The organism is Pantoea sp. SIMBA_079, assembly GCF_046940275.1.
GTDB lineage: Bacteria > Pseudomonadota > Gammaproteobacteria > Enterobacterales > Enterobacteriaceae > Pantoea > Pantoea borealis.
Genome location: NZ_JAWRYR010000016.1, coordinates 1 through 56366 on the forward strand (window position 1 = coordinate 1; position 56366 = coordinate 56366).

54 protein-coding genes, 3 tRNA genes and 1 pseudogene (1 of these 58 running past the window's edge) are annotated in these 56366 nt (G+C 56.7%); 39 read left to right on the forward strand and 19 right to left on the reverse strand.

Translation table 11 applies throughout. The annotated features are described in order from the left end of the window. Positions 1-180 precede the first annotated feature (180 nt). Both SB719_RS16775 and SB719_RS16780 read left to right on the forward strand, forming a co-directional pair. Positions 181-257: transfer RNA gene (locus tag SB719_RS16775), tRNA-Asp, on the forward strand. Positions 258-439: 182 nt separating this feature from the next. Continuing rightward, a complete protein-coding gene (locus SB719_RS16780) occupies positions 440-1240 on the forward strand; it encodes an endonuclease/exonuclease/phosphatase family protein (RefSeq protein WP_065650065.1) in 801 nt (266 codons plus the stop codon). Between the two features lie 107 nt (positions 1241-1347). Here SB719_RS16780 and mltD read toward each other — a convergent pair whose 3' ends face one another. Together mltD and gloB are read right to left on the reverse strand one after the other, a co-directional pair. Further along, positions 1348-2727, reverse strand: a complete 1380-nt coding sequence (mltD, locus tag SB719_RS16785) for a murein transglycosylase D (protein ID WP_065650064.1) — start codon at positions 2725-2727, stop codon at positions 1348-1350. 71 nt (positions 2728-2798) lie between these two features. Further along, on the reverse strand, positions 2799-3554 hold the full coding sequence (gloB, locus tag SB719_RS16790) for a hydroxyacylglutathione hydrolase (protein ID WP_065650063.1): 756 nt from the start codon (positions 3552-3554) through the stop codon (positions 2799-2801). A gap of 39 nt (positions 3555-3593) precedes the next feature. On the opposite strand from gloB, the gene SB719_RS16795 reads away from it, so the two are divergent. Beyond that, positions 3594-4328, forward strand: a complete 735-nt coding sequence (locus SB719_RS16795; protein WP_304235466.1) for a class I SAM-dependent methyltransferase — start codon at positions 3594-3596, stop codon at positions 4326-4328. Here the strand turns inward: SB719_RS16795 and rnhA are convergent. Beyond that, on the reverse strand, positions 4313-4780 hold the full coding sequence (rnhA, locus tag SB719_RS16800) for a ribonuclease HI (protein WP_065650061.1): 468 nt from the start codon (positions 4778-4780) through the stop codon (positions 4313-4315). The genes SB719_RS16795 and rnhA overlap by 16 nt on opposite strands. 57 nt (positions 4781-4837) lie before the next feature. Then, positions 4838-4891, reverse strand: a pseudogene (locus SB719_RS16805) (hypothetical protein); the annotation flags it as partial. On the opposite strand from SB719_RS16805, the gene dnaQ reads away from it, so the two are divergent. Together dnaQ and SB719_RS16815 are read left to right on the forward strand one after the other, a co-directional pair. After that, on the forward strand, positions 4885-5565 hold the full coding sequence (gene dnaQ / locus SB719_RS16810) for a DNA polymerase III subunit epsilon (RefSeq protein ID WP_349919431.1): 681 nt from the start codon (positions 4885-4887) through the stop codon (positions 5563-5565). The pseudogene SB719_RS16805 and the gene dnaQ overlap by 7 nt on opposite strands. A 133-nt stretch (positions 5566-5698) precedes the next feature. Then, positions 5699-5775, forward strand: a tRNA-Asp gene (locus SB719_RS16815). A gap of 63 nt (positions 5776-5838) precedes the next feature. Here the strand turns inward: SB719_RS16815 and SB719_RS16820 are convergent. Further along, on the reverse strand, positions 5839-7332 hold the full coding sequence (locus SB719_RS16820) for an NCS1 family nucleobase:cation symporter-1 (RefSeq protein ID WP_293005029.1): 1494 nt from the start codon (positions 7330-7332) through the stop codon (positions 5839-5841). 146 nt (positions 7333-7478) lie between these two features. Here SB719_RS16820 and SB719_RS16825 point away from each other — a divergent pair, with 146 nt between their 5' ends. The 3 genes from SB719_RS16825 to puuE are packed head-to-tail and all read left to right on the forward strand — an operon-like array spanning position 7479 to position 9918. Continuing rightward, entirely contained in the window at positions 7479-8201 is a 723-nt protein-coding gene (locus tag SB719_RS16825; RefSeq protein WP_292972645.1) for a GntR family transcriptional regulator, read from the forward strand. Then, positions 8198-8929 (forward strand): allantoin racemase, encoded by a 732-nt coding sequence (gene hpxA, locus SB719_RS16830; protein ID WP_065650057.1) that lies wholly within the window; start codon positions 8198-8200, stop codon positions 8927-8929. Before SB719_RS16825 ends, hpxA begins: the two co-directional genes overlap by 4 nt. A gap of 35 nt (positions 8930-8964) precedes the next feature. After that, positions 8965-9918, forward strand: a complete 954-nt coding sequence (gene puuE, locus SB719_RS16835; protein ID WP_065650056.1) for an allantoinase PuuE — start codon at positions 8965-8967, stop codon at positions 9916-9918. Between the two features lie 36 nt (positions 9919-9954). On the opposite strand, the gene hpxZ is transcribed toward puuE, so the two are convergent. From hpxZ to SB719_RS16855, 4 genes are read right to left on the reverse strand one after another with little or no spacing between them, the layout of a single operon-like run. Further along, positions 9955-10341, reverse strand: a complete 387-nt coding sequence (hpxZ, locus tag SB719_RS16840) for an oxalurate catabolism protein HpxZ (RefSeq protein WP_292972641.1) — start codon at positions 10339-10341, stop codon at positions 9955-9957. A gap of 2 nt (positions 10342-10343) precedes the next feature. Next, the gene (locus SB719_RS16845; protein ID WP_412159498.1) at positions 10344-11741 is read right to left on the reverse strand and encodes an AtzE family amidohydrolase; all 1398 of its coding nucleotides are present in this window, start codon (positions 11739-11741) and stop codon (positions 10344-10346) included. Continuing rightward, positions 11732-11923 (reverse strand): oxalurate catabolism protein HpxX, encoded by a 192-nt coding sequence (hpxX, locus tag SB719_RS16850; RefSeq protein ID WP_065650053.1) that lies wholly within the window; start codon positions 11921-11923, stop codon positions 11732-11734. The genes SB719_RS16845 and hpxX overlap by 10 nt, the downstream gene beginning before the upstream one ends. 12 nt (positions 11924-11935) lie before the next feature. Further along, a complete protein-coding gene (locus SB719_RS16855; protein WP_412159499.1) occupies positions 11936-13522 on the reverse strand; it encodes a gamma-glutamyltransferase family protein in 1587 nt (528 codons plus the stop codon). A gap of 171 nt (positions 13523-13693) precedes the next feature. Between SB719_RS16855 and hpxU the strand changes: the two genes are divergently transcribed. From hpxU to katG, 10 genes are all read left to right on the forward strand, one after another. Continuing rightward, a complete protein-coding gene (gene hpxU, locus SB719_RS16860) occupies positions 13694-14533 on the forward strand; it encodes a MurR/RpiR family transcriptional regulator HpxU (protein ID WP_065650051.1) in 840 nt (279 codons plus the stop codon). A gap of 192 nt (positions 14534-14725) precedes the next feature. Next, positions 14726-15511 (forward strand): transporter substrate-binding domain-containing protein, encoded by a 786-nt coding sequence (locus SB719_RS16865; RefSeq protein WP_065650050.1) that lies wholly within the window; start codon positions 14726-14728, stop codon positions 15509-15511. Continuing rightward, the gene (locus tag SB719_RS16870; RefSeq protein ID WP_065650049.1) at positions 15512-16180 is read left to right on the forward strand and encodes an amino acid ABC transporter permease; all 669 of its coding nucleotides are present in this window, start codon (positions 15512-15514) and stop codon (positions 16178-16180) included. After that, positions 16177-16833 carry an amino acid ABC transporter permease gene (locus SB719_RS16875; protein ID WP_065650048.1) on the forward strand — a complete coding sequence of 219 codons (657 nt, stop codon included), beginning with the start codon at positions 16177-16179 and terminating at the stop codon, positions 16831-16833. Before SB719_RS16870 ends, SB719_RS16875 begins: the two co-directional genes overlap by 4 nt. After that, positions 16814-17545 (forward strand): amino acid ABC transporter ATP-binding protein, encoded by a 732-nt coding sequence (locus SB719_RS16880; protein WP_065650047.1) that lies wholly within the window; start codon positions 16814-16816, stop codon positions 17543-17545. The genes SB719_RS16875 and SB719_RS16880 overlap by 20 nt, the downstream gene beginning before the upstream one ends. A 23-nt stretch (positions 17546-17568) precedes the next feature. Further along, a complete protein-coding gene (locus SB719_RS16885) occupies positions 17569-18804 on the forward strand; it encodes a pyridoxal-phosphate-dependent aminotransferase family protein (protein ID WP_412159500.1) in 1236 nt (411 codons plus the stop codon). Beyond that, complete coding sequence (gene hpxK, locus SB719_RS16890; protein ID WP_304235445.1) at positions 18801-20051, forward strand: allantoate amidohydrolase; 1251 nt, start codon at positions 18801-18803, stop codon at positions 20049-20051. Before SB719_RS16885 ends, hpxK begins: the two co-directional genes overlap by 4 nt. Positions 20052-20061: 10 nt before the next feature. After that, positions 20062-20556: a 2-oxo-4-hydroxy-4-carboxy-5-ureidoimidazoline decarboxylase gene (uraD, locus tag SB719_RS16895; RefSeq protein WP_304235443.1), complete on the forward strand. Its 495-nt coding sequence runs from the start codon at positions 20062-20064 to the stop codon at positions 20554-20556. Then, positions 20553-20888, forward strand: a complete 336-nt coding sequence (gene uraH, locus SB719_RS16900; protein ID WP_065650043.1) for a hydroxyisourate hydrolase — start codon at positions 20553-20555, stop codon at positions 20886-20888. Before uraD ends, uraH begins: the two co-directional genes overlap by 4 nt. Before the next feature lie 145 nt (positions 20889-21033). Then, positions 21034-23235, forward strand: coding sequence for a catalase/peroxidase HPI (gene katG / locus SB719_RS16905; protein ID WP_412159501.1), 2202 nt, complete (start codon positions 21034-21036; stop codon positions 23233-23235). A 78-nt stretch (positions 23236-23313) separates the two neighbouring features. On the opposite strand, the gene SB719_RS16910 is transcribed toward katG, so the two are convergent. Next, complete coding sequence (locus SB719_RS16910) at positions 23314-24426, reverse strand: ATP-binding protein (protein ID WP_065650041.1); 1113 nt, start codon at positions 24424-24426, stop codon at positions 23314-23316. Continuing rightward, complete coding sequence (locus SB719_RS16915; protein ID WP_065650040.1) at positions 24423-25127, reverse strand: response regulator; 705 nt, start codon at positions 25125-25127, stop codon at positions 24423-24425. The genes SB719_RS16910 and SB719_RS16915 overlap by 4 nt, the downstream gene beginning before the upstream one ends. 290 nt (positions 25128-25417) lie before the next feature. Here SB719_RS16915 and SB719_RS16920 point away from each other — a divergent pair, with 290 nt between their 5' ends. The 4 genes from SB719_RS16920 (at position 25418) to SB719_RS16935 (ending at position 31008) form a co-directional block, all read left to right on the forward strand. Continuing rightward, positions 25418-25846, forward strand: a complete 429-nt coding sequence (locus SB719_RS16920; protein ID WP_412159502.1) for a transporter — start codon at positions 25418-25420, stop codon at positions 25844-25846. A 163-nt stretch (positions 25847-26009) separates the two neighbouring features. Continuing rightward, a complete protein-coding gene (locus tag SB719_RS16925; RefSeq protein ID WP_412159503.1) occupies positions 26010-29102 on the forward strand; it encodes a multidrug efflux RND transporter permease subunit in 3093 nt (1030 codons plus the stop codon). A gap of 65 nt (positions 29103-29167) precedes the next feature. Next, entirely contained in the window at positions 29168-29737 is a 570-nt protein-coding gene (locus SB719_RS16930; RefSeq protein ID WP_412159504.1) for a GNAT family N-acetyltransferase, read from the forward strand. A gap of 161 nt (positions 29738-29898) precedes the next feature. Further along, positions 29899-31008, forward strand: coding sequence for an SDR family oxidoreductase (locus tag SB719_RS16935; protein WP_065650037.1), 1110 nt, complete (start codon positions 29899-29901; stop codon positions 31006-31008). A gap of 85 nt (positions 31009-31093) precedes the next feature. On the opposite strand, the gene SB719_RS16940 is transcribed toward SB719_RS16935, so the two are convergent. The 3 genes from SB719_RS16940 to SB719_RS16950 form a co-directional block, all read right to left on the reverse strand. Then, complete coding sequence (locus tag SB719_RS16940; protein ID WP_314686676.1) at positions 31094-32224, reverse strand: polysaccharide export protein; 1131 nt, start codon at positions 32222-32224, stop codon at positions 31094-31096. Positions 32225-32500: 276 nt separating this feature from the next. Then, positions 32501-33271, reverse strand: coding sequence for an amidohydrolase (locus tag SB719_RS16945; RefSeq protein WP_075050753.1), 771 nt, complete (start codon positions 33269-33271; stop codon positions 32501-32503). Further along, positions 33259-34419 carry a pyridoxal phosphate-dependent aminotransferase gene (locus SB719_RS16950; protein ID WP_304235420.1) on the reverse strand — a complete coding sequence of 387 codons (1161 nt, stop codon included), beginning with the start codon at positions 34417-34419 and terminating at the stop codon, positions 33259-33261. Before SB719_RS16950 ends, SB719_RS16945 begins: the two co-directional genes overlap by 13 nt. 127 nt (positions 34420-34546) lie before the next feature. Between SB719_RS16950 and SB719_RS16955 the strand changes: the two genes are divergently transcribed. Next, entirely contained in the window at positions 34547-35242 is a 696-nt protein-coding gene (locus SB719_RS16955) for a hypothetical protein (RefSeq protein ID WP_304235417.1), read from the forward strand. A gap of 63 nt (positions 35243-35305) precedes the next feature. Here SB719_RS16955 and fadE read toward each other — a convergent pair whose 3' ends face one another. After that, positions 35306-37750, reverse strand: coding sequence for an acyl-CoA dehydrogenase FadE (fadE, locus tag SB719_RS16960; protein ID WP_412159505.1), 2445 nt, complete (start codon positions 37748-37750; stop codon positions 35306-35308). A gap of 242 nt (positions 37751-37992) precedes the next feature. Between fadE and lpcA the strand changes: the two genes are divergently transcribed. Both lpcA and SB719_RS16970 read left to right on the forward strand, forming a co-directional pair. Further along, on the forward strand, positions 37993-38571 hold the full coding sequence (gene lpcA / locus SB719_RS16965; protein ID WP_065650032.1) for a D-sedoheptulose 7-phosphate isomerase: 579 nt from the start codon (positions 37993-37995) through the stop codon (positions 38569-38571). Between the two features lie 47 nt (positions 38572-38618). Further along, on the forward strand, positions 38619-39386 hold the full coding sequence (locus SB719_RS16970) for a class II glutamine amidotransferase (protein WP_150018573.1): 768 nt from the start codon (positions 38619-38621) through the stop codon (positions 39384-39386). Here SB719_RS16970 and dpaA read toward each other — a convergent pair. Then, entirely contained in the window at positions 39357-40100 is a 744-nt protein-coding gene (gene dpaA, locus SB719_RS16975; protein ID WP_065650030.1) for a peptidoglycan meso-diaminopimelic acid protein amidase, read from the reverse strand. The two genes, SB719_RS16970 and dpaA, sit on opposite strands and share 30 nt — an antisense overlap. A gap of 245 nt (positions 40101-40345) precedes the next feature. On the opposite strand from dpaA, the gene dinB reads away from it, so the two are divergent. Continuing rightward, positions 40346-41401 (forward strand): DNA polymerase IV, encoded by a 1056-nt coding sequence (gene dinB, locus SB719_RS16980; protein ID WP_065650029.1) that lies wholly within the window; start codon positions 40346-40348, stop codon positions 41399-41401. A 40-nt stretch (positions 41402-41441) separates the two neighbouring features. Here dinB and pepD read toward each other — a convergent pair whose 3' ends face one another. Beyond that, positions 41442-42902, reverse strand: a complete 1461-nt coding sequence (gene pepD, locus SB719_RS16985) for a beta-Ala-His dipeptidase (protein ID WP_304235410.1) — start codon at positions 42900-42902, stop codon at positions 41442-41444. A gap of 253 nt (positions 42903-43155) precedes the next feature. Between pepD and gpt the strand changes: the two genes are divergently transcribed. From gpt to crl, 3 genes are all read left to right on the forward strand, one after another. Further along, positions 43156-43614, forward strand: coding sequence for a xanthine phosphoribosyltransferase (gpt, locus tag SB719_RS16990; protein ID WP_007887137.1), 459 nt, complete (start codon positions 43156-43158; stop codon positions 43612-43614). Positions 43615-43735: 121 nt separating this feature from the next. Beyond that, entirely contained in the window at positions 43736-44983 is a 1248-nt protein-coding gene (gene frsA / locus SB719_RS16995; protein WP_065650027.1) for an esterase FrsA, read from the forward strand. Between the two features lie 110 nt (positions 44984-45093). Continuing rightward, positions 45094-45495, forward strand: a complete 402-nt coding sequence (gene crl / locus SB719_RS17000) for a sigma factor-binding protein Crl (protein ID WP_039382877.1) — start codon at positions 45094-45096, stop codon at positions 45493-45495. Between the two features lie 71 nt (positions 45496-45566). Here crl and ompC read toward each other — a convergent pair whose 3' ends face one another. Then, entirely contained in the window at positions 45567-46661 is a 1095-nt protein-coding gene (ompC, locus tag SB719_RS17005) for a porin OmpC (RefSeq protein WP_412159506.1), read from the reverse strand. 244 nt (positions 46662-46905) lie between these two features. Here ompC and proB point away from each other — a divergent pair, with 244 nt between their 5' ends. The 10 genes from proB (at position 46906) to SB719_RS17055 (ending at position 54850) form a co-directional block, all read left to right on the forward strand. Continuing rightward, positions 46906-48009, forward strand: coding sequence for a glutamate 5-kinase (gene proB, locus SB719_RS17010; protein WP_065650025.1), 1104 nt, complete (start codon positions 46906-46908; stop codon positions 48007-48009). A gap of 10 nt (positions 48010-48019) precedes the next feature. After that, positions 48020-49273 (forward strand): glutamate-5-semialdehyde dehydrogenase, encoded by a 1254-nt coding sequence (gene proA / locus SB719_RS17015; RefSeq protein WP_304235392.1) that lies wholly within the window; start codon positions 48020-48022, stop codon positions 49271-49273. A 353-nt stretch (positions 49274-49626) separates the two neighbouring features. Then, positions 49627-50358: a helix-turn-helix transcriptional regulator gene (locus SB719_RS17020; RefSeq protein ID WP_065650023.1), complete on the forward strand. Its 732-nt coding sequence runs from the start codon at positions 49627-49629 to the stop codon at positions 50356-50358. Between the two features lie 412 nt (positions 50359-50770). Next, a complete protein-coding gene (locus tag SB719_RS17025) occupies positions 50771-51049 on the forward strand; it encodes a hypothetical protein (protein WP_065650022.1) in 279 nt (92 codons plus the stop codon). Positions 51050-51225: 176 nt separating this feature from the next. Next, a complete protein-coding gene (locus SB719_RS17030; RefSeq protein WP_065650021.1) occupies positions 51226-51693 on the forward strand; it encodes a glycoside hydrolase family protein in 468 nt (155 codons plus the stop codon). 2 nt (positions 51694-51695) lie between these two features. Next, entirely contained in the window at positions 51696-52040 is a 345-nt protein-coding gene (locus tag SB719_RS17035; protein ID WP_304235471.1) for a hypothetical protein, read from the forward strand. After that, on the forward strand, positions 52037-52330 hold the full coding sequence (locus SB719_RS17040) for a hypothetical protein (RefSeq protein WP_039382893.1): 294 nt from the start codon (positions 52037-52039) through the stop codon (positions 52328-52330). The genes SB719_RS17035 and SB719_RS17040 overlap by 4 nt, the downstream gene beginning before the upstream one ends. A gap of 205 nt (positions 52331-52535) precedes the next feature. After that, positions 52536-54281 carry an amylovoran biosynthesis protein AmsF gene (locus SB719_RS17045; protein WP_314686643.1) on the forward strand — a complete coding sequence of 582 codons (1746 nt, stop codon included), beginning with the start codon at positions 52536-52538 and terminating at the stop codon, positions 54279-54281. A gap of 152 nt (positions 54282-54433) precedes the next feature. Beyond that, positions 54434-54509, forward strand: a tRNA-Thr gene (locus tag SB719_RS17050). Positions 54510-54640: 131 nt separating this feature from the next. Next, a complete protein-coding gene (locus SB719_RS17055; protein WP_039382899.1) occupies positions 54641-54850 on the forward strand; it encodes a hypothetical protein in 210 nt (69 codons plus the stop codon). Positions 54851-54867: 17 nt separating this feature from the next. Here SB719_RS17055 and SB719_RS17060 read toward each other — a convergent pair whose 3' ends face one another. After that, positions 54868-56366, reverse strand: the 3' portion of a protein-coding gene (locus SB719_RS17060; protein ID WP_412159507.1) for a flagellin. Its footprint extends 400 nt past the window's final position; the window shows 1499 of its 1899 coding nt (coding positions 401-1899); the start codon falls outside the window, past its right edge — the gene reads right to left on this strand; its stop codon occupies positions 54868-54870.

Sequence of the window (56366 nt, forward strand, 5' to 3'; positions counted from 1 at the left end):
TGCCGAACTCAGAAGTGAAACGCCGTAGCGCCGATGGTAGTGTGGGGTCTCCCCATGCGAGAGTAGGGAACTGCCAGACATCCAATTAAGACCAGACATTCTGGTCGTGACCTCCCGGTGACGCGGTGAGGGCGAAACACCTGGCTTCAGGCGCGTTCCTGAGGGCAGTAAAGAATCGGTGGAGCGGTAGTTCAGTTGGTTAGAATACCTGCCTGTCACGCAGGGGGTCGCGGGTTCGAGCCCCGTCCGTTCCGCCACTATATTGAGAAGCCCTGACTGTTAAAGTCAGGGCTTTTTCATTTTCCCTTTTTATCCTCCGGCATTCTGACGCATTGCTGTGAGGCGAATTCCGACATTCGATACCACGAATTGAAACCCCGCGCTAAAATCCCTATAACAGTCAGTGTGAACTCTTTGTTGTTATCAGCCAGGCGGTAAAGTGCGAAAGAAAACCTATGCAATGCGCTATATAGCAGGCCAGCCAGCGGAGAGAATTTTTCCGCCGGGCGCTATGCTGCATCTTGGTCAGGGCCTGCCGCCGGGGGAGCCGCTGCCGGCCGATCCCACCTTGCGGGTGCTGGTATGGAATATCTTCAAACAGCAGCGTGCTGACTGGATGTCGGTCTTGCAGGGTTTCGGTCGCGACGCCCATCTGGTCCTCCTGCAGGAAGCACAAACCACGCCTGAACTGATCCGGTTTGCCACCAGTAACTATCTGGCAGCCGATCAGGTACCCGCTTTTGTTCTGCCTCAGCACCCCTCAGGGGTGATGACGCTGGCCTCTGCGCATCCGGTCTATTGCTGCCCGCTGCGCGAGCGCGAGCCGCTGCTGCGGCTGGCAAAATCTGCGCTGGTTACCGCGTATCCTCTGCCAACCGGCGATATGCTGATGGTAGTGAACATCCATGCGGTCAATTTCAGTCTGGGTGTGGACGTCTACAGTAAGCAGCTGGGGCCCATAGGGGAGCAGATCCAGCATCACCGTGGCCCGGTGATAATGGCAGGAGACTTCAATGCATGGAGTCGTCAGCGCATGAACGCGCTTTATCGCTTTGCGCGCGCTATGTCTCTGCGTGAAGTGACGTTTACAGACGATCACCGGCGTAAAGCGTTTGGCCGGCCGCTCGACTTTGTCTTTTACCGGGATATGAAAGTTAGTGAAGCAGCGGTGCTGGTTACCCGGGCCTCCGATCACAACCCGTTACTGGTAGAATTCAGTCCCGTCACTGTTGCACGTTAAACGCACCTTTCTGTGATGATAAGACATACTGATCTGGCGGGCACTGCTATAAATAGTGCGGTGCTGATAAAGAAAAAAGGCTGACAAATGTCAGCCTTTTCAATGCATCAGGTATCTGGCGTTGCGCTATTCTTAACAAACAGAGTGAGCTTATCACCCGGCTGTATATCCTTCGCGTCGCTGTTCCAGCGCATTACGTCCTGCGTATTTACACCGTGACGTTTTGCAATACTGGCAAAAGAATCACCCTTACGAACGCGGTAGGTGATGCTGTTGCCGTTATCTGCCAGCTGCGAGGCCGCTGTCGTACCGCTAACCGTGAGGGTCTGACCGATACGGACTGCTGCACTGCGCAGATTGTTCTGCTGTTTCAGCGAGCTCATGCTGACGCCCAGCTTACTGGCGATACCGGATAGCGTGTCGCCTTTACGTACGGTATAGCTGTTACCGGCTGCACTGGCTTTAGCCAGTTCAACGGGCTGCACGGAGGCGATATCTCCGGAGGCCAGAGAGTTACGCAACTTTGCCACGTTGGACTTAGGCACCATAATGTAGTGCGGTCCATTTGGCGCAGTCGTGCCATTTTTGTACCCGGCGTTAAATGTCTTCAGTTTACTGAGTGACATGCCCGCCATCTCTGCAGCCTGGGTTAACTGCATCTGCTGTCCTACTTCCACACGCGCCAGCGCGCGGCTTTCGTTAGGAGTGGGCAGTTTAATACCGTAACGCTTGTTGTTCTTAAGCAGTTCGCTTAAGGCCAGCATTTTCGGGACATAAATGGTTGTTTCGCGCGGCAGTGATAAATGCCAGAAGTCAGTCGGCTTACCGCGTGCCTTATTCTGCTTCATCGCTTTCAACACGCGCCCTTCACCGCTGTTATAGGCTGCTACGGTCAGTAGCCAGTCGCCATCAAACATTTGGTTCAAACGCTGCATCATATCCAGTGCTACTTTGGTTGAGGCCACCACATCACGGCGTCCGTCATACCAGCGGTTCTGTTTCAGACCATAATTTTTGCCCGTTTGCGCAACAATCTGCCAGATGCCTGCGGCGTTGGCGGAGGAGGTTGCGTGAGGGTCAAAAGCGCTCTCCACTATGGGTAGCAGTACCAGTTCCATCGGCATTTTACGTTTCTGTATCTGCTCGACAATCCAGTACATGTACGGCTCTGCCCGTAATGTTACATCGTGGAGATAGCTCTTATTTTTTAAAAACTTTGTTTTCTGTTCGCGGATCCGGGCATTTTCCGGGATCCCCATCTTCAACTCGTCACTAATGAGATTCCAGAGATCGGTGTCTTCTGCGAGGCTGGTTCCATCATCTTGCCAGCGCGGCGACAACAAGCGATTTCCGTACTTTCCATTTTCACCTTGACCAGCTGAAGACAGGCTCTGTGCATGCTGAGCGGGGATATTGGCATCATTCCGTGAGGCCTGACATCCGACCAGCAAGACTGAGGCGAGTAATAATATCGCTTTAGCCTTCATGTGTGTGTCAGTAGTTCGCTTAAAAGACGAGCAACTATACGTGACGTACCGGCACAACACAACCCAAAAAATTAAAATTGGTCTTTCTTATTACGCAATTCAGCAAAAGTCTGCCATAACGGGGCAGATTCCACATTAATTGCTAAAGCTTTTTGTAAATCAGCATCTTGTGTACGTAAAAATAAATTTATCTCACGTTCCAGTGCCAGTTTTGTCGGTAAAGTAGTGCGATTTTCCGCCCGTAAATCCTTAATTTCCTGATATCTGGCCAGAATTTTCGGATCATGGGGTAAAATTGCAGCAGCAAACTTCATGTTAGATAAAGTATATTCATGTGCGCAGCAGATAAGCGTATCGGCAGGTAATTCATTAAGCTTTTGAAAAGAATCAAACATCTGTTCAGCTGTGCCTTCGAAAAGGCGTCCGCAGCCACCTGAAAACATTGTGTCGCCACAGAAAAGATAAGGTTCACTGTAATATGAGATATGTCCTAAAGTGTGACCTGGCGTGGCGATGACCTGAAAAGGCATGCCCAGAAGCGTCACTGACTCACCTTCCTGCACAATATGCTGTGCGCCTTTGGCTGCCGTTTCCTGTGGTCCGTAAACCTCAAGCTGCGGATAGCGTTGCAGCAGTTCAGCAACTCCGCCGGTGTGGTCCTGATGATGATGCGTCAGCAGAACAGCAACCGGCGTCCAGCGGTTGGCTTCGATTTTTTCAATCAGCGGCCGGGCTTCACCAGGGTCAACAATCAGGCAGTTGCCGGCGTCATCGGTCAGCGTCCAGATGTAGTTATCCGTTAATGCGGGAATACTGGTAAGATTCATAAACACCTCTCTGGTTGTCTTAAAGGAAGATGGTAGAGCATGAAGCCAGCGAAAACACGCCAGATCCTGACCGCGCCGCGCACCTGGAACGATATGCCCTGGGGAGAGTACTTTCGCGATGCGTTAACCCAGCAGCTGCAGCCCTGGCTGGCGAGGCTTTATGGCTTCCATATGCTAAAAATTGGCAGCCTGAGCGCAGAAATCAATACCAGTCAGTGTGCCATATCTCATCAGGTCAATGTTGGCAGTGAGGGCGACGCACTGCAGGTGATCGCCAGCGTCTCTCAGCTGCCGTTTGAGTCTAAATCAATTGATGCCTGCCTGCTGGCGCACACGCTGGCATGGGAACAGGATCCGCACCGCGTTTTACGCGAAGTAGACAGAGTGCTGATTGATGATGGCTGGCTGATTATCAGCGGCTTCAATCCATTCAGCCTGCTGGGGATCGGCAAAGCGGTTCCGGGTCTGAGCCGGCGAGCGCCCTGGAACAGCAGGATGTTCAGTCAGGTGCGTCTGCTGGACTGGCTGAGTCTGCTGAATTATGAAGTGGTGTACCGCACGCGTTTTCAGGTCGTGCCGTGGCACCGGCAGGGCGGCAGAATGATCAGTGCGCATCTCCCGGCTCTGGGGTGTCTGAACATTGTGGTTGCCCGCAAGCGCACGTTCCCGCTTACGCCTGCTAAAATGAAAACGGCGCGCAGCAGTGCGCAGCTGCGTCCGGTGGTGAATGCTACGCGCCAGTTTCGGGAAACACAGGATCAGGATGCAACCTGATAGCCAATGTCCTCCAGCGCCGGATGACCGGCAGCGCTGCGCGCCAGTTCGTCACAGCGTTCGTTCTCAGGATGGCCGGCATGTCCTTTCACCCACTCCCACTTAATGGTATGGGTGCTGAGTGCCGTATCCAGACGCTGCCACAGATCGACATTCTTAACCGGCTTTTTATCAGCGGTTTTCCAGCCGCGCTTTTTCCAGTTATGGATCCAGCTGGTAATGCCCTGGCGGACATACTGGCTGTCTGTGCTGATGACCACGTCGCACGGCTGCGTCAGCGCCTCTAATGCGACGATGGCCGCCATCAGCTCCATGCGATTATTGGTGGTGAGTCGGTAACCCGCGCTGAATAACTTTTCATGCTCGCGATAACGTACAATAGCCCCATAGCCGCCCGGTCCCGGATTGCCGAGGCAGGAACCGTCGGTGAAAATTTCTACCTGTTTGCGCATCTCTGGTAGACTTCCCTCTGAAAAAACGCCAAGTCTGACACAAAACGAGCCCTATGATCACTGCAAATAACCGCCAGATTGTCCTTGATACTGAAACCACCGGCATGAACATGATCGGGGTACATTATGAGGGGCATCGCATCATTGAAATCGGTGCGGTTGAAGTTATCAACCGTCGCCTGACCGGCAACAACTTCCATATGTATCTCAGGCCCGACCGGCTGGTGGACCCGGAAGCGTTTGGTGTTCACGGCATCGCCGATGAGTTTCTGGCCGACAAGCCCACCTTTGCGCAGATAGCCGATGAGTTTCTCGACTATATTCGCGGAGCGGAGCTGGTGATCCATAACGCCTCGTTTGATATCGGCTTTATGGATTATGAGTTTGGCATGCTGCAGCGTGATATCGGCAAAACTGAAAGCTTTTGCAAAATCACCGACAGCCTGGCGATGGCGCGTAAAATGTTTCCGGGCAAGCGTAATAGCCTGGATGCGTTGTGCAACCGTTATGAAATCGACAACAGCAAACGTACGCTACATGGCGCACTGCTGGATGCCGAAATTCTGGCGGAAGTCTTCCTGACTATGACCGGCGGCCAGACGTCGCTGGCATTTTCCATGGAGGGCGACCAGCGTAATCAGGCTGAAGGGGAGCATATTCAGCGTATCAGCCGTCCCGGTTCAGGCCTGCGCGTGATTAATGCCAGTGATGAAGAAGTCATGGCGCACGAAAGCCGCCTCGATCTGGTTACAAAAAAAGGTGGCAGCTGTCTGTGGCGCGTCTGATGCACTGATTTTGCTGCTAAAAACAGCGGCGAGCTGAAAAAAGCGGCAAACGTGTCATTTTGATATAAAAAGCGTTGACGGGGGAGGGGGCTGCCATTAATATGCGCCTCGTTCCCGACGGGGAACAAAGCGCGGAGCGGTAGTTCAGTTGGTTAGAATACCTGCCTGTCACGCAGGGGGTCGCGGGTTCGAGCCCCGTCCGTTCCGCCAATCTATTTAAAAAAGCCGATTCAGAAATGAATCGGCTTTTTGCTTTCTGCTATTCAGCCAGCACTATACACCCTCTTTTTGCAGCGTCGCTTCCGGACGATACGAGACCGGTACGACCCGTTCTGCCCGCGCCAGCCAGCGATAGCAGCCTGCCCCCAGCGCCACGCCAATAAACCAGCTGAAGTTAGCTACCGCATGCAGCGCCGGAATAAAACTTATCGTCAGGCAGATCCCGACCGCCGGCAGCAGCGCCGCGATCGCTTTGGGATTAAAGCCGTTGCGGTACCAGTAACGTCCCTGCGGCGTGGCGTTAAACAGGTCATCAACGCTCACGCTACCGCCTTTAATCAGATAAAAATCCGCAATCAGGATACCGAACAGCGGGCCCACAAACGAGCCCAGCACATCCAGCGTATAGTGGATAAGCTCAGGTGACTGAAACAGATTCCACGGCGTCAGCAGCACAGAGCCCACTGCGGCGATCATGCCGCCGGTGCGGAAACTGATCTTCTGTGGGGAGCAGTTAGAGAAATCAAAGGCGGGTGACACAAAATTCGCCACGATATTAATACCAATGGTGGCGGTGATCATCGTCAGCAGGCCGATAGCCACGGCCAGGTCATTGCCCACCATACTCACCGTCTCAATCGGGTCGGTGATCATTCTGCCAAACAGCGACTGGGTGCCGGAGACAATCACTACCGTAACCACGGAGAACAGCAGGAAATTAAACGGTAATCCCCAGCGGTTGCCGCGACGGACTTCGCCCATGTTTTTACCGTAACGGGAAAAGTCGCCAAAATTGAGCAGCGGCCCGGAAAAGTAGGAGACGACCAGAGCGGTGGCGGTGATCATCTGCCAGGTCTGTTCGCCGGCACTCAGTGATTTACTGGCCAGCGTAAACGAAATACCCGCCAGGCCGGTTTTGTATACAATCCAGCCCGCCAGCGCCACCATGACGACGTAAACAGCCGGACCCGCCACGTCGATAAAGCGCTTAATAGCATTCATACCGTGCCAGAACACCATCGCCTGCAGCAGCCACATGATGCCAAAGCAGCACCAGCCGAGCAGCGACAGCCCCAGCCAGCTGCTTTGCGTCATGCTATTGAGCGCCGGAAAAAACTTCAGCAGCACCAGCATCAGCGCATTCGCTGCCAGATAGGTCTGAATGCCATACCAGGCAAAGGCGATAAGCCCGCGGATCACGGCCGGGATATTGGCGCCGAATACGCCAAACGCCTGACGACAGATCACCGCATAGGGCACGCCCGCCATCTGGCTGGGTTTCGCCACCAGATTCGCACAGAGCTGCACGATACCGATCCCGGCCAGCAGGCACAGCAGCACCTGCCAGCTTGCCAGTCCCAGCGTAAAAAAGCTGGCGGCGACCACATAGCCGCCCATGCTGTGCACATCCGACATCCAGAAAGAAAAGATGTTGTACCACGTCCAGTTCTGCTGGCGCGTTGGTGCCAGATCTTCATTACACAGACGCGGGCTATAGGCCGCGCGGGCATCAGCCTGCGCCGGCGTCACTTCAGTATGAATTGGCATGAAACCTGCTCCTCTCACCATGATGGGGAAAATATTCACCGTTTAGAGAGGTACTGCAGGATCCAGGCCAGAAGTGATTTTTTGTATACAAAAAATGATAGCAATGTATACGATATCTGGCAGTCAGCTATTTTCCGGAGCAGGTAATGAAGCATGAATCCGGGGTGAAGCCCCGCGCTGTGCCCTTTGAAAAAGATGAAGCGATCTTCCAGGCATTACTGAATGCCATCGTTGAGCACCAGCTTCCGCCCGGCAGCAAGCTGCCTGAAGAGGCGCTGGCAGAGGTGTTTGGCGTCAGCCGTACCGGCATTCGCAAAGTGCTGCAGCGCCTCGCGGCGGTGCAGATGATCACGCTGTCGCCCGGACGTGGTGCACAGGTCAGTACGCCGGATGTGGCGGAGTCACGCGATATCTTTGCCACGCGCAGTATGCTGGAGTGTGCCAATCTGCCCGGAGTACTGGCGCATCTGCAATCGCCACACCTCGCGGCGCTGGAGGCAATTATTACGCAGGAGCAGCAGGCGCATGAGCAGAATGATGGCGCGGCCGCCATTCGCCTTTCCGCTGCATTTCACATCCAGCTGCAGGCGATATCCGGCAATCAGGTTCTGACCGATATCCTTACGCGCCTGACTCAGCGCTCATCGCTGGTCATCGCCGCCTGGGGGGCTCCGTGGCAGCACGGCTGTCGCTGCGATCATCACGACAGGCTGGTCAGTCTGCTGCGCCAGCGGGCGCTGCCGGCGCTGACTGAGGCGCTGTCACACCACTTCGACCATATTGTTTCCAGCCTGCACTTTGAGCGCAGCGGTGAAACGCTGCCCGATTTCAGCCGGTTATTTGCCGGTCATAAAGGAGCCGTATCATGAGCCTGATTCAGGTAATCAACCCCAATACCAGTCTGGCAATGACCGAAACCATGGGGGCCGCCGCCCGCGCTGTGGCGGCACCGGGCACGGACATTCTGGCGGTCTGTCCGCAGCAGGGCGTGCCCTCAATAGAGGGGCATTTTGATGAAGCGATAGCCGCGATCGGCGTGCTGGAGCAGATTAAGCGCGGCGAAGCGCAGGGGGCCAGCGGTCATGTCATTGCCTGCTTTGGCGATCCTGGCTTGCTGGCAGCGCGCGAGCTGGCCAGCGGTCCGGTGATCGGCATTGCCGAAGCCGCAATGCATACCGCCACGCTGGTGGCAACGCGCTTTACGATTGTCACCACGCTGCCGCGCACGCTGGTGATCGCCCGCCATTTACTGCAGCAGTATGGCTTTACGCACCACTGTGCGGCGCTGCACGCGATTGATCTGCCGGTGCTGGCGCTGGAGGATGGCAGCGGCGTGGCCCAGGAGAAAGTCCGGGCGCGCTGCATTCAGGCAAAACGTGAAGATAACAGCGGTGCGATTGTGCTCGGTTGCGGCGGTATGGCGTCGCTGGCGCAGGATCTGACCCGCGAGCTGGGTATGCCGGTGATCGATGGCGTCAGCGCGGCGGTGAAAATGATAGAGGCGCTGGTGGCGCTTGGCTTAGGCACCAGCAAGCATGGCGATCTCGCTTATCCGCTGCAAAAACCCCTCAGCGGTGCCTTTCAGCACCTAAACTAAGGTCTGGCTGAGGTGTGACAACAGGAACTGACTGAATGAATGACGCATCTGAAAAGAAAGAGTACAGCTTCAACAAAAATTATCCGCGCGATCTGATCGGCTATGGCGGCCAGCCGCCGCATGCGCAGTGGCCCGATAACGCCCGGGTCGCGGTACAGTTTGTACTCAATTATGAAGAGGGCGCAGAGAACAACGTGCTGCACGGCGATGCCGGTTCGGAGCAGTTCCTGTCCGATATCATTGGCGCAGCCAGCTACGCCGATCGCCACATGTCGATGGATTCTCTGTATGAGTATGGATCGCGTGCCGGTTTCTGGCGCATTCATCATGAGTTTCAGAAGCGCGGTCTGCCGCTGACGGTATTTGGCGTGGCGATGGCGCTGGCGCGGCATCCGGAAATAGTCGCCGCGATCAAAGCAGCAGATTATGACGTGGTCAGCCACGGCTGGCGCTGGATCCACTATCAGGGAATGGATGCAAAAACTGAACGTCAGCATATGCAGCAGGCGGTTGACGTGCTGACAGAGCTGTTTGGCAAAACGCCGACGGGCTGGTACACCGGGCGGGATAGTCCGAACACCCGCCGGCTGGTGGTGGAGCAGGGCAGCTTCAGCTATGACAGCGACTATTACGGCGACGATCTGCCGTTCTGGACCCAGGTCACACGGCAGGATGGCACGGTCAAACCGCATCTGATCATCCCCTACACGCTGGAGTGCAACGACATGCGTTTTGCCACGGCGCAGGGGTTCAACACCGCGGAACACTTCTTCAGCTACCTGCGTGATACCTTTGATGTGCTGTATGAAGAGGGAGAGAGCGCCCCGAAAATGATGTCGGTCGGCATGCACTGCCGTCTGCTGGGGCGTCCGGGAAAATTCCGCGCGCTGCAGCGTTTTCTTGACCACATTCAGCAGCATGAGAGGGTGTGGATCTGTACCCGCCAGCAGATTGCCGATCACTGGATGGCGGTACATCCCGCGCCGTGATGACGCCCTCACCGCAGGGGGTAAGGGCGGAGGTGCTTACTCACTCATCAGGCTGACCTGCGCGGCCACAATGCGCCACCCCTGCGGCAGTCGCACCCACGTCTGCTGCTGCCGCCCGATACGCGCTGTACCTTCGCGGGTAAATTCGGTGCTGCACACTGCGTAATCATCGCCAAAGGTGGTGATCACCGTATTGCGCAGCGTACGATCCAGTCCGGCCGCCGGACGGGCTGCGCGAAAAGCGCGTATGGCCTCAATACCATACAGATTCTCACCCGCACCCAGCCGGACGGTACGTGCGTCGTGCCAGAACAGCGCATCCAGCGTTGCGGTATCATTGCCCGTCAGCGCCAGCTCATAGCGATAAAACGCAGCGGTCACGGCGGCAACGGTATCCGGGTCATTAATCCTGTCCATTGTCATTATTAACTATCCATCAGAGTCGGTTGATCGTACGTCAGGCCCTGCTGCTGCAGCGCCCAGGCGGCGCGCAGCGCCAGGTGTTCATTGCCCGGCGCGGCAATCAGCTGCACGCCAATTGGCAGGCCCCCGGCCGTCTCCATCGGCACGCTGCAGACCGGCAGACCGGCAAACGAGAGGGGCTGGGTCAGCATACCCATAGTGGCGCGGGCAGAGAGCGACTCACCTTTGAGCGTGATGTTTTGCTGGCCAATCAGCGTGGCGCTGCAGGGCGTGGCGGGTGCCAGCAGCACATCATAATGCGTAAACAGCGACAGCACCTGCTGCTGAAAGCCGCGGCGAAAGCGCTGTGCCTGCGCGTACCAGGCAGCAGGCAGCATTGCGCCGGCCAGCAGGCGCTCACGCGAGTGAGGTTCAAACTGCTCCGGCTGGCTGCGCAGGGCGGGCAGATAATGACTGCCGCCTTCCACTGCCGTGATGATAAATGCGGCGGCGCGCGCCAGCTCAGACTGCGGCATGACAACCTCTTCTTCTGCCTGCAGCGCCCGCGCCACGCGTGCCACCGCGCTGCGCGCCTCATCGTTACACCAGGTGGTAAAAAAACCGCCCAGCGCAGCGCAGCGCAGCCCGTCGCTGCCGGCCTGCAGGCGATCGCTGACCGGCTCCGGCGGCCGCGTCAGCTGAAACGCATCCCCGGCGTCGCGGCCCTGCAGCGCATCATACACCAGGCTGAGATCCTCAACCGAGCGGGCAAACGGGCCGATATGATCGAGACTGGCGACAAACGGCTGCGTACCGCTGCGCGACAGGCGGCCAAAGGTGGGCTTGAGGCCGAAGATCCCGCACAGCGATGCCGGTACGCGGATAGAGCCGTTGGTATCGCTGCCGAGCGAAAAATGCACCAGTCCGGCGGCCACCGCAGCGGCGGATCCACCGGATGAACCACCGGCGATGCGCGTGACATCGCGCGGGTTGCAGGTGGCGCCGTAGTGGCTGTTTTCAGTGGTAAAGCCATAGGCGTAGGCATCCATATTCAGCATACCGGAGAGCAGCGCGCCCGATTCGCGCATCCGGTTGACCGCCCAGGCGTCTGTACGCGCCGCCGCACGCGTGCTGAACAGGCTGGCGCCGGCCAGCGTGGTATGGCCGGCTACATCAAATAGATTTTTTACGGCATAAGGAATACCCGCCAGCGGCGGCAGCGTTTCGCCGCGCAGGCGCTGGCGGTCAAGCTCTTCAGCTTCGCGCAGCATGCGCTGCCCGGTGATCGCCGTCCAGGCGTTAAGCGCCGGATTATGCTGCTCAATCGCCGCCAGCGTATGGCGGGCAATCTCAGCGGCGGCGATTTCACCCTGCTGCAGCGCACGCTGCAGCGCTGCAATCGATAAGGACGTCAGGCGCATGGCTGAAATACCCCGGCGACTTCCAGACGATCGTCCAGCGACAGCGCCATCAGCGGTGCGGCCATAGCAGCGATCCGGCTAAGCTGCAGCTGCAGCTCGCCACGACGTGCGTCATTCAGATCCAGTGCCAGGATCTGCTCCATCTGAGCAACATAATTCGCCCACTCTGCGGGTTCAGTCATCAGTATCTCCTGTTAAAAACCGGCTGCGCTGCCGTTGCTGCGCGGATCGAAAGCGCCTTCCAGCATGCCGCTGGTGTGGCGCACCACGGCGCCCGCATGGCCCACTACTTCACTGAAGTCAGAGAGCAGCTCCACCTGATGGCCCAGCAGACGCAGCCGGGCCACCGTTTCCGGCGCCACGCGCGCTTCCAGTTTGAGTGAATCAGAGGCTTCGCCCCAGGTGCGGCCCAGCAGCCAGCGCGGCGCGCTGACCGCCTGCTGCAGCGGCATTCCCTGAATGACGTGACGGGTAAAAATGGCCGCCTGCGTCTGCGGCTGACCATCTCCCCCCATTGATCCATACACCATGACCCGGCCATCCTTCAGGCGGGCGGCGGCAGGATTAAGCGTGTGAAACGGCTGCTTGCCCGGCAGCAGGGCCAGCAGGTGATCGGGCTGCAGGCTGAACGCCGCGCCGCGATTCTGCCAGGTGATCCCGCTGCCAGGCAGCACCACGCCGCTGCCAAATTCATGATAGATACTCTGAATAAACGAGACTGCCAGCCCGCTGCTGTCGATGGCGCCCATCCAGACGGTATCGCCCGGGCCACGGCCGGTGCCCCACGGCGCGGCGCGGTGGTCATCAATATTGGCGGCAAGGCTGGCAAGATGTCCGGTATCAAGCAGCGCCTGCACGTCGGTATCGCTGTGGCGCGGATCGGTGATGTGCTGGTCACGCAGGCTGAACGCCTGTTTGGTGGCCTCCACAATCCGGTGCAGCGTCTGGGCTTCATCAGCCTGCGCCATGTTCAGGCGATCGGTAATCCCGAGGATCGCCAGCGACACCAGCCCCTGCGTCGGCGGCGTCATATTCCAGATATCGCCTTCGCTGTGCGCCAGGTGAAGCGGAGTACAGCGCCGGGCACGATGCTGCTGCAGATCGGTAAGCGTGACCGGCATACCCAGCGTGTGCATATCATCAGCCAGCGTCTGCGCCAGCCGGCCGCGATAAAAGCTCTCCAGCCCCTCTTCGCTCAGCTGGCTGAGCGTGGCCGCCAGCGCGGGCTGGGTAAAGCGGCTGCCCGGCTGTGGCGGCCGGCCCTCCGGCATAAACGTGGCGGCAAAGCCGGGCTGATGTTGCAGTTCAGGCGCTTTTGCAGCGGTGGCAGCGGCCTGCGAGGCGGTAACCGGTATGCCGTCGGCGGCATACCGGATGGCATCGCGCAGCAGGCGGTGCAGCGGCAGCGGCGCATTGCCCAGCTCCTGTGACACCGTCAGCGCCTCCTGCCAGCCGCTGACGGTGCCGGCCACGGTCAGCGCTGCTTCCGGTCCGCGATGCGGGATCGTCTGCCGGCCCTGATAAAAACTCACTGACGCCAGCGAGCCAGCTGCGCCGCTGGCATCAATCGCTATGGGTTCTCCCTCCGGCGGCACCACCAGCCAGAAGCCGTCGCCGCCCAGCCCGTTCATATGCGGATAGACCACTGCAATGGTTGCGGCAGCGGCCACCATCGCTTCGAGTGCGCTTCCGCCGTCGCGCAGCATGGCGAGAGCGCTTTCACTCGCCAGATGATGAGGGGTGACGACCATGCCCTGCGGGGCCATGTTGCTCTGAATCATAAGTGCTCTCAGCTGATATTCTGCTCACCTGAATCCGTCGCAGCAGCAAAACCCGCTGCGCGACAACATTCCCTGCTGAAACATAAGCAAGAGCTGTTCCACTTTTTCTGTCGGCAGGCGCTGGATCGATTTATGCTAGAGCAGGGTGAAACGAAAGTTACAGGACAACGCATGAAACAACTCGATGAACGCTTGCGCAGCCAGTACGCTCAGCTGTCGCCTCAGGAGCAGCGCATTGCTGACTTTGTATTTGATCATTTTGATGATCTGATCAGCTACAACAGTGCCGAGCTGGCGCGGCTCAGCGGCGTCTCCAAGGCAACGGTAAGCCGGCTGTTCCGGCGTCTTGGCTATGAAAAATATAAAGATATGCGCGATGAGTTGCGTACCCTGCGGCAGAGCGGAATGCCACTCACCGATAACCGCGACGCGGTGCAGGGGAATACGCTGCTGGCGCGCCACTATAAGCAGGAGATGGCAAACCTGACGCAGTGGATCAACCGTATCGACAGTCAGCAGCTAAGTGACGTCATCGCCGCGCTGGGCAGCGCAAAACGCGTCTTTATCGTCGGTATGCGTAACGCGTATCCGGTGGCGCTGCACCTGCGCCAGCAGCTGCTGCAGGCGCGTGCTCATGTGGTACTGCTGCCGCAGCCGGGGCAGACGCTGGGCGAAGAGCTGGTGGATATTACCCCGGACGATATGGTGGTGGTCATGGCGTTCCGGCGACGTCCGCGCCTGCTGCGTCCGCTGATGCAGCAGCTGCAGCAGCGTGATATTCCGCTGCTGGCGCTCTCGGAGCCGCAGGCGCAGGGTATTCAGGGCGTGGCACGCTGGCAGCTCTGCGCGCCGCTGGACAGCGTTTCTGCCTTTGACAGCTACGCTTCAGCCATGAGCCTGGTGAATCTGCTGGCGAATGCGCTGCTGCATGAGACCCTGGCGCAGGGACGGCAGCGTATTCATCAGATCGCCGATCTCTATCAGCATCTGGATGAGCTGGAACACCGATAACGGGCACTGAAACAGTGCGTCGCACCGTTTTGGTTCTCTGAAACAAATCGCATTTTACCCGTTTTATCTCTGCTGTTAAGGGTTCAGCACCGGTTGTATAGCGGTTCCTTCGCGCCGCTGTGGTTGGCACATTAGTTGCACATACTGTTGATAAGAATCTTTTGTTTCATATTCAACACACCGGGGTGCACAATGAAAAATATTTTACTGGCGGTAGCGGGTGCGGCGCTTTTACTGGTTCAGGCGGGTAGTGCGCAGGCCGATCAGCTGCAGGATATTCAAAAGCGCGGAGTGCTCCGCGTCGCGGTGCCGCAGGATTTCCCGCCGTTTGGATCAGTGGGCACCGATCTGCAGCCGCAGGGATATGATATCGATATGGCGCGCTACCTTGCTAAGCAGATGAAACTGAAGTTGCAGCTGGTGCCGGTCTCCAGTGCCAACCGCGTGCCTTATCTGCAGACGGATAAAGTCGATCTGGTGATCTCCAGCATGGGTAAAAATGCGGAACGGGAAAAAGTCATCGCTTTCAGTCGCGCCTATGCGCCCTTTTTCCTCGGGGTGTTCGGGCCGAAAGGTGAGGCGCTGAAGGATGCCGCCGCCCTGAGCGGCAAATCGATCGGCGTTACGCGCGGCGCCGTAGAAGATATGGTGCTGAGCGCAGCCGCGCCGAAAGATGCGCAGGTGAAGCGTTATGAAGATAACAACACCACGCTTTCTGCTTATCTCTCCGGTCAGGTGCAGTATGTGGCAACCGGCAATCTGGTGGTGGCGGCCATCACCCGGCAGAACGCGGCGAAAGCGCCGGTGGCGCAGTTTATGCTGAAAGACTCTCCCTGCTTTATTGGCCTGAAGAAGAATGAGCCGGCGCTGAAAGCAGAAGTGGATACGCTGATTGAACAGGGGATTAAGGACGGTACGCTGAATAAGCTTTCGGAAGCGTGGCTGAAAGCGCCGCTGCCTGCCTCGCTCGGTGCCTGAATAATGGCGCAGCTTAATTTTGCTGAACTCTGGCCGTACTGGCCGGAACTGCTGGCCGGGCTGTGGGTTACCGTGCAGCTTACGGTGGTGGCTACGCTGGGTGGCGTCAGCCTCGGGATCGTCGGCGCAGCGCTGCGCAGCGGCAGGCCGGGCTGGGCCAGCCGCCTCTGGGGTGTCTATGTGGAACTGATCCGCAATACGCCGTTTGTGGTGCAGCTGTTTTTTATCGTGTTTGGCCTGCCGAACCTGGGGGTAAAACTCACCGCCGGAGAAGCGGCGCTGCTGGCGATGCTGATTAATCTCGGCGCCTACAGCACAGAGATCATCCGCGCCGGGATCCAGGTTACGCCGAAAGGGCAGTGGGAGGCGGGGCGCGTGCTGGGTTTAAGCCGGATGCAGACTTTTGTGCGCGTGGTGCTGCCGCCCTCGCTGCAGCGCATTTATCCGGCCCTGGTCAGCCAGTGCATCATCGTTATGCTCGGCTCATCGGTGGTGTCGCAGGTCTCTTATGAGGAGCTGACCTTTGCGGCCAACCTGATTCAGTCACGCACGTTTCTGAGTTTTGAAGTCTACCTGGTGACCACGCTGCTCTATCTGGCGTTGTCAGTTGCGATGCGTCAGCTGCTGCTGGCGCTGGGGCGTAAGTGGTTTGGAGTAGAGCCGGCATGACGACATTTACCGACTGGGACATTCTGCGCAATTTGCTGCTGGCAGCCCGCTGGACGCTGCTGCTGTCGCTGGTGGCCTTCGCCGGCGGCACGCTGGTGACACTGCCGCTGCTGCTGCTGCGCCTGCTGAAAAAGCCATGGCTGACGCGGCTGATTCAGGGCTATACCGCGCTGTTTCAGGGTACACCGCTGCTGATGCAGCTGTTTCTCGCTTTTTTTGGCGTCGGGCTGTTTGGCGTGGATGTGGCGCCGTGGACCGCCGCCTCACTGGCGCTGACTTTTTATACCAGCGCCTTTCTGCTGGATATCTGGTACGGCAGCATACGCGCGCTGCCAAAAGGTCAGTGGGAGGCATCACGCTGTCTCGGCCTGAACTTCGGTCAGACGCTCTGCCGCGTCGTGGCGCCGCAGGCGATCCGCATCGGCATTGCGCCCACGGTGGGCTTTGCGGTGCAGGTGATCAAAGGCACCGCGCTGGCCTCCATTATCGGTTTTATCGAGCTGACGAAAGCCGGCACCATTTTAAACAACGTCACCTATCAGCCATTTAAAGTGTTTGGCCTGGTGGCGCTTGGCTACTTCCTGATGTGTTACCCGCTGTCGCGCTACAGCCAGTACCTGGAGAAAAAATTCCATGCCGCTCATCACCATTAATCAGGTTCAGAAATACTACGGCGAAAATCATGTCCTGAAAGGGGTTGATCTGGATATCGATAATGGCGAAGTGATCTCCATTATCGGCCGCAGCGGCTCCGGTAAGAGCACGCTGCTGCGCTGCATGAACGGGCTGGAGGGCTACCAGGAGGGCAGCATTAAACTGGGCGGCATGACCATTACGCATCGTGAGTCTCAGGCGCGTGAAATCAGCCGTTCGGTCGGCATGGTGTTTCAGAACTTCAATCTTTTTCCTCATATGACCGCGCTGGAGAATGTCATGCTGGCACCACGGCGCGTGCTGAAAAAAAGCGCCGCAGAGTGCCGGGTGCTGGCAACAAAGATGCTGGAAAAAGTGGGGCTGGGTGAGCGACTGGACTACTACCCGGCCAGCCTCTCCGGGGGGCAGCAGCAGCGTGTGGCGATCGCCCGGGCGCTGGCGATGCAGCCAAAAGTGCTGCTCTGCGATGAGATCACCTCCGCACTCGATCCGGAGCTGGTGGGAGAGGTGCTGAAGGTACTGGAACAGCTGGCAGCAGAGGGGATGACGCTGATCCTCGTGACGCATGAAATGAATTTTGCCCGCGACGTGGGCGACCGGGTGGTATTTATGCATCAGGGGCGGGTATGGGAGCAGGGCAGCAGTAAAACGCTGTTTGCGCAGCCGCAGACCGCCGAACTGAAACAGTTTATCTCGACCGTACGCCTCTGAGCGTGGCCATTAAGGAATTCACTATGGATATTCATCAGTTTTCTCAGATCAATCCGCCGCAGCGTCTGCTGATGGGGCCGGGACCTATTAACGCTGACCCGCGCGTGCTGCGCGCCATGTCGAGCCAGCTGCTCGGGCAGTACGATCCGGCGATGACGCACTACATGAATGAAGTCATGGCGCTTTATCGCGGCATTTTTTGCACCGAAAACCGCTGGACGCTGCTGATTGACGGCACCTCCCGCGCCGGCATTGAAGCGATTCTGCTCTCCGCTATCCGTCCCAGCGATCGGGTGCTGGTGCCGGTGTTTGGTCGGTTTGGTCATCTGCTGTGCGAGATCGCGCGGCGCTGCCGGGCGGAAGTGCACACCCTTGAAGTGCCCTGGGGCGAAGTGTTCTCGCCGGATCAGATCGAGGATGCGATCAAACGGGTGAAGCCGCGCCTGCTGCTGACGGTGCAGGGCGACACGTCAACCACCATGCTGCAGCCGCTGGCGGAACTGGGCGCTATCTGTCGCCGGTATGGCGTACTGTTCTACACCGATGCCACCGCCTCGCTGGCGGGCAATGCGCTGGAAACGGATGCCTGGGGGCTGGATGCGGTCTCGGCCGGCATGCAGAAATGCCTGGGCGGCCCGTCCGGTACCTCTCCCGTCACCCTGAGTCCGCAGATGGAGGAGATCATCCGCAAGCGCAAATGCGTGGAGGAGGGGATCCGCACCGCGGCGCATCAGGATGGCGATGACGAGATGATCTACTCCAACTATTTCGATCTCGGCATGATCATGGATTACTGGGGGCCGGAGCGGCTTAATCACCATACAGAAGCCACCAGCGCGCTGTTTGGCGCCCGCGAATGCGCGCGCATCATTCTGCAGGAGGGGCTGGATAACAGCATCGCCCGGCACAAACTGCACGGTGATGCGCTGCTGAAAGGTATTCAGGGCATGGGGCTGGAGACCTTTGGCGATCTGCAGCACAAGATGAACAACGTGCTGGGCGTCATTATTCCGCAGGGCGTGAACGGCGACCAGGTACGTAAACTGATGCTGGACGATTTTGGCATTGAGATTGGCACCTCATTTGGTCCGCTGCATGGCAAAGTGTGGCGCATCGGCACCATGGGCTATAACGCGCGCAAAGATTGCGTGATGCAGACCCTGAGCGCGCTCGAAGCGGTGCTGCAGCACTGCGGTTTCCGTACGCCGCAGGGCGCGGCGCTGCAGGCGGCCTGGGATCACTACGGGAGCCAGGCATGAGTGCACGCCAGATGAGCGCTGAAGAGGCGCAGTCGGCCGCCGCACGCATCATGGCGCGCTGTGATGCGCTGGCAACGATCAGTGAAGATGATGAGGCTCTGACGCGCGTTTATCTGTCGCCGGAACACCTGCGCGCTAACGCCTGCGTGGCGGAGTGGATGCAGGCAGCAGGTATGCGGACCTGGCAGGATGCGGTGGGTAACATCTGCGGCCGCTATGAGGCGGCCGAACCGGGCGCGGCGGCGCTGCTGCTCGGCTCTCACCTTGATACCGTGCGCAACGCCGGACGCTATGACGGTATGCTGGGCGTGCTGAGCGCGATTGAAACCGTGCAGTGGCTGCACGATCGCCGGCAGCGCCTGCCGCTGGCGGTAGAGGTAGCGGGCTTTGCGGATGAAGAGGGCACCCGCTTCGGCATTACGCTGCTGGGCAGCCGCGGGCTGACCGGCAGCTGGCCGGAGAGCTGGATCACGCATCCCGACGGCAACGGCATTACGGTTGCGGCGGCGATGCAGGATGCCGGACTGGATGCCGCACAGGTAAGCCTCGCGGCACGTCATGTCAGCGAGATCGCCGCCTATCTGGAGCTGCATATTGAGCAGGGCCCCTGTCTGGAGGAGGCGGATTTAGCTCTGGGCGTGGTCACCGCCATCAACGGCGCGCGTCGTCTTAACTGCCGTTTCAGCGGTGAGGCGGGACACGCCGGCACGGTGCCGATGCTGTTGCGCAAAGATGCGCTGGCGGCTGCCGCCGAGTGGATATTGTTCATTGAGCAGGCCACGCAGGCGCCGCTGGTGGCGACGACCGGTACGCTCAGCTGTCAGCCCGGCGCAGTCAATGTCATTCCGGGAGATGTGCAGCTGTCGCTCGATATCCGCGGGCCCCAGGATGAGCCGCTGGAACGGCATCTGTCGCGACTGTTAACGCAGGCGCAGGCGATTGCGCTGCGGCGCGGCGTGAGTTTCAGCGCCAGCGAGTATTACCGTATTGCCGCCACGCCCTGCGATCAACGGCTGCAGCAGGCGCTGGGTGCGGCGGTAGAAACCGTACAGGGCCGCACGCTGGCCCTGCCAAGCGGGGCCGGTCATGATGCAATCGCCATGGCGGAGCGCTGGCCCGTTGGGATGCTGTTTGTACGTAACTACCGGGGTATCAGCCACCATCCGGCGGAGTCGGTGCAGGCGGATGATGTGGCGCTGGGCGTGCAGGCGTATCTGCAGGCCGTGACGCAGCTGGCGCAGGCATAAAGGAGCGGGCATGCAGCTGAATGAGTTTAACCAGGCGGATGAGGCTGATGCCCGTCAGGCGATCGCGCACTGCGTTGCCATTCCCGCCTGGCAGCAGGCGCTGGTGGCCGCGCGGCCCTATGCGACCCTGAGCGCGCTCGTCGGGCAGGCGCAGCAGCTGGCGCAGCGGTGGCAACAGGCAGAGCTGGATCAGGCGCTTAGCGCGCATCCGCGTATTGGTGAAGCAGCACAGGGTACGGAACATGAAGCCACGCTGTCGCGCCGGGAGCAGGCTGCGATGCAGCAGGCAGATCGCGATCTGCAGCTGGCCATGCACGCGGGTAATCAGGCCTATGAAGCCCGCTTTGGCCGGGTGTTTTTGATCCGGGCCCGCGGGCGCAGCGCCGCGCAGATGCTGGCAGAATTGCAGCGCAGGCTTAACAATAATAGAGAATGCGAACAGCAGGAGACGCTGGCGCAGCTGCGGGAAATCACCCTGTTACGGCTTAAGGAGAGCATCATATGAGCACCATTACCACGCATATTCTTGATACCGCGCTGGGCACACCGGCCGCGGGTGTAGCCGTGTCACTGGAACAGAACAGTCCGGAAGGGTGGTTTCCGGTCAGCGAAGGAGAAACCGATCGTGACGGACGTATCTGCGATCTGACCCCGGATCCTCTGGCGCCCGGGCACTACCGGCTGACGGCAGAGATTGGCGACTATTTTGCCGCTGATGGGCGCGATGCACTCTATGTCAGTGCGCAGATCGACTTTGTTATCGGACGCGCGGGCAGCCACTATCATCTGCCGTTTCTGATCTCTCCCTGGTCCTGGTCCACCTATCGCGGCAGCTGATCGGCCGCGCTTCATTTTGTGCAGCCTGTCACAAAACCTTTTTTTGAAAGACAAAAGCTATCAAAGCTTTCGGTCCATCCAAATATATTCTGCTCCTGAGTGCCGCTATCTTAACCGCAAAACGTGAAGCCAATGGAGCCGAATAATGAGCACGCCAGACCATAACGATAATGCTGCAGCGTCCGGAAAATGTCCTTTTCATCATGGAGCGTCAGAAGAGAAGAGCGTGCTTGCACGCGGCGCCGGCAGCGGCACCTCTAACCGCGACTGGTGGCCTAATATGCTGCGGGTCGACCTGCTGAACCAGCACTCCAGCCGTTCTAATCCGCTGGATGAAAATTTCAGCTACCGTGAGGCGTTCAGCCAGCTTGACTACGCCGCGCTGAAAGCGGATATCCGTGCGCTGCTGACCGATTCACAATCCTGGTGGCCCGCCGACTGGGGCAGCTACATTGGCCTGTTTATTCGCATGGCGTGGCACAGCGCCGGCACCTACCGCACCATTGATGGCCGCGGCGGTTCCGGGCGCGGACAGCAGCGCTTTGCGCCGCTTAATGCCTGGCCCGATAACGTCAGCCTTGATAAAGCACGACGTCTGCTCTGGCCGGTAAAACAGAAGTATGGCCAGAAAATCTCCTGGGCCGATCTCTATATTCTGGCGGGTAACGTCTCCCTGGAGAACGCCGGTTTCCGTACTTTTGGTTTTGGTGCCGGTCGTGAGGATGTCTGGGAGCCGGATATGGATGTGGACTGGGGCCATGAAAAAGAGTGGCTGGCGCACCGTCATCCGGAAAGTCTGGCAAATGCTCCCCTGGGCGCAACCGAAATGGGCCTGATCTACGTCAACCCGGAAGGTCCGGAAGCGAGCGGCGATCCGCGCTCTGCAGCGCCGGCGATCCGCGCCACTTTCGGCAACATGGGCATGAACGACGAAGAGATCGTTGCGCTCATTGCCGGCGGCCATACGCTGGGCAAAACGCACGGGGCGGCGGCTGCCAGCCATCTGGATGTTGATCCTGAAGCCTCGCCGATTGAAGCGCAGGGCTTTGGCTGGCATAACAGCTACGGCAGCGGCGCCGGAGCGGATGCTATCACCTCCGGCCTGGAAGTGGTCTGGACGCAGACGCCAACCCAGTGGAGCAACTATTTCTTTGAGAACCTGTTCAAATATGAGTGGGTGCAGACGCACAGCCCGGCGGGTGCGATTCAGTTTGAAGCGGTGGACGCAGAAGCGATCATCCCCGATCCGTTTGATCCGGAGAAAAAGCGCAAGCCCACCATGCTGGTAACCGATCTGACGCTGCGCTTCGATCCGGAGTTTGAGAAGATCTCGCGTCGCTTTCTGAACGATCCGCAGGCGTTTAATGAAGCATTCGCCCGCGCCTGGTTCAAGCTGACTCACCGCGATATGGGACCCAAAGCGCGCTACCTCGGCCCGGAAGTGCCGAAAGAAGATCTGCTGTGGCAGGATCCGTTACCGCAGCCGGTGCATCAGCCCGGCGCTGATGATATTGCGCAGGCTAAAGCACAGATCGCCGCGTCGGGCCTGAGCGTCAGCCAGCTGGTTTCCGTGGCCTGGGCATCCGCTTCAACGTTCCGTGGCGGCGACAAGCGCGGGGGTGCTAACGGCGCGCGTCTGGCGCTGGCACCGCAGAACGGCTGGGCGGTCAATGCCGGTGTGGTAAGCGATGTGCTGCCGGTATTGCAGCAAATCCAGCAGGCATCCGGCAAACTCTCGCTGGCGGATACCCTTGTGCTGGCAGGCAGCGTCGGTATTGAACAGGCTGCCGCTGCTGCAGGCGTGGCGGTGCAGGTGCCGTTTATGCCGGGTCGCGTGGATGCGCGTCAGGATCAGACTGATAGTGAGTCGTTTAATGTGCTGCAGCCGCTGGCAGATGGCTTCCGTAACTATCGTCGCGTGCAGAGTGGCTCCTCAACGGAGACCCTGCTGCTGGATAAAGCGCAGCAGCTGACGCTGAGCGTACCGGAGCTGACGGCGCTGCTGGGCGGCCTGCGCGTGCTGGGCACCAATTATGACGGCAGCCAGCACGGTGTGTTTACCGATCGCCCGGGCGTCCTGAGCAACGACTTTTTTGTCAATCTGCTCGACATGCGCACCGCGTGGCGCGCCACCGATGAACGCGCTGAGCTGTTCGAAGGACGCGATCGCGAAAGCGGCGAAGTGAAGTATCACGCCACGCGCGCCGATCTGGTGTTCGGCTCTAACGCTATCCTGCGTGCGCTGGCTGAAGTGTATGCCAGCAGCGATGCGAAGCAGAAGTTTGTTCATGATTTCGTGGCGGCCTGGACAAAGGTGATGAACCTGGACCGTTTCGATCTGGCGTAATTACCCTGCGCTAAACCACACCTGATAAATTTGAAAAAACAGAACCGGAAGCCTGGCGCTTCCGGTTTTTTTTGCGCGTCAGCCAGACAGTCCGTAGCAGCGATCAGGTGTTATTGCTTTTATCTGATGACCGGCTGGCCAGGCGAGCCGGAAAACGGAATGCTGCTGTGACGTTACCACGCAGGTCGCATCGCCGCCGTGTGCCTGCATAATAGCCCGGACCACAGAGAGTCCCAGACCGCATCCTTTTGGATTAGCTTCTCTGGCCCGTACCCCGCGCTGAAAAGGCTGAAACAGCAGTGGCTGAAATTCAGGCGGAATACCGGGTCCTTCATCCTGAATAAGAATGTAATTCTCTTTCTCTGTTTTCCCGTTTTTTATTATCAGAGTACGGGATGTGGAGTAGTGCAGTGCATTGTCAAACAGCACCGTCAGGCACTGCGTCATTCGCAAAGCATCGCAGATGCAGGGCTGGGGAGTGAGCTTAGTGACGAGCTTAAAGCCTTTGCTTTGAAACTCTGGCGTAAATACGTCGATTGCATGCGTAATAAGCTGCTGCAAATCAGTTTCATGCGGGTCCAGCAGGTAGCCGGCACCGCCGGCAGAGCTGACCACGCGCAAATCTTCAATCAGTCTGTTTAAGCCCTCGGTTTGCCTGAGCAATTTTTCAAACAGAAGCGGGTCAGGGGCAAAAACGCCCTCAACCAGCCCCTGTAAACGGCCGCGTAATATAGTAACCGGCGTTCTGAGTTCGTGTGCGATGGCCGCATTCCACAGGTTTCTCTGCTCATCGAGTGTCTGCAGCTTCTCTGCCATTTCATTAAAATCTTTCACCAGGCTGTTGATCTCGCCCAGCATTGACGTTGTGCAGAGCGCCCGCGCGCCTAAATCACCTGCAGATATCTTTTTCAGGCTGGAAGCAATAGTGTTCAGCGGAGTCAGTATGCGCGAGGAGAGCTTCACCGTAAAAAACAGCGAGATAACCAGACCGGAGAGCGTCATAACCAGAACCCAGATCCAGTCCCACAGATTCATGGACTCTTCTGCGCCCGCTGTATTTTCGCCAGGAATATAATCAGTAATGAAGGTATAAAACAGCCATGATCCTGCAACTGATATGGTAACGATAATGAACGTCAGCGACAGCATATAAGTGAGTATCTGACGACTGAGCACAGGCTCCCGGCTCATTGACTTTCTCCCAGACGATATCCCATTCCCCTGATGCTTTCCGGTACACCCATCAGACCGGCATGCTCAAGCTTTTTACGCAGTTTACTCATATGACTATCGACCGTTCTGTCGAGGGTATCTCCCTCAGGCAGGCAGGCGTTGAGCAACTCGTCACGGGAACAGACTTTGCGAGGGTTTCTCGCCAGGTAGGTCAAAAGCTTAAACTCAGTCGTGGTGAGCACCGGCGTTATGACCCCGTCTCCGGCTTTGATTTCTACATAAAAATCATCAGGATAAATAGTGATGTGCGCGGTCCGGATCGGCCTCGCAGCCTCGGCGGGCACATTACGCGCGGCTCTTCTGAGTACAGCTTCGACCCGGGCGATGACTTCGGAAGGATTAAACGGTTTGATGACGTAATCATCCGCCCCCAGTCTCAGCCCCATCAGTTTATCAATATCCTGATCGAGAGCCGTGACCATAATAACCGGCACATTGCTCTCTTTACGCAGCGTGGCCATTACGCTCCAGCCATCAAGCAGGGGAAGATTGATATCCAGCAAAATCAGATCGGGCTTTTTCAGCCGGCTCAGGCTGATTGCCTGCTCGCCATTCGCTGCCCTCAGGCTGTTCATGCCCGCTCGCTGCAAATAGCTCATTAATATATCTGCTATTTCATCATCATCTTCAGCAACAAGAATTAAAAAACCGCTATTCATTTATTCTCCGGAGGAGGCAGGTCACGCTGACCGGCCCGAAGGCAGAAGCAGACAGCGCAAGGTTGTGCTTAAAAGCGTAACTGATATCTCATCAGGACAGGCATGTTTAAAAAAAGTTTCATACAGCTGACGCTATTTCTACGCTGCTGCCTTTTTTGCCCGCGCGGGGGATCTTAATACCCTCTCCACAAACCACAGATAAACACTCCATAGTGTACTGAGATAATGACAAAAAGAGGCATGCTTCTGCGGTGTTTCATTAATTGAGAATAAAGGTAACAGGGTAACCGATGGCAGGCGTTAAAAGAGATACAAACACGATGAGCGGCGCTCGGGGTACATTTATCAAAAATCTGCGCGTTTTATCACTCTTTATTTCTGTTTCATGGGGATTACTTTATCTCTGGCTTGTACTGGCTCACGCCGCTGCCGATCGGGTATCGCATACGCTTATCGCGTCGCCATTGATCTACCTTTCTATTGTGCTGACCGCGTTGCTGCTGGTGATACAGAAGAAACCCGGCGCATTAAAAGAGATACTTATTATTGCATTCTGGCTGCTGATGATAATGCTTTGGCTGGTATCATTTTTCTCCAGCATGCTGAATCTGCATCCGGGATTAAATGAAGTAATATTTTATTATGAATGTTTTTTGATTTTATTTTTCTGCGGTTCTCCGCTCTATCTGATGATGCGAATAATTAATGCCATCTATTAGCCGTTCTTTGATCTGTTTTTTTGCTCCATAATCTGTCCATAAACCTCACATACAGCCTAAACAATGGCAGGGTAAACTGCATCAATATCCGGCTGTCACTGCTGACAGGTTTGTTGCGGGCAAAAGTATGCTGTAGTCAGCTGCTGAGTATGAGATGAATGTAATGCCGCTATTTTTTATTCACCGTCCGGTTTTCGCCTGGGTTATTGCTCTGTTTATTGTTCTCAGTGGTCTGTTAGCTATTCCGCATCTGCCCGTTGCTCAATATCCTGCTGTTGCACCGCCCAGCCTGATCATTTCAGTGAGCTATCCGGGCGCCAACGCAGAGGTCATGAACACCTCCGTGGTTTCGCTGATAGAGCGCGAAATTTCAGGCGTGGATAACCTGCTCTACTTTGAGTCATCCAGTGACACAACCGGCATGGCTTCCATTACGGTTACCTTTAAACCGGGTACCGATATCAAGCTGGCACAGATGGATCTGCAAAATCAGCTTAAAACGATTGAGCCGCGGCTCCCGCAATCCGTCCGTCAGAATGGGATCAATGTCGAAGCGGCAAATGCCGGTTTTCTGATGATGGTGGGCCTGCAATCCCGGAACGGTGCGTTTCAGGAAGCGGATTTAAGTGATTACTTTGCCCGCAATATTGCGGACGAACTGCGGCGGGTGCCGGGGGTAGGTAAAATTCAGCTGTTTGGCAGTGAAAAAGCGCTGCGCATCTGGCTGGATCCGGTACGGCTGCACGATTACAAACTTTCTGTCACGGAAGTGCTTACGGCAATCAGTCAGCAAAACGTCATTGTTTCGCCGGGAAGAACCGGCGACGAGCCAGCCATCGACGGGCAGGCGGTAACCTGGCCTATCACGGTCAGGGGCCAGCTTACGTCTGCGGAGGCGTTTGGTAATATTACCATCCGGTCCGATGCAACCGGCGCACGCCTCAGGCTTGCGGATGTGGCGCGCGTTGAATCCGGATTACAGAGCTATGCATTCGGCATACGCGATAATGGCCTGCCGGCCACGGCTGCCGCGATTCAGCTGACACCCGGCGCTAACGCCATCAGCACTGCATCGGGCATTCATAACCGGCTTAAAGCGCTCACCGGCTCGCTGCCTGAGGGAATAAGCTTTACTGTGCCTTTTGACACCGCACCCTTTGTAAAACTCTCCATTATCAAAGTGGTTGAGACCTTTGCAGAAGCGATGGTGCTGGTATTTCTGGTCATGCTGCTCTTCCTGCATAAAATTCGCTGTACGCTTATTCCGGCTATTGTGGCACCGGTCGCACTGCTGGGCACGTTAACCGTGATGTTGTTGTGCGGATATTCCATCAATATTCTGACGATGTTTGGCATGGTGCTGGCTATCGGCATTATTGTTGATGACGCCATTGTGGTCGTGGAAAACGTCGAACGTCTGATGGCAGAAAAAAATCTGTCACCCCGCGATGCGACGCAGGAAGCGATGAGGGAGATCACGCCAGCGATCATTGGCATTACGCTGGTACTCACTGCCGTCTTCATTCCCATGGGCTTTGCCAGCGGATCGACCGGAATTATCTATCGTCAGTTCTGCATATCTATGTCGGTGTCGATTTTGCTTTCAGCCTTTCTTGCGCTGACACTGACACCTGCATTGTGCGCAACTCTGCTCAGGCCGCACGATAGTCGCTTAAGCAGCGGCCGGACATTTTCAGCCCGCTTCAACCGGCGTTTCAATGCGCTTACGGTTCACTATGAATCAGGCGTCAGCGCACTTCTCAAACGAACCGGCAGGATGATGTTGATCTATCTGGCGCTATGTATGGCGCTGCTGGCTGGTTTAGCTACGTTGCCATCCTCGTTTTTGCCCGAAGAAGATCAGGGCTATTTTATGTCATCCCTTCAGCTGCCTTCCGACGCCACGATGCAGAGGACACTTAACGTGGTTGAAAAATTTGAGCATGAAATAGCGCAGCGGTCAGCCATTAAAAACAACATCATGATCCTTGGTTTTGGTTTTTCAGGTTCTGGTCCTAACACGGCGATGGCTTTTACTACGCTAAAAGCGTGGAAGGATCGTGGCGGCAGCAGCGCGCAGGCTGAAGCGAGTCATATTCAGCAGCAGATGGAAAGCGTTGCGGATGGCGTTACGATGAGTTTGTTGCCACCTGCCATTGCCGATCTGGGTACCTCTTCAGGTTTTACCTACTATGTCCAGGATCGGGGAGGACGGGGCTATAAAGCGCTGAAACAGGCTACCGACGAACTGATACGGCGTGCAGGTCATCATCCTGCGCTGGCGGAAACGTATATCGACGGTTTGCCGGACGGCACCAGCCTGTCGCTGAAGATCGACCGGGAAAAGGCAGAGGCGCTGGGCGTTTCATTCGACGAGATAAACCAGACTCTCTCCGTTATCGCCGGGTCCAGTTACGTCAATGATTATGTTAACCAGGGACGGGTACAGCAGGTTATCGTCCAGGCGGATGCAGCATACCGTATGCAGCCTGAGCAGCTGCTGCAGAGCTGGGTCAAAAACCGCAGCGGCCAGATGGTGGCACTATCCAGCTTTGCGTCGATCGGCTGGGGCGTTGCGCCGCAACAGCTGAATCGCTATCAGGGCTATCCCGCTATTCGTATTACCGGTAGCGCTGCGCCCGGCGTCTCCAGCGGCACCGCCATGCAGGCCATTGACCAGCTGGCGCAACATTTACCGGAGGGATTTGCCGGCGAGTGGGCCGGCAGTTCGCTGCAGGAAAGGGCGTCTGCCGAACAGCTTCCGTTACTGATTGTGCTTTCCGTGTTGGTGGTATTTATGGTGCTGGCAGCGCTTTATGAAAGCTGGTCTGTCCCGGTTGCCGTTATGCTGGTTGTACCGCTCGGGCTGATAGGGGCTGTGATTGCGGTTGCTATTGCACAGATGACGAATGACGTATTCTTTAAAGTCGGACTGATTACCCTGATTGGGCTTTCGGCCAAAAATGCCATCCTGATTATAGAATTTGCCCGCCATTTACGGCAGCAGGGTGAGACCCTGACGGCGGCAATTCTGACTGCGTCAAAACAGCGCCTGCGTCCGATTATAATGACTTCTCTGGCCTTTACGCTTGGCGTTGTTCCGCTCATGCTTGCCAGTGGGGCAAGCGATAGTACACAGCATGCCATCGGCACAGGCGTATTTGGCGGTATGATCAGCGGTACGCTACTGACAATATTTTTTGTACCCGTATTTTTTACCGTAGTGATGCGGTTTATTAAAAAAAGTGCGAAGTAGCACAATGATGTCTGCAGACAAGCTTCAGTAATCAATCGTTTTATCATCTGGCAGTGCGAGGCTTAATGAATATTATTACCACTTCAAGACTCATTATTCGTCGTTTTTGTCGGGACGATGGCGCAGCATTATTCAGCTACCTTCATGAGCCGGCCACTCCCTGTTTTTATGACGAAAGAGTTGAGTCACTGGCTGCCGCTTACCAGGACGCGCAAAAACGATCGACAGATAAAAGTCAGTTTGCCGTGTGCCTGAAGGAGAACAATCAGTTAATTGGCCATCTTTTTGCAGAAAATGGAAAAAGTGAACCTGACAGGCACACCTGGGCAGCAGGCTGGCATTTCTCTCCGGCATTTCATGGTCAGGGATATGCCCGTGAATCGATCGCCGCACTGTTTGATTATCTTTTTAAGCAACAGCAAGCCCGGCGGATTTATGCCTGGGTGGAAGAGTATAATATTCCTTCGCGTAATCTCTGCGTTCGATTACATATGCGGCAGGAAGCGTGCTTTAAAGAGTTTGTCAGTTTCATAACTGAAGATGGTGAAGCGCGTTATGACGATACGCTGGTATATGCCATTCTGAAAAAAGAGTGGGATGCTGAGCGAAATAAAAATAATGGCGATGATGCTTAGTGAAAGGGTGAACTTTTTTAATAGCGTAATGACTAATATTTGTCATCAGAAGTGATGCAATATAGTTAAATAAACCATCCCATTCAGAGGGTGAATGCGCTATTTAGCGGTATTCGCCAGGGCAGCTTATGTCTGCTGTGTCATAATTAAAGAGAAAAGAGATGAAAAAAATACTGGTTACAGGGGCTACCGGATTTTTAGGTGGCGCTATTGCTGCTGAGTTAATGACGAATGAAAACTCAGAGAGCTTACTTCTTCTCGCGCGTGGCAATGCAGAGAATAGCGCTCTGGATCGGGTGAAGGAGAATTTAGCTAAGTTTGGTATTAGCCCGACTCAGCTAAACAATATTTCAGCGCAACAAATTATAGAAGGCGATTTATCAAAGCCGGAAAGTTTTATTGCAGACCTCAGGCTGAACGATGTGGAAAAGGTGATTAACTGTGCTGCTATCGCTTCCTTTGGTAATAACCCGTTAATCTGGAAAGTAAACGTTGAGGGCACATTTCAGCTTGCCAGCCGGATGAGTAAAGTAAGAGGATTAAAGCGCTTTATTCATGTGGGTACAGCGATGTCATGTACGCCCGAACCTGACAGTCATGTGACAGAAGCGATCGCGCCCACGCAAAGAAAAGATCATATTGTAGAATATACCTGGAGCAAATCAACGGTAGAGCAGATGATAAAAGAGCACCTGCCGGGATTCCCGTTAATTATTGCACGCCCCTCTATTGTTGTAGGGCATACTGAGCATGGCTGCGTTCCCTCCGCCAGCATTTTTTGGGTGTTTCGTATGGCGCTCAGGCTGGGTAAATTTATGTGCAACCTTGATGACAGAATCGATGTCATACCGGTTGATTACTGCGCCAAAACCATTGTCAGGCTGCTTCAGGCAGCCGAGCTTGATCATCCGGTTTATCATATCTCTTCCGGTAAAGAGAGCAGCGTAACGTTTGCAGAGATCGATCGTGCTATGGCCCAGGCTTCGGGAACCCGGCCCGTCTCAGCCAGTTATAAAAAAGTGGGCTATAAAGAGTTATCCCGTGAAAAGCATAATTTCAAAACGCTTTTTGGCGACTGCAATGAGAAGATCGTACTGAAATCTATGAGTCTGTATGGCGAGTTTTCAAAGCTAAACGTGACTTTTGATAATGAAAAAATCCTGAAGCTGGGCATGCCAGCCTCACCCAGATTTACCGATTATATTGCGGTCTGCCATAACTCAGTAAAAGAAAAAACGCTTTCTGAATTAATGGCTGTTGATTTCAAATAACATGAATGCTTAATAGGGTAGTGCTGTGTTTAAGCACTACCCTGAATGCCGATCAGGGACATTTACGCCTGAAGTTAACCACTTTTCAGGGTATCTTTTTAACGGCAGTGCTGAGCTTATTAACCGCGGTTATGGTAGGTATAAGCTGCCTGACAACCCGGTTCCAGCGCGTCAGTGGCGTTGCGGTAACATAGACAATATCATAGGGCTGTAATTTAAAATCGCTGGCCAGTGCCATCGCTGCCGCATTTTTCAGGTTAATTTGATAAATATCAGCCAGTCTTTTTTCTGCGGGTGCCTTTAATTGCCTGATGACAAAAACGCCTGTGGCGTCAGCCGTCGTCTGATCTATTCCCTGTGCACTGCTGATAGCCTCTGTCAGCGTCATGCCGCTCCTGTCCATCAGTAATGTTTTTTGCGCACCGGTTTCACCCATGACAAAAATTTTGCGGGAATCATTACGCGGAATGTAAAGAATATCGCCCTGATGCAACAGCGCGTTTTGTGTCAGGTCGCCTTTCTCTAACAGCAACTTAAGCGATACCGGATACTGCACGGCATCATGCGTCAGGGTGACATTTTCCCAGTCCGCCTCTTTCGTCAGGCCGCCTGCGGCATTGATGGCGTCAAGCACGGTCAGCGGAATATGAGTAATGGGCTGCTGGCCGGAGCGAACGACTTCACCACTCACATACGCTTTGCGGGAGCGAAAAGCGGCTATTTTCACATCAACCTGCGGAGATTCAATATAGTGGCGAAGTCGTGCAGTAATCTCAGTCCTGACCTGTTCTGTGGTTTTATTAAGAACGTAGATGCTGCCCGTATAGGGGAAATAGAGGGTGCCGTTAGGCCGGACAGTGCTGCCGGTTTCCGTTGAGTCACGATACTGACCCGCCGGAGACGTAATTTCCGGATGATCCCAGACGGTAATACTCAGTACATCACCTACGCCGATGCGATAAGAATAATCGTCTTCAGGCAGCCGGAAAATATGTTTTGAACGGGTTTGCTGACCGGCTTCATTAAGCTGTTGCAGCATTAACGGACTTAACAGAGTGACCCTGACCAGCGTGTTAATGTCAGAGCGCTCACGGTTATCGTTAACCAGCGTTTTATTGGCCAGCGGCAGGTTCTGACCTGGCTGCACTGTACAGCCACAAAGTATTAACGCAGCACTGAGCGCTGAATGGCGAAATAGTCGCAATTTACTCTTCATTAATCCGGTCCATAAAAAAGTGCACAACAGCAAGGGTTTTCAGAAATTATCAGTAGCGACCAGCTATCACGTTGCAAAGTGATCTGCTGCGGACTGGCAATACAGATGGTGATAATCGACTGGTATACCAAAGTAGTGCGGATAGCTGATGCAGCATTTATGGAGGGACAATGTAGGCCTGAAAAAGCAGCCTCGTTAACGCTGCTTTTCAGCAAAATAAACTAACCCGGATAAATAAAAATCAGCGGCTGACTCTCTGTTGTCAGCCGCAGTGATTCAGCTTAGCGTCCACGTATCTGCGTCGCGCCATGCCGGAAAGCGCTCGCGATACGTCTGCAGCGCGTCCAGCGACAGATCTGCATCCAGGCGTGCCGGGGTAAAGGGTTCAGCGGCTGCGAGGATCTCCCCCTGCGGTGAGATAATCTGGCTGTCGCCGCGGTAGCGGTGATGATTGCCGTCGCTGCCCACCCGGTTACAGCCGGCGACATACGCCTGATTTTCGATGGCACGTGCCATCAGCAGCGCCTGCCAGTGATGAGCGCGCGGTGCCGGCCAGTTGGCGACATAAAGCGCCAGATCGTAATCATTGCGGTTGCGGGAAAACACCGGAAAGCGCAGGTCGTAGCAAATCTGCGGCAGAATGCGCCAGCCGCGCCAGTGAAAAAGTTCACGGCGTTCTCCCGGCAGATAGTGCTGATGCTCTTCCGCCATGCGAAACAGATGGCGCTTGTCATACTGATGCAGCGTACCGTCTGGCTCCACCAGCAGAAACCGGTTTACCGCACCCGCTTCTGTCTGAATGGCCGCGCTGCCGCCGACCAGCGCATGGGTGGCCCGCGCGTGATGCTGCAGCCAGGTCACTACCTCCTGCTGCGGCAGTGAAGCCTGCGCCGCTTCCATGGCAAAACCAGTGGTAAACATCTCTGGCAGCACAATCACATCGCGTCCGCTCAGGTTTTCCAGCAGCCGATCAAAATGACGCAGGTTAGCGGCGCCGTTCATCCAGCTCAGCGGCTGCTGCAGCAGGGTAATCTTTAAAGTTTGCACAGGCGCTCCGCGGCGGCGTCGAGCGTCGCCTCTTGTTTGGCAAAGCACAGGCGGATCAGCCGGTGCGGGAAAGGGTCAGCGCAGAACACCGACAGCGGGATAGCAGCGACGCCTGCTTCTTTGGTCAGCCACTCACAGAAGCTGACGTCATCCAGATCGGCGATCGCACTGTAGTCCAGCAGTAAAAAATAGGTGCCTTCACAGGGTAATACCTGAAAACGACTGGCTGCCAGCGCCTGTGTCAGACGATCGCGCCGGGCGCGGTAAAACGCAGAAAGCGTTCGGTAGTGTTCCGGCTGCTGACGCAGCATATCCGCCAGCGCCAGCTGGGCCGGGGTGTTGACGGAAAAAGTCAGGTACTGATGTACCTTGCGCAGCTCGGCGCTGATAGCGGGCGGCGCTACGGCGTAGCCCACTTTCCAGCCGGTCATATGATACGTCTTGCCAAATGAGGAGACGGTGACCGCGCGCTGGCGCAGCCCGGCATGTGCCAGCACGCTGGCGTGACCCGCCGCGCTGAAACAGATGTGCTCATACACCTCATCGCTCAGCACGTATATTTCCCGATCCGCAATCGCCTGCCACAGCGCCTCCAGATCGCTCTGCTGCCAGACGGTGGCAGAGGGATTGTGCGGCGTATTCAGGATCACCAGCCGGGTGCGCGCGCTGAGCCGGTCGCGAAACGCAGGCCACGCCACGCGAAACTCAGGCGGCTGCAGGGCGATACGCTGCATTACGCCGCCCGCCAGCGTCACCGCGGGCGCGTAGCTGTCGTAGCTGGGATCAAAGCAGATCACTTCGTCGCCCGGTCGCACCAGTGCGGTAATAGCCGCGTAGAGCGCTTCCGTCGCCCCGCTGGTCACGGTAATGTCGCTGCCGGCATCAGGCCGGTAGCCATATAGCTCTGCGGTTTTATCCGCTATCGCTTCGCGCAGTTCCGGCGTGCCGATCATCGGCGCATACTGATTGGCCCCCTGACTGACGTGATGCGCCAGCCGCGTCTGCAGCAGGGAGGGGCCGCTGAAATCAGGAAAGCCCTGGGAAAGATTGATGGCGCCGTGCCGGGCGGCAAGCGCGCTCATCTGCGTAAAGATCGTGGTGCCGGTCGCGGGAAGCTTGCTGTCAGGAATAAGATCAAGTGGCGTCATAGTAAGCTGGCCTTGCGCGTAAGCGGCGTGATAAGAAACCCTGTATTGCTGACACTATAATCAGGATGCTACTCTTTGGCAATCGAGACGCTTAGATGGCTAAACGCAGCTTTTACAGGAGCAGGTAATGGCACAACCTCATGACAACAGCGCTGCCGGCGAGGCGCTGGCGCAGACTTTGCTGGCGGCATCAACCGGGATAAATGACGAAGCGGCACGCCGCCTGGCGGGGCGGCTGTTCAACTGGCAGCCCGCGTCGGTGCCGGTTACGCTGCAGGCGCTGGCGGCGGAACTGCAGCAGGATGAGGCGCTGCAGCAAATCCTCGGCGTACTGCGCTGGCGTTTTCTTACCCGTCCTGAAACACAGCTGCCTGAGCACGGCTGCGCTGCACCTGTCGGTTTCGCCGTCAGCGGGGCGTTAAGCGATCTGCTGATCCACTACTGCGCTGCCCCCGGCCAGCTGCCGCTGCGTGAAGCGGCCGATGCGCGTGAGCAGCACCTGCAGGCGGTGCAGCAGCTGTGGCGCGGTTTTACCACCGGCTTTCGTCGTCTGGCGGAGAGCGATGCGCTGTTCCGCTGGCCCGGATGCGACCAGCTGCTGCTGCAGTCAATCTGGCATGACGCCCTCGGCTACAGCGGTGCTGCGCTGATCCGGCGCAGCCTCAGCGCCACAACGCTCAGTGATTTCTCCGGTATCGATGATGAAGAGATGCGTAACGCCTGTCTGCACAGCGCGCTGGCGCTGGGGCGCACCCTGATGCTGGCCGCTGACCATATTGCGGATGAAGAGGCGTTGGTTGCCCGCATTCGCCAGGCCGCATAGGCGTCTGACAGAGGCAAAAAAAGACGCCTCCGCAAGGAGGCGTCGGGCACCTGGTGTCGGGGATTATGCCGCTTCGCTGGATCGCGCCTGCGGCCGGGGTTGTGGCTTAGGTGCGGCCAGCGCTTCCGGCACGAACTCATCCACATTAATGGCTTTCAGCCGGCTGGCTTCTGCGCGGATCAGCACCTGCGCTTCGCTCTCGTCGATCAGACCCTCCTTCAATGCCCGCTGCGCCAGCGCATCAAGACGGGTAAAGGAGAGGTGCTTTTTCTGCTGCTGACAGAGGCGATCGTGGATCACTTCCGCCGCCATGACATCCTGCAGCGCCTGCTCCAGCTGACCTGCCGGGTTATGCTCAGCTGGCGTCAGATACTGACCGCGGCCAAGGCGGGAGCGGGTAGCAGAAGGCAGCTGCAGCAGCTTCGCCAGTTTATGGTCAAGTTTGTCTGACGGCGGCAGGCAGCGTTTGCCACCGGCGAAGATGGCCAGGCGCAGCGCCCCGGCGGCCAGCCGGTTCGGGAAGTTACGCAGCAGATCGTCCATCGCCACTTCGGCCTGGTGCAGCGCATCCTGCACGCCCCAGTGCACCAGCGGCAGATCGGCCTCATGGCGTCCCTCTTCGTCATAGCGTTTCAGCGTGGCGGACGCAAGGTACATCTGGCTCAGCACATCACCGAGGCGGGCAGAGATGCGTTCGCGTCGCTTCAGGCTGCCGCCGAGCACGGCCATGGAGATATCAGAGAGCAGCGCCAGGTTCGCGCTCAGACGATTAAGCTGCTGATAGTAGGGGCGCGTCGCGTCACGCGTCGGTGCGGTGCTGGTGCGGCCGTTGGTCAGGCCGAGCCAGAGGCTGCGTACTGCACTGCTGCCGACATGACCGATATGGCTGAACAGTGCATGGTCAAAACGGGAAAGATCGTTTTTCGCCGCCGCGTCCATCTCTTTCAGCACCCACGGATGGCAGCGGATAGCACCCTGACCAAAGATAATCATGCTGCGCGTCAGGATATTGGCGCCCTCAACCGTAATAGCGATAGGCGCTCCCTGATAGGCGCGGGCGAGGAAATTGTTATCCCCCAGCATGATGCCTTTGCCGCCCGCAATATCCATGGCGTCGATAATGGCGCGCTGACCGCGGTGGGTACAGTGATACTTCACAATCGCAGAGAGCACGGCCGGCTTTTCACCCTGCATAATGCCGGTGGTGATCAGCGTGGCGGCCGCGTCCATGACGTAAGCATTACCGGCAATGCGCGCCAGCGGCTCTTCAATGCCTTCCATTTTGCCAATCGCCACTTTGAACTGACGGCGGATGTGCGCATAAGCGCCGGTGGCCAGCGCCACGCTTTTCAGGCTGCCGGTGGAGTTAGAAGGCAGCGTGATGCCGCGCCCGACCGAGAGGCACTCTACCAGCATGCGCCAGCCCTGGCCGGCCATCGCCGGACCGCCGATGATATAGTCAATCGGTACAAATATGTTGTTGCCGCGCGTCGGGCCATTCTGGAACGGCACGTTCAGCGGGAAGTGGCGATTACCAATCTCCACGCCCGGCGTATGGGTCGGGATCAGCGCACAGGTAATTCCCGGCTCCGTTTTATCGCCCAGCAGACCATCGGGATCGGAAAGTTTAAACGCCAGGCCCAGCACGGTAGCGACCGGGGCCAGCGTAATATAGCGCTTGTTCCAGGTCAGACGCATACCCAGCACCTGCTGACCCTGCCACTCGCCCATACAGACCACACCGGTATCAGGAATGGCACCGGCATCGGAGCCCGCTTCCGGGCTGGTCAGGGCAAAGCAGGGGATCTCATCGCCGCGCGCCAGACGCGGCAGGTAGTGATCTTTCTGCTCCTCAGTACCGTAGTGCTGCAGCAGCTCGCCCGGTCCCAGGGAGTTGGGGACGCCGACGGTAATCGCCAGAATACCGGAGACGCCAGCCAGCTTCTGCAATACGCGCGCCTGCGCATAAGCGGAAAACTCCAGTCCGCCATACTCTTTTTTAATGATCATGGCGAAAAAGCGGTGCTGCTTCAGATAGGCCCACAGCTCCGGCGGTAAATCGGCCAGCTCATGGGTAATCGCGAAGTCGTTTGCCATACGGCACGCTTCCTCAACCGGACCATCCAGAAACGCCTGCTCCTCTGCGGTGAGCTGCGGACGGGGGTAGTTGTGCAGCTTTTGCCAGTCCGGCTTGCCCTGAAACAGATCGCCTTCCCACCAGGTTGTGCCGGCATCGATCGCTTCCTGTTCGGTGCGCGACATCGGCGGCATAACGTTGCGAAAGCCCTGCAGAGCCGGTTTTGAAAACAGGCGCTGGCGCAGCGACGGCAGGTTAAATGGCAGCAGGATCAGCGCCAGCGGCAGCAGCAGCCAGCCGGTCCAGAGGCCGGTTAAGGCCATGGCAGCGGTCCAGAGCAGCAGGATGGCGCTGCTCAGACGCAGAGATATCTGATGATAAAAGAGGGCGCTAACCAGCAGTAGCGTCGCCACAATGGAAACCAGCAGCATAGTGAATCGCTCCGTAAGTAGTAAGAGGTCTGACCTGTTAGTGACAGGTTTAGAGCAGCCGGTCTTAATAAGCAATTCCTTTACATCACAATTACAACCAGGCTCACAAAATCATCGCAGCTGGCGCATTTATCGTCTGGTCGCGCGGTGAGAGAGGCGTTTTCCCTGCTGCCAGCGCTTTGCGCCCCTGTGGCATTCCGTTAAACTTGCCGGGTTAACCTCTCCTCTAAAGGACATCTCCTATGTATCAGGACATCATTCGCTCGGAACTCAACGAAGCTGCCGACACCCTGACCCGGTTTTTGAGTGACGACGCCAATATCCACGCCATTCAGCGTGCAGCGGTGCTGCTGGCGGACAGTTTCAAAGCGGGCGGAAAAGTGCTCTCTTGTGGTAACGGGGGATCACACTGTGACGCAATGCATTTTGCAGAAGAGCTGACCGGCCGCTATCGCGAAAACCGTCCCGGCTATCCGGCCATTGCAATTTCTGATGTCAGCCATCTCTCCTGCGTCAGCAACGACTTCGGCTATGACCATGTGTTTTCACGCTACGTGGAAGCAGTAGGGCGCGAAGGTGATGTGCTGCTGGGGCTCTCCACTTCCGGCAACTCTGCCAATATCATCAAAGCGATTGAGGCAGCGCGCGCGCAGGGAATGAAAGTCATTACCCTGACCGGCAAAGATGGCGGCAAAATGGCAGGCAGTGCGGATATTGAGATCCGGGTACCGCATTTCGGCTATGCCGATCGCATACAGGAGATCCATATCAAAGTGATCCACATCCTGATGCTGCTGATTGAAAAAGAGATGGTTAAGTAATTCACGCTGCCTTCCCGCATGCCGGGAGGGGTGAGAAGGGGGTAGCTATGTGCGAACTGCTCGGGATGAGCGCCAATGTCCCTACCGATATCTGCTTCAGTTTTACCGGGCTGGTACAGCGCGGCGGCGGTACCGGACCGCATAAAGATGGCTGGGGTATCGCCTTTTATGAAGGCAAAGGATGCCGCACATTCAAAGATCCGCTGCCGAGCGTAAACTCGCCGGTCGCCCGCCTGGTGCAGGAGTATCCGATCAAATCGCACTCGGTGGTTGCGCATATCCGCCAGGCAAACCGGGGCGAGGTCTCCCTGGAGAACACCCATCCTTTTACCCGTGAGCTGTGGGGCCGCAACTGGACTTACGCGCACAATGGACAGCTTAAAGGCTATCGCCAGCTCGACAGCGGCCACTTCCGCCCGGTGGGAGAGACCGACAGTGAAAAGGCGTTTTGCTGGATCCTCTCGCAGCTGCAGGCGCGCTATCCGCGGACGCCAGGAAACTGGCCCGCAGTGTTTCGTTACATTGCTGAACTTGCCGGTGAGCTGCGTGAAAAAGGCGTATTTAACATGCTGTTGTCAGATGGGCGCTATCTGATGGCGTTCTGCTCCACCAATCTTTACTGGATCACGCGGCGCGCGCCGTTTGGGAAAGCGCGTTTGCTGGATCAGGATGTGGAGATCGATTTCCAGCAGCAGACCACACCACATGATGTGGTGACGGTGATCGCCACGCAGCCGCTGACCGGAAATGAAACCTGGCACCGGATAGCGCCAGGCGAGTGGGCGCTATTTTGCCTGGGTGAGCGCCAGGAATGATTTGGAGGCCGCGTCCGGTGTGGACAGTACCGGGGTGTTGTTCACCGCATACTGACCCGTAGCCGTGACGTTAACGCCGGGCGGCACGTGATATTTCGCAAAATAGGCGTAGCCCGGCTGCAGTTCGCGCCAGAAATCGATATAGCTTGAGTAGCGATGACGCTGCATATTGCTTTCCGTCATACGGAACGGATAGATATTCAGCTGCATCTCCTGCTGGCCGTTACGCAGGGCCGCATTAACATAGTTGAAAATCTCATCCATTGAACCGTTGGTCATGGCGTAGCAGCCCACGGAAACGCAGTCACCGTGAATCATCAGATAGTTGCCGTTATAGCCCTTGCTGCGATCGTACTGGTTAGGAAAACCGGTATTAATGGCGCGGTAAAAGCGGCTGTCGGGTTTCAGCTGATTAAGCTTAACGTTGTAAAAGCCTTCCGGACTTTTGAAGTCGCCCTGGCGGCGTTTGGGACCAAGTCCGCCGGAAAAATTACAGATGCGATAGCTGTCCAGCAGGCGATATTCATTGCCGATTTTGCCATAGAGTTCCAGCGTGCGCTCTTCTTTGAAAATCTGGATAAATACTGGCGTACCCAGTAGTTGTTTCTTTAACTCTTTGCTTACCGGAGCCAGCGGTTGTGCGGGTTCAGGTGTGATTGCCCAGCTAAGGACTGGCATAAGAATCATCGCGAACAGCAATGCGATTCTGCCCATTCTGTGTATACCTTGAAGTGAAGAAAAACTCAGACGCGCGGCGTCACTCAGTTGCATTATCGGAAATATCCGCTATCGCTGCGCAACATTAACATTGTCTGGCTTTTAATCAAGATAGCGGGCAAGAAAATGGCGCAAAGTTGTGATGTGCCGGGGAGTGAAACGCCTTTAAACGCGGCCGCGGTGCTGACGGAGATTGCTCAACGCCTTCGCTACTGTATACTTAGCCAGTGTCCGGAGGGGGTATGCGCAAAATCATTCATGTCGATATGGACTGCTTTTACGCAGCGGTTGAGATGCGTGACGATCCGTCGTTGCGGGATATCCCTATCGCCATTGGCGGCAACCGCGTTCAGCGCGGGGTTATCAGCACCGCTAACTATCCGGCGCGTAAATATGGCGTGCGCAGCGCCATGCCGACCTCGACTGCGCTGCGTCTCTGTCCGCACCTGCGTCTGCTGCCAGGGCGCTTTGACGCCTACAAAGAGGCCTCGCGGCAGATCCGCGAAATCTTCCTCCGCTACACGCCGCTGATTGAACCGCTCTCGCTGGATGAAGCCTATCTGGATGTCACCAGCAGTCCGCACTGTCAGGGATCGGCCACGCTGATGGCGCAGGCGATTCGCGCAGATATTCTGCGTGAAACCGGGCTGACCGCATCTGCAGGTATCGCGCCGATCAAATTTCTGGCAAAAATCGCCTCTGACCTCAATAAGCCTGACGGCCAGTATGTGATCACCCCGCAGGCGGTGCCGGCGTTTCTGCATGAGCTGCCGCTCAGTAAGATCCCGGGCGTGGGCAAAGTGGCGACCAAAAAGCTGGAGGAGATGGGGCTGCGTACCTGTGCTGACGTGCAGCAGGCCGACCTGTCGCTGCTGCTGAAACGCTTTGGTAAATTTGGTCGCTCGCTCTGGGAACGCAGCAACGGTGTTGATGACCGCGAAGTGATCGTCGAACGCGAACGGAAATCGCTGGGGGTTGAGCGCACGCTGCCGGAGGATATTCACCACTGGGAGCAGTGTCTGCCCATTATCGACTATCTCTATGCGGAGCTGGATCGCCGTCTGGGTGCCATCCGGCCAGATAAACAGATCGCCCGGCAGGGGGTAAAATTCAAGTTCAGCGACTTCCAGCAAACCACGCAGGAGCACGTCTGGGCGGTGCTGAATAAAGAGGATATGGTAGCGGTGGCGCGTCAGGTCTGGGAGGCGCGTCGGGCAGAACGCGGGGTAAGGCTGGTGGGACTGCACGTTACGCTGGTGGACCCGCAGCTTGAGCGTCAGCTGCTGCTGGGGCTGTGAAATCTCCCCCGCCCGGTAGCGGGCAGGGGAGCGGCATAAATTACGCTTTTGCCGGGATCGCGTTCAGCAGCGCAGTGAGTAGCTGCCAGTAAAGGCCAACGCTCTCAATATGCACCTGCTCATCCGGCGAGTGCGGGCCGGTAATGGTCGGCCCGATAGAGACCATATCCATATGCGGATACGGTTTCTTGAACAGGCCACACTCCAGACCGGCATGGATCACCTGAATGTTTGGCGTTTTGCCAAACAGCGCTTCGTAGGTGGTGCGCGTCAGCGCCATTACCGGCGAATCAGCGTCGGGCTGCCAGCCCGGATAGCCGCCTTTCGGTGCGGTCTGCGCGCCCGCCAGCGCCCCCAGCGAGGTCAGCGTCTCTACTACCCACTCCCTGCCCGTATCGATCAGCGAGCGAATCAGGCAGATGATTTCAGCGTTAGCCTGATCCATGCTGACCACGCCAACGTTCAGCGAGGTTTCCACCACGCCTTTCGCCACGTCTGAATTACGGATCACGCCGTTAGGGGTACTGTTCAGCAGGTTGATAAAGCGATCGCGGCACTCAGCGCTCAGCGCCTCCGCCTGCTGCGCCACCGGCTCAGTCTGCAGCACGATATGCTTTTCCTTGCTGCCGAGTTCATTGAGCAGCACGGCCTGGAAGTGCAGCGCCGCAGATTTCAGCGCATCCACTTTGTGGCTTTCCACGGCCAGCGTGGCAAAGGCTTCACGCGGGATGGCGTTACGCAGCGTGCCGCCGGTAAAGTCGATCAGACGCAGATCCAGCTCGCGGGCATGGGCGGCGAGAAAACGCGCCAGCAGCTTGTTCGCGTTGCCGAGACCCAGATGGATATCCGCGCCGGAATGGCCACCTTTCAATCCTTTGAGCGTCAGCTTCAGCGTTTCAAAGCCGGCCGGAACCGCTTCACGGCTCAGCGGCAGCGTGGTAATGAAGTCGATGCCACCCGCGCAGCCCATGTAGATCTCACCCTCTTCTTCAGAGTCGGTGTTGATCAGGATTTCCGCCTGCAGCCAGTCCGGCTGCAGACCAAACGCGCCATCCATGCCCGACTCTTCGGTCATGGTCAGCAGCACTTCCAGCGGGCCGTGCGTCAGGCTGTTGTCAGCCAGTACCGCCAGCGCTGACGCCATGCCGATGCCGTTATCTGCACCCAGCGTGGTGCCGCGCGCTTTCACCCACTCACCGTCAACCCATGGCTGAATCGGATCTTTAGTGAAATCGTGAGCGGTATCGTTATTTTTTTGCGGCACCATATCCAGGTGCGCCTGCAGCGCAACCGGCGTGCGGTTTTCCATGCCTGGCGTGGCAGGTTTACGGATCAAAATATTGCCGACCCGATCGCGCTCGACCCAGAAATTCTGCTCTTTGGCCCAGCTGACCACATATTCAGCCAGCGCCTCTTCATAATAAGAAGGGTGTGGAATAGAGCAGATTTTGGCGAAGATATCCCACAGCGGCTGCGGGGAGAGTTGAGACAATTCAGACACAACGCGTCTCCTGTATCAGCGTGGCGGACAGGCCGCTCGCACGCAGTTTTCGGTTAAAGATCGCCGTCAGCTCATCTGACGTGATGAGTCAGAGAATATCACCCTTTATTCGCAGGCGCGTCATCAGGCGCGCTAAAAACCTGCAACCAGTCTCTCCGATGCTGGTTTTTAACGCGCCAGATCCTTATAATCTCGCGCAACCTTTTCCCCCTTGCATATTTTTAAGCCACTTTTGGTGGTTGGGATTCCTTTTATGAGCGAAAAATACGTCGTAACCTGGGACATGCTGCAGATTCATGCCCGTAAACTGGCCCAGCGCCTGCTTCCTGTGGAACAGTGGAAAGGTATCATCGCGGTAAGCCGCGGTGGTCTGGTTCCGGCATCACTGCTGGCGCGTGAGCTGGGTATTCGCTACGTCGATACCGTCTGCATCTCCAGTTACGATCACGATCATCAGCGCGAAATGAAAGTGCTGAAGCGCGCCGAAGGCGACGGTGAAGGCTTTATCGTTATTGACGACCTGGTCGACACCGGCGGCACCGCGCAGGCGATCCGTGATATGTATCCAAAAGCGCGTTTCTGCACTATCTTCGCCAAGCCTGCCGGCCGCGCGCTGGTGGATGACTATATTGTGGATATTCCGCAGAACACCTGGATTGAACAGCCGTGGGATATGGGCGTGGTCTATATTCCGCCCATCGTCAAAAGCTGATTGATGCAACGCAAACAACGCCCGGTTAAGCCGGGCGTTGTGCTATTCGCGCCTCGCGCAGCCGGGGCGGGTGAAGTAAACTCATAGCCATCTATGCGACTGCCGCAGGAGAAACCATCAGATGGCCGAAAAAAATCTTAGCGAAGAGCTGTTCAAGCCGCGTTTTAAACATCCCGAAACCTCCTCACTGGTACGCCGTCAGCATCATGCTACTGCCCAGGTGCATAACGCGCTGGAGGGGGATACTCAGCGCGGCTGGTATCGTATGCTGAACAAACTGCTCTGGACATGGCGCGGCCTCTCCCCGCAGGAGATCAGCGAAGTCCTGGCGCGCATCGCTGTCAGCCGCTTTGAACACACCGATGACGCGCTGCTGGACACGGTGATTGGCTATCGCGGCGGCAACTGGAATTTTGAGTGGTCAAAACAGGCGGCGCTCTGGCAGCAGCAGGCGATGCAGAGCGAGCAACATGATGAGGCGGGCCAGCAGTGGCTGCACGCGGCGAACCTCTATAGCCTGGCGGCCTATCCCTATATTAAAGGCGACGAGCTGGCCGATCAGGCGCAGGTGCTGGCGAACCGTGCTTATGAAGAGGCGACCCGGCGGCTGCCGGGCGAGCTGAAATCACTGACGTTTCCCGTCAGTGGTGGCAGTCCGGTCACCGGGTTTCTGCATATGCCGGCGCAGGCCAGTGCACCCTATCCCACGGTGATGCTGTGCGGGGGGCTCGATTCGCTGCAAAGCGATCACTATCGTCTGTTTCATGACTATCTGGCCCCGCGCGGTATCGCTATGCTGACGCTGGACATGCCCTCTGTTGGCTACAGCAGTAAATGGACACTGAACCAGGACACCAGCCATCTGCATCAGCAGGTTCTGCGCGAGCTCAGCAACGTGCCGTGGATCGATCACACCCGCGTGGCGCTGTTCGGCTATCGCTTTGGTGCCAATATCGCGACCCGACTCGCCTGGCTTGAGGTACCGCGTATTCGTGCCGTGGCAACGCTGGGCGCGATGGTACACGGCGTGTTTGTTGACGCGGCGCGTCAGCAGCAGCTGCCGGACATGTATATGGATATGCTGGCGAGCCGGCTGGGGATGGCCTCCACGTCTGACAGTAACCTGCGCATTGAGCTGAATCGCTATTCGCTGAAGGTGCAGGGGCTGCTGGGACGCCGTACGCCGGTGCCAATGCTGGCCGCTTACTGGCCGGACGATCTTTTCAGTCCGGAGGAGGATTCCCGCCTGATTGCCGGCTCATCCGCGCAGGGGAAAACGCTGGCTATTCCGGCATCACCGGTATTCCGCAGTTTTGAAAAAGCGCTGAACCAGATCTGTGACTGGCTCAGCAAACAGTTGCAGCGGTAACTGGCAAAATGCAAAACCTCTGCTAAAACTTAATGTCGGCATATTACGCGCTGCGCCTTTTGTGCAGCGCGCTGCTTTTTTTTACGGTTTATTTGAGGGAGAGAATTAGCATGACGTTACCGAGTGGTCACCCCCGCAGTCGCCTGCTTAAGCGCTTCACCGAATTGGGGCCGTACATCCGTGAAGGAAAATGCGAAGATACGCGTTTCTTTTTTGACTGCCTGGCCGCCTGCGTTAACGTAAAGCCTGCACCGGAGAGCCGCGAGTTCTGGGGCTGGTGGATGACACTGGATGCGCACAGCGATCACTTTACCTACGAATATCACTTCGGCCTGTTTGATAAAGAGGGCGACTGGAGTGTGACAACCATTAAAGGTAAAGAGAACAATGAGCGCGTAGAGAGTACGCTGCGTAATTTTCATGAGCGGCTGAAAGCGATGCTGCATGAGCAGAAGCTCGATCTGCGTCCTGCAGCTGGTTTTAAAGAAGAGCCGGTGAAGCTGAGCGCATAATATAAAAAAGAGCCGGTCATGTGCCGGCTCTTGCGTAATGAGGATAGCAGTGCTGATACCGTAGCGGATAATCAGAACTGATAGGTCAGCGCCACGGCAACCACATCGTCATTGTTCAGCCCCAGCTTATTGTTGTCGTCCAGCTGATTAATTTTGTAATCCACCATGGTCGACATGTTCTTATTGAAGTAGTACGTCAGGCCCAGATCAACATATTTCACCAGGTCTTCATCACCCACGCCTTCAATATCCTTGCCTTTAGTCTGTACATAGCCCAGTGACGGACGCAGGCCGGAATCGAACTGATACTGTGCCACCATTTCAATGTTCTGCGCTTTATTAGCAAAGCCGCGCGTGCCGATGGGCGTCATGTTGCGCGTCTCGGTGTAGATAGACGCCAGATAGACGCTGTTAGCATCATATTTAATACCGGCTCCCCAGGATTCTGCTTTGTCTCCGCGTCCAAGCAGCCCGGCCTGCTGCTGCTGGCTGGTGCGATCGGATGAGGTAATGGCCGACATCAGGCTGACGCCGCTGTCGCCGATGGTGTAGCCCAGGGATGCGCCGTAGCCGTCGCCGTTCTGGGTGCTGGTATCCGTTGCGCTGCCGCGGCTGTTCGCGCTGCCGGCGTCATTTTTGCCCTGATACTGCAGGGCGAAACGCAGGCCATCCACCAGACCAAAGAAATTACTGTTGCGGTAGGTCGCCACGCCTGACGTGCGCGCCGCCATAAAGTTATCGGTGCGCGCGGTGCCGTCACCGCCGAACTCAGGGAAGACGTCGGTCCAGGCTTCCACGTCATACAGCACGCCGTAGTTACGGCCATAGTCGATTGAGCCGTAGTCGCCAAATTTCAGGCCGGCAAAGCCGAGACGGGTTTTGTTGCCGTTATTTGCGTCACTGCCTTCAGAGCGGTTGCCCTGAAACTGATATTCCCACTGACCGTAACCCGTCATCAGGTCGTTAATCTGCGTCTGACCCTTAAAACCGAGACGCACATACGTTTTGTCACCGTCTGCGCCCGCATTGTCACTGAAATAGTGCATCCCTTTTACGCGACCATAGAGATCCAGTTTGTTACCGTCTTTATTATAAATTTCTGCGGCTTGTGCAGTGGTGGCCAGAGCCAGGGCGGAAACAACCAGTGCCAGTGTGCTTTTCTTCATGTGCTATCAATCCCGATGAGTAAAAAAAGTATGTACCCGTAAAAAGGGGTGTAAAACACGGGACGTTTTACCGATAGCTGATGAAAGTTTTATGACAGATTTGCGCAATCGGGGTGAATGGAGTGGTGCAGTCAGGCTGACAGGGCTGCGGAAATTCGCGCTTTTCCCGGCGTGGCTGTTGGCTTCCTTGCTGACTCCTGATAAAACGTCCGTTCGCGGATTTTTTCTCAGATGGCAGGAAAATATGAGTGGCAGTCAGACCCTGGTGGTCAAATTGGGTACCAGCGTGCTCACCGGCGGATCGCGCCGGCTGAATCGGGCGCACATGGTGGAGCTGGTTCGTCAGTGTGCGCACATGCACGCGGCGGGACATCGCATTGTCATTGTCACCTCAGGCGCCATTGCGGCCGGACGTGAACATCTTGGTTATCCCGAACTGCCACCGACCATCGCCTCAAAGCAGCTGCTGGCTGCGGTGGGGCAGAGCCGTCTGATCCAGCTGTGGGAACAGCTGTTCTCTATTTATGGCATCCATATTGGTCAGATGCTGCTGACGCGCGCGGATATGGAAGATCGCGAACGCTTCCTCTATGCGCGCGATATGCTGCGCGCGCTGCTGGATAACCACATCGTTCCGGTGATTAACGAAAACGACGCGGTCGCTACGGCGGAAATTAAAGTCGGCGATAACGACAACCTGTCGGCGCTTGCGGCGATGCTGGGCGGAGCGGACAAACTGCTGCTGCTGACCGATCAGCAGGGGCTGTTCACCGCCGATCCGCGCACCAATCCGGAGGCGCAGCTGATTGGTGACGTGCACCAGATTGATGATGCACTGCGGACGCTGGCGGGCGGCAGCGTATCAGGCTTAGGTACCGGCGGTATGGCAACCAAACTGCAGGCAGCAGATGTTGCCTGTCGTGCCGGTATTGATGTGATTATCGCCGCCGGCAGCCGTCCGGATGTGATCAGCGATGTACTGAACGGCAAACCGGTCGGGACGCGCTTTCACGCACAGCAGTCGCCGCTGGAGAACCGCAAGCGCTGGATCTTTGGCGCGCCCCCGGCTGGCGAAATCACCATTGATGATGGTGCGCTGTCGGCGGTGCTGGAGCGTGGCAGTTCGCTGCTGCCCAAAGGCATCCGTGAGGTGCAGGGAAATTTCTCACGCGGTGAGGTGATCCGCATCCGTAATCTGCAGGGACGCGATATCGCCCACGGCGTGACGCGTTACAACAGCGATGCGATGCGCATGATCGCCGGGCATCACAGTCAGGAGATCGGTGATATTCTCGGTTATGAATATGGTCCGGTTGCCGTGCATCGCGACGACATGGTTGTCAGCTAAGGAGCAGAAAATGTTAGAGGAAATGGGTAAGGCGGCGCGTGCGGCATCGTACACGCTGGCAACGCTCTCCACCGCAGAAAAAAATCAGGTGTTGCTGACCCTGGCTGAAGGGCTGGAGGCAGATCACGCAGAGATTCTGGCGGCTAATGAACAGGATCTGGCCGACGCACGGCAGAGCGGCATGAGCGCGGCGCTGCTCGATCGCCTGACGCTGACGCCGCAGCGGCTGAAGAGCATCGCCGATGACGTGAGGCAGGTCTGCCAGCTGGCCGATCCGGTGGGACAGCTGATTGACGGGGGCCAGCTCGACAGCGGTCTGCGCATTGAACGGCGGCGTGTGCCGCTGGGCGTGGTCGGCGTCATTTACGAAGCGCGTCCCAACGTCACCGTTGATGTGGCGGCTCTCTGCCTGAAAACCGGCAACGCAGCCATTTTGCGCGGCGGTAAAGAGACGTGGCGCACCAACGCGGCTACGGTCCGGGTTATTCAGCGGGCGCTGATAAAACACAACCTGCCTGCCGGGGCCATACAGGCGATTGAAAATCCGGATCGCGAGCTGGTCAATCAGCTGCTCAGGCTTGATCGCTATGTCGATATGCTGATCCCGCGCGGCGGTGCCGGACTGCACAAGCTGTGCCGTGAACATTCGACTATACCGGTGATCACCGGCGGCATCGGCGTCTGCCATCTCTATCTTGATGAAAGCATGGAGTGTGAGGCGGCGCTGGAGATCATCGTTAACGCCAAGAAGCAGCGGCCGAGCGCCTGCAACTCACTGGAAACGCTGCTGATCCATCAGGATCAACGTGATCGTTTCCTGCCGGCTTTCCTGCAGCGTATGGCGCAGGAAAACATCACGCTGCACGGTGATGCCAATATTCTGGCGCAGCTGCAGGCGGGACCGGCCAGCGTGGTCGCAGTCAGCGACGCGCACTATCGCGATGAGTGGCTGTCGAACGATCTCAACGTTAAGCAGGTGGCAGACATGGATGAGGCGATTGCGCACATTCGTGAATATGGCACCCAGCACTCCGACGGCATTCTGACGCGCAGCATCCGGCATGCCAACGCGTTTGTGCAGCAGGTGGATTCTTCTGCGGTCTACGTCAACGCCAGTACCCGTTTTACCGACGGTGGCCAGTTTGGTCTGGGCGCTGAAGTTGCGGTCAGTACCCAAAAGTTGCACGCGCGCGGACCGATGGGGCTGGAAGCGCTGACCACCTACAAATGGATTGGCTGGGGCGACGATACGCTGCGTCGCTAGCCGTCTTGCCCGCCTCAGATGGGTACCTGTACAGGTACCCATTTTTTTTTGCTTTAGATCCACTCAATATCACAGCTTTCTGAAATTTATCTGTCATCTGTGGCGTGCCAGCCGCTTTTCACCCATTTTTTTGTGTAAGCGCTGGTCCGGGGTTAACAGAAGATTCCTGAAAACCCCTGTCAGAACAAGCTGTCACACATTCATTGCTGGTTTAGCTCAGGCGGGCGAGGATAATGATCCTCCAGCTTCATTGATAATATCGCGTGGGTAGTAAACTAACGGTAATATAAAATGAACTGGTAGCAAAAACCAAAATAACATTCAGTCTTTTACTGATGGCAGACAATTAACTGATGGTTAAAAAAGAGAGTACAAAACACGCTTTTACTGCCAGGCTGATTGCCGCATGCGAAAGTGCGGGAATTGTCGGACATGGACGAAATAAACAGGTTGCACAGGCGTTGCAGCAAAGAGGATGCAAAATTTCAACGCCGGGAGTATGGAAATGGTTCAACGGTCAGTCGATTCCGGATGACGGGAATTTATTAGCGCTCAGCGATCTGCTGGGCGTGCGCGTGGAGTGGCTGCAGTTCGGAATGGAGAAACCGGATGCCGCGCTCTCACAGCAGCGTCTGCTTTCAGCCGGGCATATGTTCCGCGTGGAGAGTCTTGATATCGGCCAGCGCAGCGCGCAGGGTATCGCCGCACGTGATGAGCTGGTTGAGACTATTCAGGCGATAGAATATGGACTGGACGAAGCGCGCGTGCTCTTTAATGGCCGCCCGGCAGAGAGTATCCGGCTTATTGCCCTGAACAGCGATTCGATGGCCGGTACCTTCGCACCGCGCGATCAATTGTTTGTCGATATCAGCGTGCATCGCTTTGATGGTGATGGCATCTATCTGTTCACGCTTGACGATCAGCTCTATCTCAAACGCCTGCAGCTGCAGCACAAAAAAGTGGCCGTGATCTCAGACAACAAGCGGTATGAGACCTGGTATCTGACGCTGGATGAAGCTGATTCCCTGCAGGTGATTGCCCGCGTCATTATGAGCCAGGCGCGTGATTATCAGATCCTGGGATAAGGGGTTGCCCGCGCCGGCAGAAAAAATAACCCGGCTGAAATCATAAATTTAACTGCTGGTAAATAAAAAATTAACTGTTAGTGTTTGCGAAAGTATTAGAACATGTTAATAATTTGACCATAGATGGACGACATCGTTGCCCCGGACGGGCCCCGCTCTTAAACAATTGAGGCGCTGCACAAGCGCGAAACTGCCCACTCAAAATCAGTGTATTTTGGGATGGGGTGGATACGCACTCAGCAGCGTTGTCAGTTGTCTCCTGCCTTCACTTCTCTCTGCTTTTTCCTGGCCGTTTTTCAACGACCGGGAAAGCGGATTGTGGGTGATTCCGGTGGCACACCGGACGCACCGGCCTCTGCCGGAAGGCCGCGTTTGCCACCCCATCGCCAAAAACTCATTCACAGGAGGAGTTATGGCGATTATTCAATATGGCAAGTCAGCGTTTACCGGTAATGCACGAACCCGGCGTCATCGACGACGCCAGCCACTCGCACGTCTGAACCGCACCATCGATAACGCACTCGGATTCGAATGCGATGACGTCACGCTGCGCACCGCTGAACGTATCTGTCAGCGGGAAATTCGATCCAGAGTTGAGCGTGCCGTACTGGCGCCGGGACGCTCGCACAGTGAAAGCGCCAGTTTCGATAACTGCTGTTTACCCCACGTTCACCTCTACGCTACCCGCTAAGTTTTCACTGCTTTTCCAGTTCTGAACGGAACTTTTTTACATTGCTCACTGTTTAAACATGCTTGAGCGTTGCGCTTAATTCTGGCGTGCGTGACTGGCTGACCGATCAGTGATGTTTAAGTGTGCTGACCCTGTGCGCAGCGTGCTCCGCGTTGCGCCTCAAAGAAGGAACGGATATGAGCCAGATTATTGCCATTTTGAATTTTGAAGAGGGTTATCGCGAAGCACCCTATCTGGATACGCAGGGCTTTCCCACCGTAGCGGGCGGCATCCGCATCGGTCCTAAAGGCGCCTCGCTGAGCAACTATATCTTTCAGGTGCCGCGTCGCGTCGGTGACGTCTGGAAGCAGTGCATCGTGGAGAAGAAAGTGCAGGAGATGCAGCAGCGCGAACTGATCCGTCAGGCGCTGCTGAAGTGTAATGACGCCCGCAGTGATGTGCTGATTAGCATGGCGTATCAGATGGGCGTGGAGGGGCTCGCGCTGTTCCGCGGCATGCTCACCTCAGTCACGCAGAGCGACTTTGACGCCGCGGCCAACGCCATGCTGGATAGCCTGTGGGCGCGGCAGACCGCAGGACGCGCCCGGCGACATGCGGAAGCAATGCGCAGCGGCACCTATGACATCTACCGGGGGCTGCTATGAACATGAAATGGCTGATTTTTATCATCGCGGTGCTGGCAGCGATCGTTCTGCTGCTGCTGCTGCAGCGCTTTACCACTCTGGAGTTTGTTAAGCACGCGCGCCTGCTGTTTAAAACCTGGTCGGTATGGCTCGCCTCACTCGGTTCCATGCTCAGCGCGTGGGCGCAATCCTTTCCCGCTTCCGCGCTGGATGCCTGGAACGCACTGCCGCCGGACGTCAAAGAGGTTCTGCCGCACAACTACCTGGGGTTAATTGGTGCCTTTATGGTGGCAATGGGCGTTATGGCGCAGTTTGTGCGACAGAAAAATCTGGCGGAAAAACGCAGCGCGCTGGAGGAAAAATCATGAGTTTTCTTCTTTCCCTGCTGGCGGGCAGCTGGCACTGGCTGGCGGCGCTGTTCGGCATCATCGCCGCGCTGGTAGCCAGCTACGCTGGCGGTAAAAAGATCGGCAAAGTGCAGCAGCAGGCTAAAGCAGACACCGAACGCGCAGAAAAAACAGCGGCGCAGGCGGTAGCGGTTAACCAGCAGCAGCAGCAGCTGCGTGAGGAGGCCCGACGTGTGGAAATCAGCAACAGTAATCTTGATGATGCTGCCGCTCGTGACAAGCTGCAGCAATCGAAGTACCACCAGCCCTGAGGCGCCGGTCGTTATCGACTCCGCCTGCTCTCTGTTTTCACCCATTTATACCCACGGCAGTGACGCCGATCGCATGGATATTCGCACCGTGCGTGCCATTAACAATCACAACGACCTCTGGGATCGGCACTGCCGCACGCCGGCACGCTAACGCCGCTCCTTCTGACGCTATTCCAATACCCCTGTATAAGCCGAGGAGGCTGACATGATCGAAGTTAATTCATTTGCTGAACTGCGTACCACTGCACCTGCTAAAAACGGCGATTCTGCGTTTTTGCGCCGCTACAATGCGGACTCAAACTTTCGCGGTGGCGGTGACTTTACCGGTTTTATCGGGACGACCACGGCGGCTGACGATGGCGGTACGCTGGCGGTCGGTAATGGCTTCTACTGGAAGCGCGTGATCAACGACCCGGCAGACCTCAACGTCTACCACTTTGGTGCGAAGGGAGATGGCTACGCCAATGACACCGAACCCTTCAAACGCATGCTGGCGTGGACGCAGGGCTACAGCGGCAATATCCGCGATCTACCGGTGCGCTTTCCGGGCGGTAAATTCCTGATTAACCCGATAGATATCAGTGATGCTGAGGTCGCCTTCTTTGGCCTGCAGGGGGATGATGTGGAGCTGGGTTCGCTGCCGCGTACCACAATCATCTCCGACAAGAGCGCCAATACGGTGTTCAAAGTGAAGGCGCGCCGCACCGCGATCAAGGGGATCACCTGGCACGGTCAGGCGTCCGCCGACACCACTACCAACAAAGGCACTATCACAGCCGAACTGTGTACCAACGTGCAGCCCTTCTTCGAAAACACCTGCATCGAAGGCTCTACGGTAAATATCTACTGTTTCCGCGCGCAGAATAGCGGCGGGACCGTAATCAAAGTGCTGGATACCCTCGACAGTAAGTTTGACCAGATCTACACCCTGTGGACCTACGGGCGCGTATTCGACATCGGCTGGTCAAACTCGCCGAAAGGTAAGTGGGACCACTCCACCGCGATTGAGATCTGCAACTGTAACTTCCAGACCGGTTACGGCGACGCCACGCTCTATATGCCGCGCGTGACGCAGGGCATTATGCGTAACGTCTGGATTGAGCATACGCGTAACCCCGGCGACCTCTCCGACGGCGGCTGGACCATTGATACGCTGAATATTGAGGATTGCGGCTCGCCGTTTAACCTCAATAACGCCCGCGTGATCATGCGCCAGATTGGCCTGCAGTCGGGTGCCACTATCTCCAACGATCTGGCGGGCACGCGCTGGCTCTCAACGTTTGAGTATGGCTACCGGCGTGAGGAGAACCACGGCACTATCATCACCGGTTCCCTGCGCACCGGCTACTACAGCGGCCATAAAGTTACCAACAACACCGACACCGATAACTGGTATCGCCTCGGGCAGCTCTTTTTCCCGGTGGCGAACCAGCAGTGGGTGATGGAGCTGATTGGTAAAGCGGATGCCACCCAGCCCACCGGCACGGCGGGGTCGCCGGTCAATATGGCCGGCACCGGGAAAACCTGGATCAACCTGCAGCGGCTGGATACCGTCTGGGCTGACGCCTGCCATATGGGGCAGCCGGCGGTGCTGGATATCCGCTATAACCGCGTCGGTACTACCTATGCGGTGGTATGGGTTAAGCTGCGCGCCAAAAGCGGCGATACGCTGATTAACCTCAAAACCACCGGGCCAACGCGCTTTGAGTCAGGCTCCTGCTCGCTGTTCCAGACTGACTTTTCGGTGGTGACCGATACCACCAAAATGGGCACACTCAAGCCAGCAGCACGCTTTGGTTTTCATAACGGCGTAGCAGGCATTGGTGCCAATGAGAAAGGGGTGCTCACTGTCGCGACGGCAGCGGGTAATCCCACCAATAAAACGGCCCCTTCGGGCTTTGTGCTGGTCAATATCAACGGTGTTGATCGTAAGTTACCTTATTACGATTAAAACCAGCACGTTTTGGCGAGGCTTCGGCCTCGCCTTTTTTTATTTGTGGCGGAAAATACGCCAGTTCTGCCTGAAAAACAGACGGTTGAACCACCGCATCTTGACGCCTTGCGTCACATTTTTTATTTTATTCCCCGTAGTTCCCGCCTTATGCCGGTGTAGCTCAGTTGGTAGAGCAGCGCATTCGTAATGCGAAGGTCGCAGGTTCGACTCCTGTTTCCGGCACCAGTTAACTCCCTCTCTTATACATCATTCGCTTTTCCCCTTTTCAGCATCATATTGCCTCTGGCAGACCCCGGCTGGACGTATTCCCATCCGTTGACCAGACTTAGCGTTCCCCCCGAAAAGGAGAATGCGCAATGAGTACCCGATACAAAGTGACGTATGAACATCAGGATGGCGACGTTAAAAAGCGCGAAGAGGTGATACTGGAGAGCGAAAATGAGCCTTCAGATGAAGAAGCGCATGAAGCGGTGCTGCAGGATCTTGCGATGATGAAAACTCCCGGCACCGGAGTGGATGGCGTGGCGAAGTTTGACATTATCAGTATCGCCCCGGCTGACGAGTAAAAGGGGGCGGTTGCCCCTTATCCCTGCAGCAGCTTAAGCACCTGCTGCGGTTCCTGCTGCGCTTTTGCCAGCACTGAATTTCCGGCCTGCTGCAGAATCTGCTGACGTGCCATCACTGATACTTCCTGCGCATAATCAGCGTCTTCGATGCGCGAGCGCGCCGCCGCATAATCCGTTGTACTCTGGCTCTGCAGCCGCTGCGCCGACTCGAGCCGGTTGGCAAGCGCACCCAGCTGGCTGCGACGGCTGTCAATCAGCGCCAGGGCGCGATCCAGCGTTGCCAGCGGATCATCCGGATGCTTCAGGCGGATCTCATCTCCCATCTCAGAGACGCGCATGGTTGTCAGGTTGGTTGAGGCATCGGTGGTCGAAGAGATGCCCGCCTGAAAATAGATCTGAATATCGCCAGTACCCTGCAGCGTTTTCAGCATGATGCTGCCGTTACTGTCGTGAGTAACAAAGGTGGCGGTTTTATCGATCCCGATATCCGGCGCATCCATATAGTAGTTGCCGTCAGCATCCAGTCGCAGTACGTCGCTGGCGCTCTGGCCTGAGACATCGGTATAGCGCAACTCAACGTTTGCCGGATCCAGCGTCACGTAAGCGGTACCGGTTACGCGGTTTACGCTGCTAAAGCTATTGATAGCGCTGCTGCTGATGGCGCTGATAGCCAGCGAGCTGCTGCCGGTGTCGTCAGTATGCGCAGCCAGCGCGGCGTTGAAGTACTGATAATTACCGCTGCCGTTATCCACCTCCATCACATATTGCGATCCGCTTTGCAGCAGCCGCGCACTACTCACGCTATTTCCGCTGGCATCCGTAAAGCTGAGCGTGGCGCTGCCGGTATTGATCGCCGGCGTCTGCGTCACAGCGGCTGGCAGGGTAGCAAAATCGGCACTGGTTTTTGTCGGGGCGCTGGTTGCCTGCGCGATCACATTTCCGCTGCTGCCGAAGTCCAGCGTCGCCGCATGATAGAGACCACCCTGCTCAATATAATAGCTGCCGTTATCAACGGTCAGGTGCGCCGGAGGCGTAGCGGTAAGCGCACTGCCATCCGATTGCTGAAAATTAACGGCCGGAATAGCGCGTGGCGCTATGTTGCTTACGCTGTTGTAGAGCGGGGCAGAGGTGGCGCGGCTGATGGCTACCGTTCCGGCAGCGTTAGCCGTGTCCCAGCGCGCGCTTACCGCTGCAAGATAGTATACCGGCTTGCCGTCAGCGCCCGTGCTCTGCACATACTGGCGATTATCCGCACTGCTGCGCATCAGCTGCGGCGCGCCTGACGGGGGCATATACGTCACGGTGATGGCCGGATTAGTAAAGTCCATATTGGTGGCAAGGCCGGTGACGCGGTTAACGGGCGTCACTTTGCCGCTGATACCGCCAATCACCAGATCTTTCAGACCCAGCGCGCCAACGCTAAAACCGGGCGCAGAAAGATCCAGCATAATTTTTTCCCGATCGTTCGCGCCGACCTGAAAACCGATTTTTCCGGCGCTGCCGTCGAGCGTTTTAA

What these genes read in the sequence shown, in the direction of transcription:
- uraD (WP_304235443.1), top strand. Translation starts at nt 20,062, where the DNA reads ATGCAGCTGAATGAGTTTAACCAGGCGGATGAGGCTGATGCCCGTCAG.
- crl (WP_039382877.1), top strand. Translation starts at nt 45,094, where the DNA reads ATGACGTTACCGAGTGGTCACCCCCGCAGTCGCCTGCTTAAGCGCTTC.
- frsA (WP_065650027.1), top strand. Translation starts at nt 43,736, where the DNA reads ATGGCCGAAAAAAATCTTAGCGAAGAGCTGTTCAAGCCGCGTTTTAAA.
- gloB (WP_065650063.1), bottom strand. Translation starts at nt 3,554, where the DNA reads ATGAATCTTACCAGTATTCCCGCATTAACGGATAACTACATCTGGACG.
- SB719_RS16910 (WP_065650041.1), bottom strand. Translation starts at nt 24,426, where the DNA reads ATGAGCCGGGAGCCTGTGCTCAGTCGTCAGATACTCACTTATATGCTG.
- SB719_RS16920 (WP_412159502.1), top strand. Translation starts at nt 25,418, where the DNA reads ATGGCAGGCGTTAAAAGAGATACAAACACGATGAGCGGCGCTCGGGGT.
- mltD (WP_065650064.1), bottom strand. Translation starts at nt 2,727, where the DNA reads ATGAAGGCTAAAGCGATATTATTACTCGCCTCAGTCTTGCTGGTCGGA.
- SB719_RS16820 (WP_293005029.1), bottom strand. Translation starts at nt 7,332, where the DNA reads ATGCCAATTCATACTGAAGTGACGCCGGCGCAGGCTGATGCCCGCGCG.
- katG (WP_412159501.1), top strand. Translation starts at nt 21,034, where the DNA reads ATGAGCACGCCAGACCATAACGATAATGCTGCAGCGTCCGGAAAATGT.
- SB719_RS16970 (WP_150018573.1), top strand. Translation starts at nt 38,619, where the DNA reads ATGTGCGAACTGCTCGGGATGAGCGCCAATGTCCCTACCGATATCTGC.
- SB719_RS17030 (WP_065650021.1), top strand. Translation starts at nt 51,226, where the DNA reads ATGAGCCAGATTATTGCCATTTTGAATTTTGAAGAGGGTTATCGCGAA.
- SB719_RS16885 (WP_412159500.1), top strand. Translation starts at nt 17,569, where the DNA reads ATGGATATTCATCAGTTTTCTCAGATCAATCCGCCGCAGCGTCTGCTG.
- dpaA (WP_065650030.1), bottom strand. Translation starts at nt 40,100, where the DNA reads ATGGGCAGAATCGCATTGCTGTTCGCGATGATTCTTATGCCAGTCCTT.
- dinB (WP_065650029.1), top strand. Translation starts at nt 40,346, where the DNA reads ATGCGCAAAATCATTCATGTCGATATGGACTGCTTTTACGCAGCGGTT.
- SB719_RS16825 (WP_292972645.1), top strand. Translation starts at nt 7,479, where the DNA reads ATGAAGCATGAATCCGGGGTGAAGCCCCGCGCTGTGCCCTTTGAAAAA.
- SB719_RS17045 (WP_314686643.1), top strand. Translation starts at nt 52,536, where the DNA reads ATGATCGAAGTTAATTCATTTGCTGAACTGCGTACCACTGCACCTGCT.
- hpxK (WP_304235445.1), top strand. Translation starts at nt 18,801, where the DNA reads ATGAGTGCACGCCAGATGAGCGCTGAAGAGGCGCAGTCGGCCGCCGCA.
- dnaQ (WP_349919431.1), top strand. Translation starts at nt 4,885, where the DNA reads ATGAACATGATCGGGGTACATTATGAGGGGCATCGCATCATTGAAATC.
- proB (WP_065650025.1), top strand. Translation starts at nt 46,906, where the DNA reads ATGAGTGGCAGTCAGACCCTGGTGGTCAAATTGGGTACCAGCGTGCTC.
- SB719_RS17040 (WP_039382893.1), top strand. Translation starts at nt 52,037, where the DNA reads ATGAGTTTTCTTCTTTCCCTGCTGGCGGGCAGCTGGCACTGGCTGGCG.
- hpxX (WP_065650053.1), bottom strand. Translation starts at nt 11,923, where the DNA reads ATGACTGAACCCGCAGAGTGGGCGAATTATGTTGCTCAGATGGAGCAG.
- SB719_RS17035 (WP_304235471.1), top strand. Translation starts at nt 51,696, where the DNA reads ATGAAATGGCTGATTTTTATCATCGCGGTGCTGGCAGCGATCGTTCTG.
- rnhA (WP_065650061.1), bottom strand. Translation starts at nt 4,780, where the DNA reads ATGCGCAAACAGGTAGAAATTTTCACCGACGGTTCCTGCCTCGGCAAT.
- SB719_RS16955 (WP_304235417.1), top strand. Translation starts at nt 34,547, where the DNA reads ATGGCACAACCTCATGACAACAGCGCTGCCGGCGAGGCGCTGGCGCAG.
- hpxZ (WP_292972641.1), bottom strand. Translation starts at nt 10,341, where the DNA reads ATGACAATGGACAGGATTAATGACCCGGATACCGTTGCCGCCGTGACC.
- SB719_RS16925 (WP_412159503.1), top strand. Translation starts at nt 26,010, where the DNA reads ATGCCGCTATTTTTTATTCACCGTCCGGTTTTCGCCTGGGTTATTGCT.
- hpxA (WP_065650057.1), top strand. Translation starts at nt 8,198, where the DNA reads ATGAGCCTGATTCAGGTAATCAACCCCAATACCAGTCTGGCAATGACC.
- puuE (WP_065650056.1), top strand. Translation starts at nt 8,965, where the DNA reads ATGAATGACGCATCTGAAAAGAAAGAGTACAGCTTCAACAAAAATTAT.
- SB719_RS16875 (WP_065650048.1), top strand. Translation starts at nt 16,177, where the DNA reads ATGACGACATTTACCGACTGGGACATTCTGCGCAATTTGCTGCTGGCA.
- SB719_RS16930 (WP_412159504.1), top strand. Translation starts at nt 29,168, where the DNA reads ATGAATATTATTACCACTTCAAGACTCATTATTCGTCGTTTTTGTCGG.
- SB719_RS17020 (WP_065650023.1), top strand. Translation starts at nt 49,627, where the DNA reads ATGGTTAAAAAAGAGAGTACAAAACACGCTTTTACTGCCAGGCTGATT.
- SB719_RS16915 (WP_065650040.1), bottom strand. Translation starts at nt 25,127, where the DNA reads ATGAATAGCGGTTTTTTAATTCTTGTTGCTGAAGATGATGATGAAATA.
- SB719_RS16795 (WP_304235466.1), top strand. Translation starts at nt 3,594, where the DNA reads ATGAAGCCAGCGAAAACACGCCAGATCCTGACCGCGCCGCGCACCTGG.
- SB719_RS16940 (WP_314686676.1), bottom strand. Translation starts at nt 32,224, where the DNA reads ATGAAGAGTAAATTGCGACTATTTCGCCATTCAGCGCTCAGTGCTGCG.
- SB719_RS16880 (WP_065650047.1), top strand. Translation starts at nt 16,814, where the DNA reads ATGCCGCTCATCACCATTAATCAGGTTCAGAAATACTACGGCGAAAAT.
- SB719_RS16855 (WP_412159499.1), bottom strand. Translation starts at nt 13,522, where the DNA reads ATGATTCAGAGCAACATGGCCCCGCAGGGCATGGTCGTCACCCCTCAT.
- fadE (WP_412159505.1), bottom strand. Translation starts at nt 37,750, where the DNA reads ATGCTGCTGGTTTCCATTGTGGCGACGCTACTGCTGGTTAGCGCCCTC.
- SB719_RS16865 (WP_065650050.1), top strand. Translation starts at nt 14,726, where the DNA reads ATGAAAAATATTTTACTGGCGGTAGCGGGTGCGGCGCTTTTACTGGTT.
- lpcA (WP_065650032.1), top strand. Translation starts at nt 37,993, where the DNA reads ATGTATCAGGACATCATTCGCTCGGAACTCAACGAAGCTGCCGACACC.
- SB719_RS16950 (WP_304235420.1), bottom strand. Translation starts at nt 34,419, where the DNA reads ATGACGCCACTTGATCTTATTCCTGACAGCAAGCTTCCCGCGACCGGC.
- uraH (WP_065650043.1), top strand. Translation starts at nt 20,553, where the DNA reads ATGAGCACCATTACCACGCATATTCTTGATACCGCGCTGGGCACACCG.
- SB719_RS16935 (WP_065650037.1), top strand. Translation starts at nt 29,899, where the DNA reads ATGAAAAAAATACTGGTTACAGGGGCTACCGGATTTTTAGGTGGCGCT.
- ompC (WP_412159506.1), bottom strand. Translation starts at nt 46,661, where the DNA reads ATGAAGAAAAGCACACTGGCACTGGTTGTTTCCGCCCTGGCTCTGGCC.
- hpxU (WP_065650051.1), top strand. Translation starts at nt 13,694, where the DNA reads ATGAAACAACTCGATGAACGCTTGCGCAGCCAGTACGCTCAGCTGTCG.
- gpt (WP_007887137.1), top strand. Translation starts at nt 43,156, where the DNA reads ATGAGCGAAAAATACGTCGTAACCTGGGACATGCTGCAGATTCATGCC.
- SB719_RS17055 (WP_039382899.1), top strand. Translation starts at nt 54,641, where the DNA reads ATGAGTACCCGATACAAAGTGACGTATGAACATCAGGATGGCGACGTT.
- proA (WP_304235392.1), top strand. Translation starts at nt 48,020, where the DNA reads ATGTTAGAGGAAATGGGTAAGGCGGCGCGTGCGGCATCGTACACGCTG.
- SB719_RS17025 (WP_065650022.1), top strand. Translation starts at nt 50,771, where the DNA reads ATGGCGATTATTCAATATGGCAAGTCAGCGTTTACCGGTAATGCACGA.
- SB719_RS16845 (WP_412159498.1), bottom strand. Translation starts at nt 11,741, where the DNA reads ATGCGCCTGACGTCCTTATCGATTGCAGCGCTGCAGCGTGCGCTGCAG.